At 68.6% G+C, this 56,785-nt stretch carries 52 protein-coding genes and 1 riboswitch (2 of these 53 cut by a window edge); of the genes, 38 read left to right on the plus strand and 14 right to left on the minus strand.

Going from position 1 to position 56,785, the window contains the following annotated elements; genetic code table 11:
- Together B7G54_RS10395 and B7G54_RS10400 are read left to right on the plus strand one after the other, a co-directional pair.
- Positions 1-173 carry the final stretch of a DUF1993 domain-containing protein gene (locus tag B7G54_RS10395; RefSeq protein WP_085039017.1) on the plus strand. 400 nt of this gene lie to the left of the window's left edge, so the window shows 173 of its 573 coding nt (coding positions 401-573); its start codon lies off the left edge, out of view; it ends in the stop codon at positions 171-173.
- A 31-nt stretch (positions 174-204) separates the two neighbouring features.
- Positions 205-531, plus strand: a complete 327-nt coding sequence (locus B7G54_RS10400; RefSeq protein ID WP_085039018.1) for a low molecular weight protein tyrosine phosphatase family protein — start codon at positions 205-207, stop codon at positions 529-531.
- 21 nt (positions 532-552) lie between these two features.
- Here B7G54_RS10400 and B7G54_RS10405 read toward each other — a convergent pair whose 3' ends face one another.
- Both B7G54_RS10405 and B7G54_RS10410 read right to left on the minus strand, forming a co-directional pair.
- Positions 553-975 carry an NUDIX hydrolase gene (locus tag B7G54_RS10405; RefSeq protein ID WP_085039019.1) on the minus strand — a complete coding sequence of 141 codons (423 nt, stop codon included), beginning with the start codon at positions 973-975 and terminating at the stop codon, positions 553-555.
- Between the two features lie 136 nt (positions 976-1,111).
- The gene (locus B7G54_RS10410) at positions 1,112-1,351 is read right to left on the minus strand and encodes a hypothetical protein (protein ID WP_085039020.1); all 240 of its coding nucleotides are present in this window, start codon (positions 1,349-1,351) and stop codon (positions 1,112-1,114) included.
- Between the two features lie 275 nt (positions 1,352-1,626).
- On the opposite strand from B7G54_RS10410, the gene B7G54_RS10415 reads away from it, so the two are divergent.
- The 4 genes from B7G54_RS10415 (at position 1,627) to B7G54_RS10430 (ending at position 6,304) form a co-directional block, all read left to right on the plus strand.
- Complete coding sequence (locus tag B7G54_RS10415) at positions 1,627-2,799, plus strand: CaiB/BaiF CoA transferase family protein (RefSeq protein ID WP_085039021.1); 1,173 nt, start codon at positions 1,627-1,629, stop codon at positions 2,797-2,799.
- A 90-nt stretch (positions 2,800-2,889) separates the two neighbouring features.
- Positions 2,890-4,191 (plus strand): CitMHS family transporter, encoded by a 1,302-nt coding sequence (locus B7G54_RS10420; RefSeq protein ID WP_085039022.1) that lies wholly within the window; start codon positions 2,890-2,892, stop codon positions 4,189-4,191.
- A gap of 142 nt (positions 4,192-4,333) precedes the next feature.
- Positions 4,334-5,500: an acyl-CoA dehydrogenase family protein gene (locus tag B7G54_RS10425; RefSeq protein WP_085039023.1), complete on the plus strand. Its 1,167-nt coding sequence runs from the start codon at positions 4,334-4,336 to the stop codon at positions 5,498-5,500.
- 60 nt (positions 5,501-5,560) lie between these two features.
- A complete protein-coding gene (locus B7G54_RS10430) occupies positions 5,561-6,304 on the plus strand; it encodes an IclR family transcriptional regulator (protein ID WP_085039024.1) in 744 nt (247 codons plus the stop codon).
- 129 nt (positions 6,305-6,433) lie between these two features.
- On the opposite strand, the gene B7G54_RS10435 is transcribed toward B7G54_RS10430, so the two are convergent.
- Positions 6,434-7,789 (minus strand): chitinase, encoded by a 1,356-nt coding sequence (locus B7G54_RS10435; protein WP_085039196.1) that lies wholly within the window; start codon positions 7,787-7,789, stop codon positions 6,434-6,436.
- Positions 7,790-8,039: 250 nt separating this feature from the next.
- On the minus strand, positions 8,040-8,942 hold the full coding sequence (locus B7G54_RS10440; protein WP_085039025.1) for a LysR substrate-binding domain-containing protein: 903 nt from the start codon (positions 8,940-8,942) through the stop codon (positions 8,040-8,042).
- Between the two features lie 94 nt (positions 8,943-9,036).
- On the opposite strand from B7G54_RS10440, the gene B7G54_RS10445 reads away from it, so the two are divergent.
- On the plus strand, positions 9,037-10,245 hold the full coding sequence (locus tag B7G54_RS10445) for an MFS transporter (RefSeq protein WP_085039026.1): 1,209 nt from the start codon (positions 9,037-9,039) through the stop codon (positions 10,243-10,245).
- A 6-nt stretch (positions 10,246-10,251) separates the two neighbouring features.
- On the opposite strand, the gene cobJ is transcribed toward B7G54_RS10445, so the two are convergent.
- Genes cobJ through cobG form a run of 4 tightly spaced genes read right to left on the minus strand, consistent with a single transcriptional unit; the run spans position 10,252 to position 14,684 of the window.
- Positions 10,252-11,973: a precorrin-3B C(17)-methyltransferase gene (gene cobJ, locus B7G54_RS10450; RefSeq protein WP_085039027.1), complete on the minus strand. Its 1,722-nt coding sequence runs from the start codon at positions 11,971-11,973 to the stop codon at positions 10,252-10,254.
- Positions 11,970-12,704: a precorrin-2 C(20)-methyltransferase gene (locus B7G54_RS10455; protein ID WP_085039028.1), complete on the minus strand. Its 735-nt coding sequence runs from the start codon at positions 12,702-12,704 to the stop codon at positions 11,970-11,972. The genes cobJ and B7G54_RS10455 overlap by 4 nt, the downstream gene beginning before the upstream one ends.
- The gene (locus B7G54_RS10460; protein WP_085039029.1) at positions 12,701-13,327 is read right to left on the minus strand and encodes a precorrin-8X methylmutase; all 627 of its coding nucleotides are present in this window, start codon (positions 13,325-13,327) and stop codon (positions 12,701-12,703) included. The genes B7G54_RS10455 and B7G54_RS10460 overlap by 4 nt, the downstream gene beginning before the upstream one ends.
- Positions 13,320-14,684: a precorrin-3B synthase gene (gene cobG, locus B7G54_RS10465; protein WP_279628067.1), complete on the minus strand. Its 1,365-nt coding sequence runs from the start codon at positions 14,682-14,684 to the stop codon at positions 13,320-13,322. The genes B7G54_RS10460 and cobG overlap by 8 nt, the downstream gene beginning before the upstream one ends.
- Positions 14,685-14,791: 107 nt before the next feature.
- A riboswitch (cobalamin riboswitch) is annotated at positions 14,792-14,982 on the minus strand.
- A gap of 172 nt (positions 14,983-15,154) precedes the next feature.
- Between cobG and B7G54_RS10470 the strand changes: the two genes are divergently transcribed.
- The 5 genes from B7G54_RS10470 (at position 15,155) to cobM (ending at position 19,396) form a co-directional block, all read left to right on the plus strand.
- Positions 15,155-15,421, plus strand: a complete 267-nt coding sequence (locus B7G54_RS10470) for a hypothetical protein (protein ID WP_085039031.1) — start codon at positions 15,155-15,157, stop codon at positions 15,419-15,421.
- Positions 15,422-15,545: 124 nt separating this feature from the next.
- Positions 15,546-16,808, plus strand: a complete 1,263-nt coding sequence (gene cbiE / locus B7G54_RS10475; RefSeq protein ID WP_085039032.1) for a precorrin-6y C5,15-methyltransferase (decarboxylating) subunit CbiE — start codon at positions 15,546-15,548, stop codon at positions 16,806-16,808.
- The gene (locus B7G54_RS10480; RefSeq protein WP_085039033.1) at positions 16,808-17,896 is read left to right on the plus strand and encodes a cobalt-precorrin-5B (C(1))-methyltransferase; all 1,089 of its coding nucleotides are present in this window, start codon (positions 16,808-16,810) and stop codon (positions 17,894-17,896) included. Before cbiE ends, B7G54_RS10480 begins: the two co-directional genes overlap by 1 nt.
- Complete coding sequence (locus B7G54_RS10485) at positions 17,893-18,624, plus strand: cobalt-precorrin-6A reductase (protein WP_085039034.1); 732 nt, start codon at positions 17,893-17,895, stop codon at positions 18,622-18,624. Before B7G54_RS10480 ends, B7G54_RS10485 begins: the two co-directional genes overlap by 4 nt.
- 43 nt (positions 18,625-18,667) lie before the next feature.
- Complete coding sequence (gene cobM, locus B7G54_RS10490) at positions 18,668-19,396, plus strand: precorrin-4 C(11)-methyltransferase (RefSeq protein ID WP_085039035.1); 729 nt, start codon at positions 18,668-18,670, stop codon at positions 19,394-19,396.
- A 30-nt stretch (positions 19,397-19,426) separates the two neighbouring features.
- Here the strand turns inward: cobM and B7G54_RS10495 are convergent, their stop codons facing one another.
- Positions 19,427-20,605 (minus strand): MFS transporter, encoded by a 1,179-nt coding sequence (locus B7G54_RS10495; RefSeq protein ID WP_085039036.1) that lies wholly within the window; start codon positions 20,603-20,605, stop codon positions 19,427-19,429.
- A 130-nt stretch (positions 20,606-20,735) separates the two neighbouring features.
- Here B7G54_RS10495 and B7G54_RS10500 point away from each other — a divergent pair, with 130 nt between their 5' ends.
- Both B7G54_RS10500 and B7G54_RS10505 read left to right on the plus strand, forming a co-directional pair.
- Complete coding sequence (locus B7G54_RS10500; RefSeq protein ID WP_085039037.1) at positions 20,736-21,251, plus strand: MarR family winged helix-turn-helix transcriptional regulator; 516 nt, start codon at positions 20,736-20,738, stop codon at positions 21,249-21,251.
- Positions 21,252-21,989: 738 nt separating this feature from the next.
- Complete coding sequence (locus B7G54_RS10505; protein ID WP_165765570.1) at positions 21,990-23,060, plus strand: DUF4034 domain-containing protein; 1,071 nt, start codon at positions 21,990-21,992, stop codon at positions 23,058-23,060.
- A 169-nt stretch (positions 23,061-23,229) separates the two neighbouring features.
- On the opposite strand, the gene B7G54_RS10510 is transcribed toward B7G54_RS10505, so the two are convergent.
- The 3 genes from B7G54_RS10510 to B7G54_RS10520 form a co-directional block, all read right to left on the minus strand.
- Positions 23,230-23,934 carry a glutathione S-transferase N-terminal domain-containing protein gene (locus tag B7G54_RS10510; protein ID WP_085039039.1) on the minus strand — a complete coding sequence of 235 codons (705 nt, stop codon included), beginning with the start codon at positions 23,932-23,934 and terminating at the stop codon, positions 23,230-23,232.
- A gap of 182 nt (positions 23,935-24,116) precedes the next feature.
- The gene (locus B7G54_RS10515; protein ID WP_085039040.1) at positions 24,117-25,241 is read right to left on the minus strand and encodes a porin; all 1,125 of its coding nucleotides are present in this window, start codon (positions 25,239-25,241) and stop codon (positions 24,117-24,119) included.
- A gap of 222 nt (positions 25,242-25,463) precedes the next feature.
- Complete coding sequence (locus B7G54_RS10520; protein ID WP_085039041.1) at positions 25,464-28,166, minus strand: winged helix-turn-helix domain-containing protein; 2,703 nt, start codon at positions 28,164-28,166, stop codon at positions 25,464-25,466.
- 241 nt (positions 28,167-28,407) lie between these two features.
- Here B7G54_RS10520 and B7G54_RS10525 point away from each other — a divergent pair, with 241 nt between their 5' ends.
- The 15 genes from B7G54_RS10525 to B7G54_RS10595 all read left to right on the plus strand — a co-directional run bounded on the left by B7G54_RS10525 (position 28,408) and on the right by B7G54_RS10595 (position 48,072).
- Positions 28,408-29,355 (plus strand): universal stress protein, encoded by a 948-nt coding sequence (locus tag B7G54_RS10525; protein WP_085039042.1) that lies wholly within the window; start codon positions 28,408-28,410, stop codon positions 29,353-29,355.
- Positions 29,356-29,373: 18 nt separating this feature from the next.
- On the plus strand, positions 29,374-30,354 hold the full coding sequence (locus B7G54_RS10530; protein WP_085039043.1) for a quinone oxidoreductase family protein: 981 nt from the start codon (positions 29,374-29,376) through the stop codon (positions 30,352-30,354).
- 10 nt (positions 30,355-30,364) lie between these two features.
- The gene (locus tag B7G54_RS10535) at positions 30,365-31,213 is read left to right on the plus strand and encodes a TauD/TfdA dioxygenase family protein (RefSeq protein ID WP_085039044.1); all 849 of its coding nucleotides are present in this window, start codon (positions 30,365-30,367) and stop codon (positions 31,211-31,213) included.
- Positions 31,214-31,333: 120 nt separating this feature from the next.
- A complete protein-coding gene (locus tag B7G54_RS10540; protein WP_085039045.1) occupies positions 31,334-32,389 on the plus strand; it encodes a beta-keto acid cleavage family enzyme in 1,056 nt (351 codons plus the stop codon).
- Between the two features lie 171 nt (positions 32,390-32,560).
- Complete coding sequence (locus tag B7G54_RS10545) at positions 32,561-33,901, plus strand: MFS transporter (protein ID WP_085039046.1); 1,341 nt, start codon at positions 32,561-32,563, stop codon at positions 33,899-33,901.
- 16 nt (positions 33,902-33,917) lie between these two features.
- On the plus strand, positions 33,918-34,493 hold the full coding sequence (locus B7G54_RS10550; protein WP_085039047.1) for an RBBP9/YdeN family alpha/beta hydrolase: 576 nt from the start codon (positions 33,918-33,920) through the stop codon (positions 34,491-34,493).
- Positions 34,494-34,816: 323 nt separating this feature from the next.
- Positions 34,817-35,983 (plus strand): ABC transporter substrate-binding protein, encoded by a 1,167-nt coding sequence (locus B7G54_RS10555; RefSeq protein ID WP_085039048.1) that lies wholly within the window; start codon positions 34,817-34,819, stop codon positions 35,981-35,983.
- Positions 35,984-36,032: 49 nt separating this feature from the next.
- Positions 36,033-37,118 (plus strand): ABC transporter ATP-binding protein, encoded by a 1,086-nt coding sequence (locus B7G54_RS10560; RefSeq protein ID WP_085039049.1) that lies wholly within the window; start codon positions 36,033-36,035, stop codon positions 37,116-37,118.
- Positions 37,119-37,155: 37 nt separating this feature from the next.
- Entirely contained in the window at positions 37,156-38,022 is an 867-nt protein-coding gene (locus tag B7G54_RS10565; protein ID WP_085039050.1) for an ABC transporter permease, read from the plus strand.
- Complete coding sequence (locus B7G54_RS10570) at positions 38,022-38,945, plus strand: ABC transporter permease (RefSeq protein ID WP_085039051.1); 924 nt, start codon at positions 38,022-38,024, stop codon at positions 38,943-38,945. The genes B7G54_RS10565 and B7G54_RS10570 overlap by 1 nt, the downstream gene beginning before the upstream one ends.
- A gap of 179 nt (positions 38,946-39,124) precedes the next feature.
- Positions 39,125-39,562, plus strand: coding sequence for a hypothetical protein (locus B7G54_RS10575; RefSeq protein WP_085039052.1), 438 nt, complete (start codon positions 39,125-39,127; stop codon positions 39,560-39,562).
- Between the two features lie 422 nt (positions 39,563-39,984).
- Positions 39,985-41,337, plus strand: a complete 1,353-nt coding sequence (locus B7G54_RS10580; RefSeq protein ID WP_244289318.1) for an ABC transporter substrate-binding protein — start codon at positions 39,985-39,987, stop codon at positions 41,335-41,337.
- Between the two features lie 46 nt (positions 41,338-41,383).
- On the plus strand, positions 41,384-45,073 hold the full coding sequence (locus B7G54_RS10585) for a hybrid sensor histidine kinase/response regulator (RefSeq protein WP_085039053.1): 3,690 nt from the start codon (positions 41,384-41,386) through the stop codon (positions 45,071-45,073).
- A 64-nt stretch (positions 45,074-45,137) separates the two neighbouring features.
- Positions 45,138-47,720, plus strand: coding sequence for an EAL domain-containing protein (locus B7G54_RS10590; protein WP_085039054.1), 2,583 nt, complete (start codon positions 45,138-45,140; stop codon positions 47,718-47,720).
- 139 nt (positions 47,721-47,859) lie between these two features.
- Complete coding sequence (locus B7G54_RS10595) at positions 47,860-48,072, plus strand: hypothetical protein (protein ID WP_006497261.1); 213 nt, start codon at positions 47,860-47,862, stop codon at positions 48,070-48,072.
- A gap of 289 nt (positions 48,073-48,361) precedes the next feature.
- Here B7G54_RS10595 and B7G54_RS10600 read toward each other — a convergent pair whose 3' ends face one another.
- Positions 48,362-49,327 carry a D-2-hydroxyacid dehydrogenase gene (locus B7G54_RS10600; protein ID WP_085039055.1) on the minus strand — a complete coding sequence of 322 codons (966 nt, stop codon included), beginning with the start codon at positions 49,325-49,327 and terminating at the stop codon, positions 48,362-48,364.
- A 251-nt stretch (positions 49,328-49,578) separates the two neighbouring features.
- On the opposite strand from B7G54_RS10600, the gene B7G54_RS10605 reads away from it, so the two are divergent.
- The 9 genes from B7G54_RS10605 (at position 49,579) to B7G54_RS10645 (ending at position 56,553) form a co-directional block, all read left to right on the plus strand.
- Positions 49,579-50,769: a CaiB/BaiF CoA transferase family protein gene (locus B7G54_RS10605; protein ID WP_011352005.1), complete on the plus strand. Its 1,191-nt coding sequence runs from the start codon at positions 49,579-49,581 to the stop codon at positions 50,767-50,769.
- A gap of 27 nt (positions 50,770-50,796) precedes the next feature.
- The gene (locus tag B7G54_RS10610) at positions 50,797-51,759 is read left to right on the plus strand and encodes a hydroxymethylglutaryl-CoA lyase (protein ID WP_085039056.1); all 963 of its coding nucleotides are present in this window, start codon (positions 50,797-50,799) and stop codon (positions 51,757-51,759) included.
- A gap of 22 nt (positions 51,760-51,781) precedes the next feature.
- Complete coding sequence (locus tag B7G54_RS10615; RefSeq protein WP_085039057.1) at positions 51,782-52,165, plus strand: VOC family protein; 384 nt, start codon at positions 51,782-51,784, stop codon at positions 52,163-52,165.
- Positions 52,166-52,407: 242 nt separating this feature from the next.
- Complete coding sequence (locus B7G54_RS10620) at positions 52,408-53,271, plus strand: alpha/beta hydrolase (RefSeq protein WP_085039058.1); 864 nt, start codon at positions 52,408-52,410, stop codon at positions 53,269-53,271.
- 60 nt (positions 53,272-53,331) lie between these two features.
- On the plus strand, positions 53,332-54,225 hold the full coding sequence (locus B7G54_RS10625; RefSeq protein WP_085039059.1) for a LysR family transcriptional regulator: 894 nt from the start codon (positions 53,332-53,334) through the stop codon (positions 54,223-54,225).
- Between the two features lie 310 nt (positions 54,226-54,535).
- A complete protein-coding gene (locus B7G54_RS10630; protein ID WP_085039060.1) occupies positions 54,536-55,093 on the plus strand; it encodes an RNA polymerase sigma factor in 558 nt (185 codons plus the stop codon).
- 12 nt (positions 55,094-55,105) lie between these two features.
- Entirely contained in the window at positions 55,106-55,414 is a 309-nt protein-coding gene (locus tag B7G54_RS10635; protein ID WP_085039061.1) for a hypothetical protein, read from the plus strand.
- A 2-nt stretch (positions 55,415-55,416) separates the two neighbouring features.
- Positions 55,417-55,713, plus strand: a complete 297-nt coding sequence (locus B7G54_RS10640) for a 4Fe-4S dicluster domain-containing protein (RefSeq protein ID WP_085039198.1) — start codon at positions 55,417-55,419, stop codon at positions 55,711-55,713.
- 105 nt (positions 55,714-55,818) lie between these two features.
- Positions 55,819-56,553 carry an O-methyltransferase gene (locus tag B7G54_RS10645; protein ID WP_085039199.1) on the plus strand — a complete coding sequence of 245 codons (735 nt, stop codon included), beginning with the start codon at positions 55,819-55,821 and terminating at the stop codon, positions 56,551-56,553.
- A gap of 137 nt (positions 56,554-56,690) precedes the next feature.
- Here B7G54_RS10645 and B7G54_RS10650 read toward each other — a convergent pair whose 3' ends face one another.
- A protein-coding gene (locus B7G54_RS10650) for an MFS transporter (protein WP_085039062.1) crosses the window boundary here: on the minus strand, positions 56,691-56,785 show its final stretch. 1,369 nt of this gene lie beyond the right edge of the window; 95 of the gene's 1,464 nt are visible here — the last part of the coding sequence; its start codon lies off the right edge, out of view; its stop codon occupies positions 56,691-56,693.

Raw genomic sequence — 56,785 nt, forward strand, 5'->3', positions numbered from 1 at the left:
CGTTCGACATGACGGGCGAACAGTACGCGCGCGACTGGGCGCTGCCGCAGTTCTACTTCCACGCGATCGCCGCGTACGCGATCCTGCGCCACCACGGCGTCGAACTCGGCAAGGCCGACTACGTGCCGCACATGCTCGCGTACGTCCGGCCGGGCACGATTCCGCAAGGGTGAGCAGTCGGGCGTCGGGCAACCGCGAAGCGACATGACGCGGGCACTCTTCATCTGCAGCCGCAACCGGCTGCGCAGCCCGACGGCCGAAGCGGTATTCGCCGCGTGGCCGGACGTCGAAACCGACTCCGCGGGCCTCGCGCCCGACGCGGACACGCGCCTGTCCGCCGAGCAGCTCGACTGGGCCGACGTCGTGTTCGTGATGGAGCGTGCGCACAAGGCGAGGCTGGCGGCGCAATTCGGCGCGCATCTGCGGCACAAGAAGCTTGTGTGCCTCGACATTCCCGACCGCTACGCGTACATGCAGCCCGAACTCGTCACGCTGCTCGAACGCAAGGCCGGCCCGTTCCTGCGCGCGTGACCGGCGCGGGCGATGCCGACGTCAGCGCAACCGGCCGTTCGCGATCGCCGAAAAACAGTCGAGACGCAGCAGTTCGATGATCTTGCGCGTCGGCACACTTGCACGAAGCGTGTCGAGCCGGTCGACGGTGAACCACTTGCAGCGGGCGATCTCGTTGCTCGCGCGCGGCGTCAGGTGCGCCGGCACGTCGGCCACGAACACGTGATGGAGCTTCGTCAGCCCGCCGAACTGCACCGCGTAGTCGAGCGCGAGCCCCTCCAGCCGCGTTTCCTCGGCGAGTTCCCGAAGTGCGGCATCGAGCGGCGTTTCGCCACGCCGGATCGTGCCGCCCGGCAGCGACCAGCGCGATGCGGCGCGGGCGACCAGCAGCACGCTGCTGCGCTGGCGGCACACGATCGTGGCGCGTTCCTTGATGACGGCGAGAGTGTCCGGCCCGGTACTCATGTTCGGTAAAACGGGTGCTGGATCGTGGAGAAAATGCGCGTCGACGGCTCGCTACCCGGCAGCGGGCCGCGACGGCGTACAGGCAGCCGCAGCGATCTTACCGGCCGTTCATGACAGTTCCGTGCACGGCGCCGGACTACGCGTGCGTATAGATCCCGCTGCGCGCCGGCTTCGCGTGGCGTGGCTGCCGGCGCTTGTGAACGGCGCGCCGATGGTGGCGCGGCGGCGGCGTCGCGTGCCGGTGCGCGGGCCGTGCGGTCGGCGCCGCGCCCGGCATCCCGGTCTGTCCTTCGCCGAAGTGGAACGTCTGGGTTTGCGCATGACCGACGCCCAGCGTCGACGCCAGCACGAAGGCTGCCAGCAGCATCCGTTTCATGAATGATCCGCCCGATTTTTTGAGATGAAGATTGCCCGCCAGCTTAGCGAAAGGCGGGGCGCTACCGCAACCGGCCCGCGTTCGGTGTCGCCCCCACTTGCGCCCGGCGGCGTCTTCCGCTCGGCTTCAGGGTGCCGCCGGGGTTGACAACATAATTCCTGAGTGTGAATATAAATTCACGCACAAGAATTATTCAGCGAATCCGGAAGGTCGCGCCGCAGGCGCCGGGCCGCCGGAACCGGCAGTCCGATCAACCGGAACCAGGAGCGGGACGCATGGCGGAACACGAGCAGCAGGGCGCGCTGGCGGGATTGCGCATCATCGATCTGTCGCGGGTGCTGGGCGGCCCGTATGCGACGCAGATCCTGGCCGATCACGGCGCGGAGGTGATCAAGGTCGAACCGCCGTCCGGCGACGAAACGCGCACGTGGGGCCCGCCGTTCGACGGCGATACGGCGTCGTACTTCCTCGGCGTGAACCGCAACAAGCTCGGCATCGCGCTCGACCTGACGCAACCGGCCGACCGCGAGCGGCTGCTCGGCCTGCTCGAACATGCGGACGCCATCGTCGAGAACTTCAAGATCGGCACGATGGAGCGCTGGGGGCTCGGCTTCGACGCGCTGCATGCGCGGTTTCCGCGTCTCGTCCATTGCCGCGTGTCGGGCTTCGGCGCGGACGGTCCGCTCGGCGGGCTGCCCGGCTACGATGCGGCCGTGCAGGCGCTCGCGGGGCTGATGAGCGTCAATGGCGAAGCCGGCGGTGCGCCGCTGCGGGTCGGCGTGCCGATCGTCGATCTCGTCACCGGGCTGAACGCGGCGCTCGGCGTGCTGATGGCGCTGCGCGAGCGCGACGCGAGCGGCCGCGGCCAGTTCGTCGAATCGACGCTGTTCGACTGTGCGCTGTCGATCCTGCATCCGCATACGCCGAACTTCTTCCATTCGGGCAAAGCGCCCGTGCGCACCGGCAACGCGCATCCGAACATCACGCCGTATGACAGCTTTCCGACGGCGGGCGTCGACATCTTTCTCGCAGTCGGCAACAACGGGCAATTCGCGGCGCTGTGCGACGTGCTCGGCACGCGCGACTGGCTCGACGATCCGCGTTTCGCGGACAACCGCGCACGCAGCGCGAATCGCGCCGCACTGCGCACGCTGCTCGAAACGGCGCTGGCCGGACACGACGGCGCGGCGCTCGCCGAGCAGCTGATGCGCCGCGGCGTGCCGTGCGCGCCGGTGCTCGGGCTCGATGCGGCGCTCGATCATCCGCATGTCGCGCACCGGGAGATGAAGGTCGAGCTGGGCCGGCATCGCGGCATCGCGTCGCCGATCAAGCTCGGCCGCACGCCGGCTACCTACCGGCGGCCGCCGCCCGCGCTGAACGAACACGCGACGCAGGTGTTCGCCGACTCCGACGCCAACGATCACGATCACGACACACGCCGGGACTGACCGGCAGCGCGGCCGCCGGCCGTGCCGCACGACCATTCGAACACCACGCCGGGCCCCGCACGGGCGCACCGGCTGAAGAGGAGACGCATCATGCTTGCATGGATCGGCGCGATCGCCATCGTCGCGCTGTTCGGCCTGATCATCACGAAGCGGCTGTCGCCGCTCGTCGCACTGATCGTCGTGCCGGTGGCCGCGTCGCTCGCGGCCGGTTTCGGGCTGGCGACCGGCAAGTTCATCGTGCACGGCGTACAGAACATCGGCCCGATCGCCGGGATGTTCGTTTTTGCGATTTTTTTTTTCGGAATCCTCACCGATGCGGGGATGCTCGACCCGATCATCGCGGGCGTGCTGCGCGTGATCGGCTGCCATCCGCCACGCATCGTGATGGGCTCGGCGCTGCTCGCGCTGCTGATCCATCTCGACGGCTCGGGCGCCGTCACGTTTCTCGTCACGCTGCCCGCGATGATGCCGCTCTATACCCGGCTCGGGATGGATCGCCGCATCCTCGCGTGCGTCGCGTCGATGGCGGCCGGCGTCAATTTCCTGCCGTGGGTCGGGCCGATGCTGCGCGCGTCGGCGGCGCTGCACATTCCCGGTTCCGCGATCTTCATGCCGATGATTCCGGTGCAGATCGTCGGGCTCGTGTTCGTGTTCGGCACCGCGTACGTGCTCGGCGTGCGCGAGGCGAAACGGCTCGGGCTCGATCGTGCCGGTGCGGCATCGCTTGCGATTGCGCCGCGTGTGCTGACCGATGCCGAACGCGCGTTGCGCCGGCCGGAACGCTTCCGGATCAACCTCGTGCTGACGCTCGTCGTGCTCGTCACGCTCGTGTCGGGCATCGTCGACCCGATGGTGATGTTCATGCTCGGCACGGTCGCCGCGCTCGTGATCAACTACCCGGACGTGCAGGCCCAGCGCGAGCGGATCGACGCGCATGCGAAGGCCGCGCTGATGATGGCGAGCGTGCTGCTCGCGGCTGGCACGTTCACCGGCATCATGTCCGGCACCGGGATGCTGAAGGCGATGGCGGAAGTGGTCGTCGCGCACGTGCCGGTCGAGCACGCGCGCCACATGCCGTTCGTGCTCGGGCTGCTGTCGATGCCGCTCAGCCTGCTGTTCGATCCCGATTCGTTCTACTTCGGCGTGCTGCCGGTGCTCGCGGAAAGCGCGAAGCTGCTGGGCGTGCCGCCGATCCAGATGGCGCAAGCCGCGCTGCTCGGCCAGATGACGACAGGCTTCCCGGTGAGCCCGCTCACGCCCGCGACGTTCCTGATCGTCGGCCTGACCGGCGTCGAGCTCGCCGAGCACCAGAAATTCACGATTCCGTTCCTGTTCACCGCCACGGTGCTGATGGTGTTCGCCGCCGTGATCGTGGGCGTGTTTCCGCTGTGAGCACCCGAGATCGGCCGCTTCGTGCCAACGCTGCGCGCGGGCAATCCCGCCACGGGACGTTCTTTGGAGCGGAAAACTCGGCGCCGCCTGGCGTTTTCTTGAGAGCGGCGCGACCGCTCACCTTTTTCCGGGAGAGCAATCCATGCAGTTCGACCTGACCGATGACCAGCGCGCGATCGAAAGCGCGATCGAGAAAATCTGCGCACGCTTCGGCGACGACTACTGGCTCGAACGCGATCGCTCGGGCGGCTTTCCGGACGATTTTCACGCGGCGCTTGCCGAGGCCGGCTGGCTCGGTATCGCGATGGACCCGGCCCATGGCGGGGCGGGGCTCGGGATGACCGAGGCCGCGCTGATGATGCGCACGATCAGCGCATCGGGCGCCGGCCTGTCCGGCGCGTCGGCCGTCCACATGAACATCTTCGGGCTGAACCCGGTGCAGGTATTCGGCAACGACGCGCAGAAGGCGCGCTTCCTGCCGCCGCTGATCGCCGGGCGCGACAAGGCATGTTTCGCGGTGACGGAACCCGACGCGGGCCTCGACACCACGCACCTGAGCACGCAGGCACGCCGCGACGGCGACCACTACGTGCTGAGCGGGCGCAAGATCTGGATCTCGACCGCACAGGTGGCGAACAAGATGCTGATCATCGCGCGCACGACGCCGCTCGACCAGGTCGCGAAGCCGACCGACGGGCTGAGCCTGTTCTATACGGATCTCGACCGCTCGCGCGTCGAGGTGCGCGAGATCGAGAAGATGGGCCGCAAGGCGGTCGATTCGAACATGCTGTTCATCGACAACCTGCGCGTGCCGGAAAGCGACCTGATCGGCAACGAAGGCGACGGCTTCCGCTACCTGCTGCACGGGCTGAATCCCGAACGGATCCTGATCGCGGCAGAGGCGATCGGGCTCGGGCAGGCCGCGCTGCGCCGCGCGACGCAGTACGCGTGCGAGCGCGTCGTGTTCGGCCGACCGATCGGGCAGAACCAGTCGATCCAGCATCCGCTCGCGCAGGCGTGGATGCAGCTCGAGGCCGCGTGGCTGATGGTGATGAAGGCCGCGACGCGCTACGACGCAGGGCAGTCGTGCGGCGCGGAGGCCAATGCCGCGAAATACCTCGGCGCGGAAGCCGCGTTCCAGGCGTGCCAGACGGCGGTCGCGACGCACGGCGGGATGGGCTATGCGAAGGAATACCATGTGGAGCGCTACCTGCGCGAGTGTATGATTCCGAGGCTCGCGCCCGTGAGCCCGCAACTGATCCTGTGCTACATCGCGGAGAAGGTGCTCGGGCTGCCGAAGTCGTATTGACCGTACCGCCCCGGCAGCCGGCCCGGTGCGCGGTTTCCCGTTCCGATTCAAGCGCTCGTCATGGACGTCAAACTCGTTGCCCGCACGCTCGACCTGTTCGAGCTGTTCGCCGCCGAACGGCGGCCGCTGCCGCTCACCGAACTCGCGCGCCTGCTCAATGTGCCGGCGTCGAGCTGCCTCGCGATGGCGCGCACGCTCGTGAGTCGCGGCTACCTGTACGAAGTGCGCAAGCGCGGCGGCTACTACCCGACGCGCCGCCTGCAGACGATCGCCGCCGCGATCGACGCGACCGATCCGGTCGTCGACATCGTCCGTCCGCATCTCGTCGCGCTGCGCGACGCAAGCCGCGAGACGGCCGTGCTCGGCAAGATCCAGGGCATGTCGGTCACGTATCTCGACGTCGTCGAATCGGAGCAGGCGATCCGCTATACGCGCCAGCCGGGCGAGCTGCGCCCGCTGCATGCGAACTCGATCGGCAAGGCGATTTTCGCGGAACTGGCCGGCGACGCGCAGCAGGCGCTCGGCGCGCAGTTGCCGTTCGAGCGCTTCACCGACGCCACGGTGGCGGACCTGCCCGCGCTCGTCGCGCAAACCGCCCGGTTTCGCGAACTCGGCTGGGCCGAGAACTTCGGCGAGAGCGCGCCCGAGCTGTCGGCGATCGCGGTCGCGCTGACGCTCGACGGCGACTGGTACGGGCTGTCGGTCGTCGGTCCGACCGAGCGGATCCGCCAGCATCGCGACACGCATGCGGCGCTGCTCGTCGACGCGAAGGCCAGGCTGCTGGCCGAGCACGCGCGCGGCTGACGGCGGGCAGGGCGCGCAGGCCAGCGGTCCAGCGGTCCAGCGGTCCAGCGGGCCGTCCGCCGGCGATCGGGCAGCGATCGCCGCGAACGGCCTCCGATGCGCGGGCCTAGCGACGGCCGGTACGCGGCATCACGACTTCACCCACACACCGCCCGCACTCGGGTTGTCGCCTTGCGTCCACCATTTCGCGCAGTATTTCGCGCCCTGGTACATCACGCAGGTGCCGCCCGAATACGCGGTGGTTGCCGACCACGTGGCCGTTCCGCCGCCGACCGGCTTCCACACGGCGGCCTGGCCGGGCACGTCGCCCTGCGTCCACCATTGCGCCTGGTACGTCGTGCCCTGGTAAGTGACCGTCGCGCCGGCCGTATAGACCTGCCCGGCCGCCCAGGGCGCACCCGGCTGCGGCGTGCCGCCGTCCGAGCCGCCGCCGTAGTTCGGGTCCTGCGTGACGCCGGCGCCCCACTTGCCGTCGAGCTGCTTGAAGATCGTCGCGAACGCGTACGGCTGCTGCGCGACGCCCGAGCAGGTCGGCGACGCATACGTGCCGCCGGACGGGCACGCCTGATCGCGGCCCACCGACCAGTTGCCGAAGAAGCCGTAGCCGTTGCTGACCGCGGTGTTCAGCACGCTTTGCGCATTCGCGAGCGTGAAGGTTTCGCCCTGCACGTCGTTCACGCCGATCATCGGCGTCACGCCCACCATCTGCCAGAGTTGGGCATTGGTTTTCGGCTGGCCCGCCGACTTGAAGGCCGTATCGAGTTGCGAGTAGAGCGCCTGCGCGGCACTGATCGCGGCAGCGCCCATGTCGATGTTCGCGGGGCCGTAGTCCATCGCCATCACGTTCACCGCGTCGAACGCGGCCTTGTTCGCGATCGCCGCGTTGACGACGTTCAGGCCGTCCTGCGTGAGCCCGGTCGGCATCGTCGGCAGCGTCAGCGTGACGTGCAGCGGCTTGCCTTTCGCCGCATAGCTCGCCTGCAGCTGCGAGACCGCCTGGAAGTTGCGCGCGACCGCGGCCGTGTCCAGCTGCGACGCGCCCTCGATGTCGAAGTCGATGTGCGTGAGGCCGTACGTGTCGATCACGGTCTGGTACGCGCTCGCCAGCGCGGGGACGGTCGAGCACGCCTGCATCAGCGGGGTGCCGTTCGCGCCGCCGAACGACACGGCGACTTCGCCGCCTTTCGCGCGATAGCTCGCGATCGACGTCGACAGCGCGGTCAGCAGGCCGCCGCTCGCGCCGTTGCCGATCGCCTGCACGCCGCCCCACGACGGCGTACAGCCGCTGCCCGCGACCACGAACGCGAGCGTGAACTGCTGGATGCCTTGCCGGACGCCGATCTGGTCGACGAGCGGCGTCGGATAGAGCGTCACGTCGACATAGGGTGCATAGACGCCGGCGCCCTGGGACACGCTCGCCACGGCGAGCAGGCAACCCGCCGCAAAGGCGCGCGGGATGAAACGCGGCAACACATTGTTGTTCATCGTGTTCTCCAAGTGGAAGAGGGATACGCTGGCCCGCGTATCGCCGCCGGTCGTGCGACCGGGCATGCCCGACCGGCGGCGTGCCCATCTTGGAGGATTCGCATCGAATAGTGAATGGTCAGGAGTTCTTTTTGTTATTTGATTCCCGATACGTAACGATCTTGCCGATTCGACACGGTTTCGGAACGCGTGACGCGGGTGATTTTCCCGATCGATCGCACGAGGCCCGACGCGCGTCGCGCGCGACGCATCATGCCGATGCCGGCTGCGCCAGCGAGCGTGCCAGTGCGACGAAGCGCTCGACGCATGCGGACGCAAACGGCTCGTTCCACGACACGATCTGCTCGACCGCGCGTGTGCCGGCGAGCGGCACGTAGACGACGCCCGGACGCTGCAGCGTCGCCGTGAAGCCCGGCACGATCGCGATGCCGCGCTCGGCGGCCACCAGCGAGACGAGCGTCGTGATCTGCGCCGCGGTCGCGCCGATCCGCGGCACGAACCCGGCTTGCGCGCACAGGTCGTCCAGTGCCGCAGTCAATGCCGAGCCGTAACCGGGCGGAAAGGTGACGAAGGTCGCGTTCGCAAGCTCCGCGACGTCGATGATTGCACGGCCCGCGAGCGGATCGCCGGCCGGCACGGCCGCGACGAGCGGTTCGCGCGACACGACGAGCGATGCAACCGGCACGCCCGGCGCACCGTCCCACGCCCAGCCGAAGCCGATGTCCATCGTGCCGTCCGCGATCTGCTGGCGCTGGCTGGCAGTTGCGGCCTCGCGGAACGCGAGCTCGACGTCGGGCATCGTCCGGCTCGCGACACGGATGACGTCCGGGAACGTGTCGGACATCGGAATCGAACTCGCATAGCCGATCACGATCCGCCCGGCGATGCCTTGCGCGATCTTGCGCGCGCTCGCCTCGGCCTCGGCAGCCGCGTTGACGACGTGGCGCGCGTGTTCGAGAAACGCGGCGCCGTCCGGCGTCAGCCGCACCGCACGCGTCGAACGCTCGAACAGCCGGACGCCGAGCTCGCTTTCCAGCGCGGCGATATGGCGCGTCAGCGGCGGCTGCGCGACCCGCAGGCGCAACGCCGCGCGGCCGAAGTGCAGTTCGTCGGCGACGACCACGAAATAGCGGAGGCGGCGCAGGTCGAGCATTGTTGTCGTTCCGGTATCAATCGCAATGAAAACGGTATTGGCGTGCACGCGGCGCGCTCGGCAGACTGTCGGCATCGACGACCAGGCAGCTCCGATGAACGACAGGACCACGCGTATCGCGTTCTTTCTCTGCGGCTTCGCCGCGTTTCTCAATCTGTATTCGACGCAGGGCATCCTGCACGAACTCGCGTCCACGTTCGGCGTCAGCGCGGAGCGCGCGGGGCAGGGTGTGAGCGCAACCACGACGGCCGTCGCCATTATCGCGCCGTTCGTCGGCGTGCTGGCCGCGCGCATCGAGCGGCGCGTCGCGATCTCGCTCGCGGCGGCGGCCGTCGCGCTGCCGGTCGTGTGGTCCGCGCATGCCACCGGTTTCGCGTCGTTTCTCGGCGCGCGCTTTGCAGCCGGTCTCGTCATGCCGTTCGTCTTCGCGCTGTCGATCGCCTATATCGCCGAGCGCTTCGATCGCGGCACGTCGGCCGAGATCAGCGCGCTGTTCGTCGCCGGCACGACGCTCGGCGGTTTCGCCGGCCGCTTCGCGACCAACCTGATGACGTCGATGTGGGGCTGGCGGCATGCGCTCGACGTCGTCGCGGCACTGTGTCTCGTCACGGGTGTCGCGATTTACGCGAGCCTGCCTGCGTCCGGCGCGATCGCGCCGCGCGTCGAACAGGATGCGCAGACGGGTGCGGGGCCGCCCTGGCGCATCGTCACGCGCGGCCCGCTGCTCGCGTCGTTCGCGATCGGCGCGTGCGTGCTCGCGTCGCAGGTCGCCACGTTCACGTTCGTCGGCCTGCGCCTTGCCCGCGCACCGTTCGGCTTCGGCACGGTCGGGATCGGCGCGATCTATGCGGTGTTTCTGGTGGCCGTGGTCGTGACGCCGCTGGCAGGGCGCCTCGCGCGGCATCGCGGCCCGCGCGCACCGGGCCTTGCCGCAGCCGCGCTCGCGATCGCCGGGGCGCTGCTGACGCTGTCCGACAGCGTGCCGGTGATCCTGGCCGGCCTCGCGCTCAGCTCGACCGCCGTGTTCGTCGAACAGGCGTCGGCCAACACGTTCATCTCGCAGGCGGCGTCGAGCGCGCGCTCGACGGCGATCGGCATCTACCTGTCCTGCTATTACTTCGGCGGCAGCCTCGGCTCGATCCTGCCGGTGCCCGGCTGGCATCGGTGGGGTTGGGCCGGCTGCGTCGCGTTCGTGGTCGCGGCGCAGGCCATCGTCGGCGTGCTCGTGTACCGGTTCTGGCGAGCCGGCGGCGCGGCCGGCCCCGCGCATGCCGACCCGCGCAGCGTCACGCCGGCGCGATAACCGGGCTCAGCGATACCAGCGCGGCGTATAGACCCACTCGCGTCCGTTGCCGATCGCGAAGCGCCGCGTCGTCGACGAGCCGACGATCACCATCGTGCGCATGTCGACCTGGTCGCTGCGCAGCGCGCCGAGCGTCGTCGTCGCGAGCGTCGCACCGGGCCGGCCGATGTCGCGGCCGAGCACGACCACCGTATCGGCCGTGCGGTGCGCGCGTACGACGTCGAGCGCACGATCGAGCTGCCACGGCCGCGCACGCGAGATCGGGTTGTAGAACGCCATCACGAGATCGGCCTGCGCCGCGTGCCGCAGGCGCGTCTCGATCACGTCCCACGGCTTCAGGTTGTCCGACAGCGAAATCGCGCAGAAGTCGTGACCGAGCGGCGCGCCGGCTTGAGCTGCCGTCGCGAGCGACGCCGAGATGCCGGGCTCCACGCGCAGGTCGACCGCGGCCCACTGCGGGTCGCGCGCTTCGTCGAGCGCCTCGAGCACGGCGGCAGCCATTGCGAACACGCCGGGGTCGCCCGACGACACGACCGCGACGCGCCGGCCCTCGGCCGCGAGCTCGAACGCGTGGCGCGCGCGCTGCATCTCCTCGCGATTGTCGGTGCCGTGCACGCGCTGGTCGTCGCGGAACGGGCCGGCCATGTTCACGTAGGTCGTATAGCCGAGGATGTCGGTCGCTTCCGCGAGCGCGGCGCGCGCGGCCGGCGTGAGCCACGCGGCGCCGCCCGGGCCGAGGCCGAGCACCGTCAGGCGGCCGCGTGCGCGGCCGAGCGTGGCGGGATCGACCGGATGCGACGCGACCGCGCACGCGATGCCGTTCGTCGTTGCGCGCAGCGTGTGCACGACGCGCAGCGCGCGGTCGAGCAGGGCGGTCGCATCGGTTGGTGCGTCGCCGTCGGCATCGACATCGACCTCGACGAAACGCAGCGGCACGTCGAGTGTTTGTGCCGCTTCCTCGAGCACGGCATCACCGATTGCCGATGCAGGCGCAACGATGGCCGCGAGCGCCAGCCGTGCGAGACCTTGCGCATCGAGCGCGGCGTCGATGCGCGCAGCGAGCGCTTCATCCGCGTGGACAGCGTGCGCATCGACGCCTACCACCACGCTGCGCGGATGAATCACGAGTTCGTCGCGCGTGCCGCGCCATGCATCGGGTGTCACGCGGATCGCGTGGGCGGCCGCGTCGTCGCGCGGCAGCGCGACGTCGTCGAGCCACGGCGCCGCGCCGTCGACGCGCGTCGACGCGCCCGCGAGCAGGTCGGACACGAAGCGCTTGCCCTGGGCGAGATCGGCAAGCGCATAGCCTTCCGGCGGATTGAGCACGCATGCGCCGAAGCGCAGTTCGCCGCTCGTCGTGATCGCCGGCGCGACGCCGACGCATGCGGCGATTTCGCGCGCGATCACGTTGACGCCCGTCAGCCCGCCGAGCAGCGGCACGACCGCCGAACCGTCTTCCGCAACCGCGAGCACGGGCGGCTCGACGCCCTTGTCGGCAAGCGCGGGGGCGATGCAGCGGATCACGATGCCGGCCGCGCACAGCGCGACGATCGGCAGGCCGCGTGCATAGAGTTCGCGCAGGTGCGTGCCGAGATCGTCGAACGGCACGTCGGCCGCGACGCGCGATGCGAGGCCATGCACGAGCGCACCCGGATAGCGCGCCTGGATGCGCCGCGCGGTATCGAGCGCGCCCGCGCCGAGAATCACGATCGCGGGCGGAGTCGTCATCCTTGCCATTTTTCCCCCGGCACGACGAGCAGCGAGAAATACGGCGACGCCATCGGGTCGACTTCGTCGAGCGGCACGATGCGCTGGCTCGCCATCGTCGCGCGCTCGACATACAGCGCGCGCTTCGCGAGCCCCAGCTCGTCGAGCACGCGCCGCACCTTGTCGAAATTGCGGCCGAGCTTCATCACGACGGCTGCGTCGGCCTGCGCGAGCCGCGTGCGCAATTCGTGCTCGGGCAGCACGCCCGACAGCACCGACAGGCTCTGGTTGCGATAGACGAGCGGCTGGCCGAGCACGGCCGTGCCGCCGAGCATCGCGCATACGCCGGGGACGACCTCGGTGTCGTAGCGCGGCGCGAGGCGGTCGTGCAGGTACATGTACGAGCCGTAGAAGAACGGGTCGCCTTCGCAGATCACCGCGACGTCACGCCCCGCGTCGAGGTGATTGGCGACGACCTCGGCGGCCGTGTCGTAGAAGTCGGCGATCACCGTCTCGTAGCAGAGCGGCGGCGGCAGCGCCTCGGTCGTCACCGGATAGACGAGCGGCAGTTGCGTCTGCCCGTCCTGCAGGTGCGCTTCGACGATGCCGTATGCATTGCCTTTCTTGCCTTTCGCGACGAAATACGCGACCACGGGCGCGGCCTGCAGCACACGCAGCGCCTTGATCGTCATCAGTTCGGGATCGCCGGGGCCGACGCCGACCCCGAACAGGCGTCCGCGCGCGGTCGTCATTCGACCTCCGTCGCGAGCGCATTGACCGCCGCAGCCGCCATCGCGCTGCCGCCGCGCCGGCCGAGCAGCGCAACGTACGGCACGCCGCGGCTGTCGGCATCGAGCAGCGCCTTCGATTCGGCCGCGCCGATGAAGCCGACCGGGAAGCCGAGGATCAGCGCGGGGCGCGGCGCGCCGGCGTCGATCATGTCGAGCAGGTGGAATAGCGCGGTCGGCGCATTGCCGATCACGACGACGCTGCCGGCGAGGTGCGGACGCCACAGTTCGAGTGCGGCGGCCGAACGCGTGTTGCCGAGATGCCGGGCGAGATCGGGCACCTCGGGCTCGCCGAGCGTGCAGATCACGCGATTGTCGGCCGGCAGCCGGGCGCGCGTGATGCCTTCCGCGACCATCCGCGCGTCGCACAGGATCGGCGCGCCGGCCGCGAGCGCCGTACGGCCCGCGGTGCCGGCACCGGCCGAGAAGCGCAGATCGTAGACGACATCGACCATCCCGCACGCATGGATCACGCGCACCGCGAGCTTCTCGAGATCGGGCGGAACCTGCGACAGGTCGGCCTCGGTGCGGATCGTCGCGAACGACTGGCGGTAGATTTCCTGCCCGTCGCGAATGTAGTCAAGCATCGGTGGTGTCCTGGCTGTGCCGCGCGCCCGTCAGTCGGGCCGCGGCCTGGTCAATCGTGAGATGGCGCGCGAGCGGGGCGCCGAGGCCCGCGGCGGCGTCGCGCCGGTAAAGGTCGTAATGCGCGGGCGCAACCGCGACGAGCGTGTGCGTCGCGGGATGCGGCAGCGCGCAGTGGCGCTCGCAGCCGGTCAGGTGCACGTCGACCGCGTGGCCGATGCGCGCGGCGAGCGCGAGTGCGTCGTGCTTGGTGTCGGCGCGCGCTTTCGCGCAGCCCGCGCTGCCGGTACACGCGACGAGCGCCGCCAGCGGGTCGGACGATGCGCAGACGAGCCCGAGCGACGCGAGCGCATCGAGCGTGGCCGGTGCGTGTTCGTGCGATACGTGATGCAGGAACACGCCTTGCCACGGCGTCATCGACAGCGTGCCGTCGCCATCGGTTTCGGCCAGCGCGGCGAGTCGATCCAGTTGCGTTGCATCGAGCCGGCCGAGCGCGAATTGCGCGCCGACGTTGCAGCGCGCCGCATCGCGCGACGGGCGCACGCCGAAACGCAGCGCCGGGTCGGTGCGCGTGCGGCGCCAGCCGGCGAGCGCCGGATCGGTTGCAAGCGGGAAGGGCAGGTATTGCTGCGCGCGTTCGAGCAGTGCGCGTTCGCCGCAGGTTGCGAGCAGCGCGCGCATTCGCGTGACGTCGGCCGGCGCACGATCGAGGAACGCGAGCAGCAGCGCGCGAACCAGCGCGGCAGCTTGATCGGGCGCGACATCGACCGAAGCGGGCGGGTCGCCGTGCGCGACCGGCGGGCAGCCGGCCAGCCCGGCCGCGAGGCGCACCGCGCCGTCGCCGCGACGCCAGGCGGCCAGCCAGATGTCGTGCGGATGGTCGAGCGCCGCAACCGATTCGCCGCCGTCGAGCTGGATCGAGAATTTCGGCGACAGCTCGCCGCGGCGTGGCTCGCGCGCCAGCATGTCGAGGAGCGGCGCGGCGAGCGCGCGGCTGTCGACGAGCGCGGCAGGGTCGTGGCCGGCGAGCGGGCTGAGCATCAGATTGCGGACGTCGTCGCTCGCGGCGAGCGCGGCCGTATCGGCGCTGGCGTCCGCAGTTGCATCGACGGGCGGGCCGAGACCCGCGTCGAGCAACGCGCGCGTCAGCGCGTCGGCCGCGCCGTCGCGAATGCCGCGTAACTGGAGATTCGCGCGATTGGTCGCGTCGATCGCGCCGGAGCCGAACGCACGCGCGGCGGCGGCGATCGCACGCGCCTGGCGCGCATCGAGCCGGCCGCCCGGCAGCTTGATCCGGCACAGTCCGCCATCGGCGGCCGCGACCACGCGCACGAGCCCCGGGCAGGCCGACGGGCGCACGATGGGCGACGCAGGAATCGAATCGGGAGCGGAACTCAACGGGGTACCGGGACAGTGTCGCGCCGCGGCCAACGCATCGGTACACCCCGCCCGACGCCGACTGGCACGCACGCACTTTCTGGCCGGCAGGTCTCCTGGCTGACAGGTCGGCGCCGGCTCCCGGCCTTCCCGGTGGAACCAGTGGCATGAGGGGGAGATCGGCTCGCTGTCTACAGTTGCGGGGGCAGCCACAGCGGCGCGTGGCGCGCCCTGTGTTCCCTCTTCGGCCCCGAAGGGCACCGGCGAACGAACGGCCGTAGGATACCCGATTTTCGCAACGATCCGGCATCGGCGATGCGTCGCACAACCGCGTCGCAGCACGGCCGCAGCCGCTTTTGAGCTATCTCGCAAATGGTACGATTGGCGGCTCGACACCCGATCGGCGACCGCCGGCATCCGCTATGAAACTCGCCAGGACGGAGTTGTTCGGCATGGGCATCGCGCTGGGCCTGCTGGCCATCCCGGCCTGGATGCTGCTCGCGTGCATACTGATCCCGCTTGCACCGTCGGCCGAGTGGCCGAAGAATGTCGGGCTCGCCGGCCTTGGCGTGCCGATCGTGGCGGGCGGCACGTTCCTGTACAGGAAACGCGGGGGGCGGCCGCTCATGTGGCTGCTGCTCGGCTGGCTGCTGATCGCATCGATCGGCGGCATGTATCTGGCCTTGCTGACCTTTGTCGTCGGCGTGCCGCTCGGCTGATGTCGTGGCCGTATCGCCCTGGCGGGCAGGCGACGCGTACGGCACATGAACGAATCAACGCGCAGCGGCCTGGCCGCCGCGCATCGCAACAAACGGGATGAAATCGAACGATGGGGAAGGGTGCATGACGGCGTGGCTGACGGTAGTGGGCATCGGCGACGACGGTTACGCGGGGCTCGGGCGCCGCGCGCGCCGCGCGCTGCTCGACGCGACGCTCGTCGTCGGCGCGAAGCGGCATCTCGACATGCTGCCCGCGCGGCTGCCGGCCGCGCGCGAAACGTGGCCGTCGCCGTTCGATCTCGCGGGCGTGCTCGCGCGTCGCGCGTCGCCCGTCTGCGTGCTCGCCAGCGGCGACCCGATGCTGTTCGGCGTCGGCGCCACGCTCGCGCGCCAGCTTTCCTCCGACGAATGGCGCGTGTTGCCTGCGCCGTCGTCGCTGTCGCTCGCGGCCGCGCGCCTCGGCTGGGCGCTGCAGGATGTCGGCGCGGTCTCGCTCGTCGGCCGTCCGCTTGCGACGCTCGTGCGTCACCTGCTGCCCGGCCGCCGCCTGTTCGTGCTGAGCGCCGACGGCCGGACGCCGGCTGCCGTCGCGGCCGAACTCGTCGCGCGCGGCTTCGGGCCGACGCGCATCAGCGTGTTCGAACATCTGGGCGGCCCGCTCGAGCGGCGTCTCGATGGGCTTGCGCAGGACTGGCGCGTCGACGAAACGGCCGCGCTCAATCTGGTTGCGCTCGATTGCCAGGCCGGCCCCGACGCGCCGCGCCGCGCGCTCACGCCCGGCTTGCCCGATGATGCGTACCGTCACGACGGCCAGCTCACCAAACGCGACCTGCGCGCGATGACCCTCGCGCGCCTTGCGCCCGTGCCCGGCGAGCTGCTGTGGGACGTCGGCGCCGGCAGCGGCTCGATCGGCATCGAATGGATGCGCGCGCATCCGTCATGCCAGGCGATCGCGATCGAAGCGCATGCGGAGCGGCAGCGCTTCATCGAGCACAATCGCGACGCGCTCGGCGTGCCGGGCCTGCAGCTCGTCGCGGGCCGCGCCCCCGATGCGCTCGCGGGGCTCGCCGCGCCCGACGCGATCTTCATCGGCGGCGGAGCGACCGCGCCCGGCGTGCTCGACGCCTGCTGGACATCGCTGAAGCCCGGCGGCCGGCTGGTCGCGAACGCGGTCACGCTGCAGGGCGAGATGGCGCTCGCCGCGTGGCGCGATGCGCATGGCGGCACGCTGACGCGCGTGTCGCTCGCACACGCCGAGCCGCTCGGCCGCTTCGATGCGTGGCGACAGCCGTTGCCGGTCACGCTGTACGACGTGCGCAAGCCCGAAACGGCGGGCATGGCCGGCACGACCACATCGTCGGCCACGACGCACACAACGGACGCGTGATGCGCGACGAGACCCCCGAACACCCCGCGCCGCTACGCTTCGGCTACACGACCGGCAGCTGCGCGACCGCGACGTCGCTCGCCGCCGCGCGGCTGCTGCTCGCGGGCCAGGCGGACGACGCGGTCGAGATCGTGCTGCCGAAGGGGCAGCGCGTGATGATGCGGCTCGAGTTCTGCCGGGCCACGGCCGACGGTGCGGAAGCCGGTACGATCAAGGATGCCGGCGACGATCCGGACGTCACGCACGGCGCGCTGATCTTCGCGCGTGTCGCGCTCGCGGCGGCGCCCGGCGCGCGGTTTCATGCGGGGCCGGGCGTCGGCACGGTCACGCGCGCGGGGCTGACGCTGCCGGTCGGCGAACCGGCGATCAACCCGGTGCCGCGCCAGATGATGACGACGCACCTGGAAGCGCTGGCGGCCGAACATGGCTATGCGGGCGGCTTCGACGTGACGATCGGCGTCGAAGGCGGTGAAGCGCTCGCGCTGAAGACGATGAACCCGCGCCTCGGCATCGTCGGCGGTTTGTCGATCCTCGGCACGACCGGCATCGTGCGGCCGTTCTCGTGCTCGGCCTATATCGCGTCGATTCATCAGGGCATCGACGTCGCGCGCGCGAACGGCATCGCGCATATCGCCGCATGCACGGGCAACGCAAGCGAGGACGCGATGCGCACGCACTACGGCCTGCCCGACATGGCGCTGATCGAGATGGGCGATTTCGCGGGCGCGGTGCTCAAGCACCTGCGGCGTGCGCCGGTCGCGCGGCTGTCGATGTGCGGCGGCTTCGGCAAGCTGAGCAAGCTCGCGGCCGGCCATCTCGACCTGCACAGCCGCCATTCGAGCATCGACCTGCCGCTGCTCGCGCAATGGGCGGCCGAGGCCGGTGCGAGCGAGGCACTGCAGGCCGCGATGCGCGCCGCGAACACGAGCCAGGAAGCATTGAAGCTCGCGCACGCCGACGGCGTGCCGCTCGGCGATCTCGTCTGCGCGCACGCGCTGCGCGTCGCGCGCGACATCGTGCCGCCGTCGGTGGCCGTCGAGATGTTCGCGATCGACCGGCAGGGCCGCTTCGTCGGGGAGGCGCGATGAGCGCGCGCATCCTGCTGCTTGGCGGCACCGGCGATGCGTTGAAAATCGCACGCGCGCTCGGGCCCCGTCACGTCTACAGCCTGGCCGGCCTCGGCAAGGTACCCGACGACCTGCGCTGCGACGTTCGCGTCGGCGGCTTCGGCGGCGCTGCCGGGCTGGCCGCGTATCTGCGCAGTGCCGGCATCGGCCTCGTGATCGACGCGACGCATCCGTATGCCGCGCAAATCAGCGCGAATGCAGCAACCGCGGCGCATGAAGCGGGCGTGCCGCTGTGGGCGCTGCGCCGCGCGCCGTGGTCGCCGCAACCCGGCGACGACTGGCGCATGGTCGACGACTGGGCCGGCATCGAAGCCGCGCTCGCGCCGTTCAAGCGGCCGCTGTTCACGCTCGGCCGCGAACCGCTCGCGCATCTCGATGCGATCCCGCCGCACCAGTTCTGGCTCGTGCGCTGCCTCGACGCGCATCCCGGCAACGCGCGTGCGCAGATCGTCGCCGCGCGCGGGCCGTTCACGCTCGATGGCGAGCGCGCGCTGTTCGCGCTGATGGGCGTCGACGTCGTCGTCAGCAAGAACAGCGGTGGCGCGGCGACCGAAGCCAAGCTCGACGTCGCGCGCGAACGCAGGCTGCCGGTCGTGATGCTGCGCCGGCCGCCGCTGCCCGACGCCGACCGCGCGTTCGATTCGGCCGCGGCGCTCATCGACGCGCTCGATCCGGCCGCGCGCGCATGACGCCGCGCGGCCGGTCATCCCATGAATTGACGGAGATTTTTCGATGACGGTGTATTTCATCGGCGCGGGCCCCGGCGACCCGGAGCTGATCACGGTGAAGGGCCAGCGCCTCGTGCGCACGTGCCCGGTGATCCTGTATGCGGGTTCGCTGGTGCCGGCCGCCGTGCTCGACGGCCATCGTGCCGAGCAGGTCGTCAATACGGCCGAGCTCGACCTCGACGCCATCGTCGCGCTGCTCGCCGGCGCGCACGCGAAGGGGCAGGACGTCGCGCGCGTGCATTCGGGCGACCCGTCGCTGTACGGCGCGATCGGCGAGCAGATTCGCCGATTGAAGGCGCTCGGGATTCCATACGAAATCGTGCCGGGCGTAACGGCCACGGCCGCGTGCGCGGCGACGCTCGGCGTCGAGCTGACGCTGCCTGGCGTCGCGCAGACGGTGATTCTCACGCGCTTCGCGGGCAAGACGACGATGCCGGAAGGCGAAGCGCTCGGCGCGCTCGCCGCGCACCGCGCGACGCTTGCGATCCATCTCGGCGTGCGTCATCTCGCCCGTATCGTCGATGAAGTGCTGCCGCATTACGGCGCCGATTGCCCGGCCGCGGTGATCTATCGCGCGAGCTGGCCGGATGAAGAACGCGTGACCGGCACGCTCGCCGACATCGTCGGCAAGGTGCAGGACACGCAGATCGAGCGCACCGCGCTGATCCTGATCGGGCGCGTGCTCGACGCGGAAGGGTTTGCAGATTCGACGCTGTACGCGAGCGCGGGCTGAGCACGCCGACGCCATGAGCCGCCGGGCCGGTCAGGCCCGCGCCGCTTGCCGCGCCAGCCGCGGCGCAAACCCCGCCGCCAGCGCGAACAGCGCGACACACAGGCAGGCCATCGCCACCCACGCCGGCGTCAGGTCCGCCAGATGCTGGCGCACGATGCCTGCCGCGAACGGGAACAGCCCGGCGATCAAGTAGCCGATGCCCTGCACGAACCCCGTCAGCGACGCGGCATCGGCCGGCGTCGCCGCATGGTCGACCGTGACGATCAGCGACAGCGGAAACAGCGCACCGATCCCCGCGCCCATCAGCAGCGCCGCCGGCAACGCGAGCGCTTCGGGCGCGGCCAGCATCACCAGCAAGCCGACGAACAGCGACGCGATCGCCGCCTGCAACGCGGGCCGGCGATCGGGCAGGCGGTCGATCGTTGCCGAGATCGTGAGCCCCGCGACGACTTCCGCGAGCGTCACGCCGCCGAGCAGGCTGCCGGCTGCCGTCGGCGACCAGCCGAGCCGCATGTAGTACGGCGGCAGCCACGCGAGCACGAGCGTGTACGCGCCCGTCGCGATGCCGAAGAACAGCGCGAGCCGCCACGCGCGCGGCGAGCGCGACGGCTGCGCATTCGAGGCCGACGTCGGCCCGGCGGCGAGCACGTTGCCGCCGCGGCTCGCCAGCGGCCAGGCCAGCGCAGCCACCGCGGCCGGCAGCGCCCAGCCCGCGAGCGCGGCGAGCCAGCCCCAGCGGGCCGCGGCGAACGGCGCGACGACGCTCGCGAGCACGGCGCCGCCCATGATCGACGTCGAATAGACGCCCATCGCACCGCCGATCCGCGTCGCGAAATGCGCCTTCACGAAGCCGGGCAGCAGCGCCTGCACCATCGCGATCCCGACGCCCGCGCAGCAGGCGCTCGCGAGCAGCAGCCACGCGTGCTGCGCGCCGACGCGCGACACGCAGGCCAGCCCGATCAGCGCGACGCCGAGCCATACGCCGCCCGCGATGCCGGTCACACGCTGAAGGCGCCGCGCACTCAGCGCGCCGAGCCCCATCAGCAGGATCGGAATCGTCGTCAGCAGGCTGGCCGCGCCGTCGCCGATGCCGGTCGCGCGCTGGATCATGTCGAGCAGCGGGCCGACCGCGGCGAGCGCCGGCCGCAGGTTCAGCCCGACGAGCACGATGGCGGCAAGCCGCCATCCGGGGGAAGTGAAGCGATTCATTGCATGGCCCTCGATATCGATGCGCGGCGTCCAATGAGGCGCCGCGCGTTTTTCAGGTAAAGTATCTCGACATCAAGATAAGTGCTGATTTATCTCGACGTCAAGATAACTGGTGAGCCGAGGAGGGTTAATGGATCGAGCCGCGCATGCGCTCGCGCAATGGCGCGCCGAGCGTCCGGATCTCGACGCGTCGTCGATGGTGGTGATGGGACGGCTGCAGGAAGCCGCGCTCGTGATCGCGCGCGACCGTCTCAATCCGCTGTTTGCGCGCTATGGGATGCAGCCGGGCGAATTCGACGTGCTCGCGACGCTGCGGCGCGGCGGGGCGCCGTTCGCGCTGACGCCGACGGCGCTGTACGACGCGCTGATGATGTCGTCGGGCGGGATGACCGCGCGCATCGACCGGCTGCAGAAAGCCGGCTGGGTCGAGCGCCGGCCGAACCCGGCCGACGGGCGTGGCACGCTCGTCGCGCTGACGGATGCCGGCCGCGCGCTGATCGACGAAGCGGTCGTCGCGCACATCGACAATCAGCGCGCGCTGCTGGCCGTGCTGTCGGATGCGGAGCAAGCGCAGTTGTCGGATCTGCTGGGAAAGCTGCTGGCGGGGCTGGAAGGCGGGGCGGCGGAAGGGGCGGACGGCAAGTAGCGCCGCCGGAGGCGTGATGCAAACGCACGCGGCGGGCAAAAGAATTTTTCGTGAATTTCCGTGGACGTCGCTTGCCGACTCGGAGCGGCCGGTCGCGTTGCTCCGAAACGGACGTCCAAAGTTTGAACGAGTCCTGTCATTTCCTGGGAAGGTAGAGAGCCAATGCAATTGCGCCTCCCCCCTGACACGAAAAGGCCACAGTAGGACAAGGCAGGAAAGCATCGACTTCGCGTCCGTCGATCCGATACGTGAGTTGCCACTTGCGTTTTTCGAGGGTGGTTCCGGCAGAAAGGTCGCGTCGTAATGAATGGTCGGCAGCCGGCCCTGGTTGAATCCATGGCTCACAAATCAGCCGGATTCGCACGCGCGAGAATCGCAGCATGGACGTTCAGTCATGGATTTTGAAATCCTGCTATCGAGCGCGCGTAAAAAAACGTTTCAATGGCGAAACGTGTCGACGGGGCGCCCATGGTCAGCGTGTAATGTCTGAGTGCCGCCTGGAGTCGAATTGGATTCGATCGACAATCGCGTACCTGGATACCGGACTTCGAAAGTAGGTGATTTCGCCAACATACAGGGTTGGGAAAATGGAACATAACTTATAAGAATGACCGCGGGAAATACTCAGACACTGCGATTGCGATTGATCTGAAGTATTCACTGGTACAGGCACCTAAAATGATTCGAAGAATCTTGCTCTGTAGCTGGATATGTTTCGCATTTCACGCTGTCGGGTGCATGGCGGAGACGACTGACCCCGATGCGGCGCAGAGGCTCGCCCAGCTTAAGGAAGGCCGATTTGCCGAGCTGGATCATGCGCTGAATGCCGTTCAGCAGGCATTCGAGCACGGCTCGATCAGCGACGAGCGGGTGGTCGAGGCATTTCGTGCGCTTTACTTCGCCGACCCCGACCTGGAACCAAGGTTCGACCAGTGGGTTGCGCGGTTTCCGCAGTCATATGCGGCGTTGTTAGCGCGCGGAATGTACTACGAGGCAATGGGATGGGTCAGGCGCGGCACCGCATATGCTCGGAGTACCAGCGAGCAACAGTTCGCGGGAATGAGGGCCTATCACAGCATGGCTCTCCGCGATCTATCGAAGTCTACTGGATTGACTGCAAAGCCCACCGTGTCATATATGGAGGAGATCGAGATCTGGAAGGCGCTTGCTGGTACGAACAAGGAAAGCCGCGAACTGCTCGACCAGTCCATCAAAAAGGATCCCGGCAACATAGTGGTCAGGCGCACCTATCTCATTTCGATACAGACACGATGGGGCGGGAGCCCTAGACGGATGGCGGACTTTGTCGACGAGTGTCGGCGGTTCCCCCTGCCGGCAACGGCGCTACGAGAGTTCGACGCGATGGTCATTGCAGATAAAGGCTGGGTCATGTACCGCGACAGGGATGATCCCGGTGCAGAAAAGGCTTACGCCCAGGCGCTCGCATTGATGCCGAACGACCGCGACATGCTGACACAAATGAGCAACGTACTCATCCACGAGCGCAAGTACGAGCAAGCAGTTGAACCTTTGTCGAAGCTGATCAGCATGAACCCGAATAACAGTTACGCCCTTTCAAAAAGGGGCGCCATTTATCAAGGCATGAAACAGCCCGAACGAGCGATTAAAGACTACGAAAAGGCCGCCGAGCTGGGTGATGATTTCTCCGAAAATGAATTGGGCAAGTTCTATTGGTTTGGAATTTCAGTGCCCCGTGACAAGGAGCGTGCGATCAAGTTGTTTCGCCGCGCCGCAGAACAAGGTAATAGAGATGCCGAAAAAAATCTTGCGTGGGCATTGCAGGGATAGCGAAATACTGCTCACGTGGAAGCAGTCATGCGCGGAAAATGGCTCCGGATTCCGTGCGACTGTCCGCAAAATCGGATGGTGGCGATGATCCCCATAAGCCCGCCGCGCAATGCGGCGGGCGGCGCAAGTCACGGGCCGCAGCCCGCACAGCACACGCCCGCGCAGCCGGTCAGCCCCGTGCCGGAATATTGAGCCCGCGCGCAACAGCCGGACGCGCAACGAACGCGTCGAGTACCCGTGCGACGTTCCGGAATTCGCTGAAGCCGACGAGATCGCCCGCTTCGTAGAAGCCGACGAGGTTGCGCACCCACGGGAAGATCGCGATGTCGGCGATCGTATAGGTATCGCCCATCACCCACTGGCGGTTCGCGAGATGCGCGTCGAGCACGCCGAGCAGGCGCTTCGACTCGTCGACGTAGCGGTCGCGCGGGCGCTTGTCCTCGTAATCGCGGCCGGCGAACTTGTGGAAGAAGCCGACCTGGCCGAACATCGGCCCGATGCCGCCCATCTGGAACATCACCCACTGGATCGTCTCGTAGCGGCCCGCGAGATCCTTCGGGATCAACTGGCCCGTCTTGTCCGCGAGATAGATCAGGATCGCGCCCGATTCGAACAGCGGCAGCGGCTTGCCGTCCGGGCCGTTCGGATCGATGATCGCCGGGATCTTGTTGTTCGGATTCAGCGACAGGAACGCGGGCGAGAGCTGGTCGTTCGTGTCGAAGCGCACGAGGTGCGGCTCGTACGGCAGGCCGGTTTCCTCGAGCATGATCGACACCTTGACGCCGTTCGGCGTCGGCAGCGAGTAGAGCTGGAGACGGTCGGGATGCTGGGCCGGCCACTTTTGCGTGATCGGGAAGGCGGACAGGTCGGGCATGAAGGTTCGCTCGTCGAAGTGAATGTTCCGCGCTCCGTCCAGGCTGCCGCACTCGCCACGGTCGACGGCGCGGCGGCGGGGCGGAGCGCGCCGAAAACGCCCACTGTAGCCGATCCCGCGGATCGATGCAGGCGGTGGCCGCGCGCGACCGCCGCTGTATCGCCAGGCATCGCCGGCAGCCGTCAGAAGTTGTGCCGCAGCCCGACCATCGCGGCCGTCGTGCCGACGCCCGGCGCGACCGGCTGCCCGTACACGAGCATCTGGTTCATCGTGCCGCGGTTGTTCACGTGGCCGACCTGCGCATAGACCATCGTCCGCTTCGACAGGCTGTAGTCGGCCGCGAGCACGACCGCCGTCGACCGGTTCTCCGAACGATTGCGGTCTTTCAGGTAATACACGGCGGACGTGACCTGCAGCGCGGGCGTGAAGCGATAGCCGACGCCGGCCGACAGCATGTCGAGGTTCACCTTGTCCGCATGCGACGGATTCCGGCCATTGCCGTACGACGCCGACACCGAGAAATCGCGGATCGTGTATTTCGCGCCGACGTAGATAAATCGGTTGTTGTCGACGCCGGTCGGGGCGACGCCCGGCGCCGGGCTCGTGTCGTGCCCGTTGTAGTAGACGGCCGAGGCGTTCAGCCCATAGTTCGCATACCTGAGCACGACCGATTCGCGCGTGCCGCCCTGGAACTGTCCGGCGACGCCGCCCGGCGCGTATTCGAGCGCAATCGACGCGCCCGCGAAGATCGGCGACTGGTAGACGAGCGCATTGCTGTCGTACAGCGCGCCGATCGCTGCGTTGGTGCTGGTCCCCGACCAGCCGGCCGCCGTGTTCAGGCCGAGCCAGGCGATCAGCACGCTGCCGAAGAACTGCGCGTTGCGCACGTCGGTGTCGGCCATCGCGTAGATCATCGGCACGATCTGGCGGCCGGCCGTGACCGAGCCGAACGGGCCCGACACGCCGAGCGACGCGACCTGGTTGAAGATCGCGACGGCACCCGGCGTATCGCTCAGCTGCAGCTTGCCGGTGCCGCTGTCGAACGAGCCCTGCAGCTTGAAGTTGACCTTGTAGCCGCCGCCGATGTCCTCGCTGCCCTTGATGCCCCAGAAGCTCGAGTAGATGCCGCCGTCCTTCATGCGGAACACCTTGCCCGTATTCGGCGCGGTCGGGCTGAACGACGCCGCCGACGTGCTCTGGTACAGCAGGCCCGAGTCGATCACGCCGTAGAGCGTGACGGAGGATTGCGCGTGCACGAGCGCCGAGCAGCCGGCAAGCGCCGCGAGCGCGGCCAGTTTCGTCTTCATGGAGTCTCCAGGGTCGTATTGGACCGGACGGGATCGAGCCCGTCCGGGTGAAGCGGGGAAGCATCGAGGCTGGCGGGAAGGCGTGACCTGCATCGCCCGTGCGAGCCGTGCGGAAAGACTACGCAACGGCGGGCGGCCGCTCCCCCCCATGCGCGGGGGGCAGGGTTGCGGAGAATCGGCGGGAGGCGGGCGCGCCGGCACGCCCGATTGGCGGAACCGGCGTTACGGCGCGCTTTCGAGCAGGCCGAGCACCAGCGCGCGGCGTACCGCATGCTTGCGCGAACTGGCGTCGAGCTTGCCGAACAGGTTCTTCAGGTGCCACTTCACGGTTTCCTCGCCGACGGCGAGCGCCACCGCGATCTCCTTGTTCGACAGGTTGCGTGCGAGCAGCTCGAGAATCGCGCGCTCCTTCGGCGTCAGCACGACGCTCGGCACCGCGCGCGGGCTGGCCGCGGCGCGCGGGGCGGGCGGCACGATGCGCGGCTGCGGCAGCGCGTGCCGCGCGGGGCCGGTGCCCGCGGCCGCTTCGTCGCCGGCGCGGCGTGCCCAGTCGGCGATGGCCGGATGCGCGTCGGCGAGCGTGCGCGTCAGCCCGAACAGGTCCGCGAGGTTCATCGCCTCGTCGAGCAGCGCGCGGCCGCCGCCGCCCGACTGTTCGAGCGCGAACGCGCTGAGCGCCATGATCTCGATGCGCGCCTGCCCCATGTTCATTTCGCGGGCCAGCACCGCTGCTTCGTCGAGCGCGGCGCTCGCGTCGTCCCAGCGGCGGGCGGCCAGTGCCGCGCCCGCGTGTGCGGTCGCCTGCAGCAGCACGACGGGGCGCCGCCACAACGGCCCGTGCGACGGAAATTCGGCTGCAGCGATCGCATCGATCCGCTCGACGAGCGCATGGCAGGTTGCCTCGCGATAGCGCGCCGCATGAATGCGCACCTGCTCAGCGAGACTCGCCACCGACAGCCGCGGCAGGCGGCGCGCGACGCCCATCGCGTCGAGCGCCTCGAGCAGGTCGATCGCGCGATGCTCGACGCCGCGCAGCAGCGCGATGCGCGCGGCGGTGCAATAGCCGAGCAGCACGGTATCGGGCGTGCCCGAGTGTTCGAGCACATCGAGCCGGTTCGCGAGCAGCGCGGCGGCCTGGTCGACGCGGTCGGCCTCGTACGCGAGCGCCGCGCACATCGCCGCGAGCATGCAGGTGAGTGGATGGCGGCGCCCGAGATCGGCTTCCGCGCGTGCCAGCGCCGGCGACAGCGCGTCGTCGGCGAGCCGGACCTGGCCTTCGCGCAGGTAGCTCAGGCCCGTGATCAGCTCGCCCCAGCGCGCGACATAGCCGAACCCGGCCGCCGTCTCGCCGCGCGGCGCGGCGTGCTGGAAGCGGCGCGCCTGCGCCGGTTCGCCGACGATGATCGCGCGCGCCGACAGCCGGTTCGCGTGCATCTGCGCGAGCCACGTCGCCGCGGGCGGCGTGAAGTCGGCCCACGGTTCGAACAGCTCGACGAAGCGGTCGATTTCGTCGGCGTAATACGCGGCCGCGCTGAGGATCAGCGCGCATTCGTAGCGCATCGCCGCAGGCGTGCCGGTATCCGCGAGGATGCCCGCGATCTGGCGCCGCGCCTCGACATGGCGCTCGCCGAGCGCCAGCGCCCATGCCACCGCGACGCGCAGCGTCGGACGCTTGTCGAGTTCCGCATCGGGCAGCAGCGCGAGCCAGTCGAGCACGTCGTTGATGCGGCCCTGCTTGATCGCGTCCTCGAGACAGCGCTGCGCGAGCGCATACGCCACCTCGAACTGGCCGGCCGCATACGCGTGGCGGGCGGCTTCCGCGGTCATCCCGTGTGCGTCGAGCCAGGCGGCCGCACGCGCGTGCAGCGCGCTGCGCTCGGCGTCGGGGCCCGCGGCCAGGCGGTCGCGCAGCGTGTCGCGCACGAGCGGATGAAGCCGGCACCAGTCCGAATCGTCCGACGCAATGAACAGCGGCGTGTCGCGTGCGAGCCGCGCGAGACGGTCGGGCGCGTCCGCATCGTCGAGCAGCGCGGCGCACAGCGACGGATGCAGGCGATCGGCGACGCTCGTGCGGGTCAGGAATGCCGTGTCGTCGGCCGACAGGTTCGTGAGCAGCAGTTCGACGAGGCGGTCGCGCGTGCCGTCCACGCGGGCGGCGAGCGCGTCGACCGCCTGGCGCGGGTCGGTCGAGCGCGCCATCGCGGCCATCGCGAGCTGCAGGCCGAGCGGCCAGCCGTCGACGCGTTCGAACAGCCGCGCGCACGCGTCGGCGTCGACCCGCTGCGCAAAGCGCGCGCTGACCAGCGCGATCGTCTCGTCGAGCGTGAAACGCAGCCAGTCGGGGCCCGCGAGCGTGCATTGCCCGCCGGCGAGCAGATCGCCGGCCACGTGATCGAGCCCGCGCCGCGCGGCGACGACGACATGCAGGTTTTGCGGCGCGTTGTGCAGCACGTAGGTCAGCGCATCGAGGCCGGCCGGCGGCAGCCGCTCCGCATCGTCGACGATCAGGAGCGCATCGATCGACAGTTGCGCGACCTCGGCCAGCCACGCGGTCACGCCCTCCAGCGCACGCGCCGCGTCGGCCGCGCCGACCGGGATCAGGCGCCCGAAGCCGGGCCGCGCGCAGCCGGTTCGCACCGCCTGCACGAGCCCCTGCAGCAACCGCGCGGCATCGTCGCGCTCGTCGGCCGACAGCCACACGACCGCGCGGCCGAGTGCGAGGGTTTCGCGGCGCCATTGCGCGAGCAGCGACGTCTTGCCGTAACCGGCCGGCGCCTGCACGAGCGTGACCGGCCGGCCGTCGAAAGCGGGCGCGGCGAGGCTCAGCCGCGCGCGGGCCAGCAACTGCGCCGGCACGCGCGGCGCGGTCGTCTTCAGGACCAGTTCGGTGGGAGGCGCGTCGGCGCGATCGGGTGGGTGGGCCATCGGGGCAGCAGTCGGAATCCGGCGGTGCCGTGCAGGCCAGCGTCCGGGGTGGGTGTGGGGGGAAGGATCGGTCGAACCGCATTCGCGCGTCAATCCCCCCCGCGACGAGTGGGGCCGCACCGGCACCGCATCGATAGCATGGGTTCCGATGCATGACGAACGCAATGAGGAGGGGCCATGAACATCGTATCGACCGGCACGCGGCGCAGCACGCCGCTCGCCGGATAAGCGGAGCGGCACGATGTACCGCCATCTGCTCGTGACGGTCGACGGCACGCCCGGCGGCATCGACGCGATCGGCCATGCGCTCGAACTGGCGCGTGCGGTCGGCGCCCGGGTCACGTTCGTGCTGCCCGGCGCCGCGCCGGACTCGCGTTTATCCGGAGCGCGGCTGCCGGAGCACGGTGCGAAAGTGGAAGCCGCCGCGCGGGCGCAGGGGCTGTCCCATGCGATCGCGGGGGCCGGCCATCCGGGGGCCGGCCATCCGGCGGCCGCCGACGCAGCGCCCGGCGCGCTGGCGGCCGCGCTCGGCTGCGACCTGATCGGCGTCGCAGCGCTGCCGCACGATGCCGATGCGGCGGCCTGCGCGCAACGGCAGCACCTGCTCGCGACGAGCGGCGTGCCGGTGCTCGTGTGCACGTCGCGGCGATCGCCTGCCGAGGCGCGCGTGATGGCGCGTTGCCTCGATGCGCATCGCGCAGTCGGCGGGTTGCTGCATGCGCTGATGGCGGCCGGCGCGGACGCGGGCGCAGTCGCGCCGCAGCGGCAAGCGGCCGGCGCGCAGGGTGCGCCGGCATCGCTCGCCGCCCTGCAGCGTGCCCGTGCCGGCTCGGCCATCGAAGCGCGCCTGTTCGCGGTATTGCGCGTCCGGGCGGAGTGCGTCGCGGCCGAACTGGACGAACTCGACCGCCAGCGGCAGCGCGACGCGCAAGCGCTCGATGCGCTTGCCCGGATCGCCGCGGACGGGTTGCCGTCGGCCGCCTTCGACACGGCGCTCGCCCGCTATGCGCACGGCGCGTTCGAGCAGATGGGGCGGATGGAAGGCGTGATTTTCCCGGCCGCGCGGCGCTACCTGGGCGACGCGGACTGGGCCGGGCTGGATGAATTGCTGGCGGACGGCGCAGCCGCGACACCGCCACGCGCGAACGAACCGAACGAACCCGACGATGCGCGACGCGCATCCGACTGACACCATACGGAGAACAAGATGGCACATGCAGTGCGATTCCACGAAACCGGCGGCCCCGAGGTCCTGCGCTGGGAGGAAGTCGACGTTGGCGACCCCGGCCCCGGCCAGGTACGCCTGCGCCACGACGCGGTCGGCCTGAATTTCGCCGACACGTATTTCCGCAGCGGCCTGTATCCGGTGCCGCTGCCTGCCGGCCTCGGCGTCGAGGCGGCCGGCGTGGTCGAAGCCATTGGCCCCGGCGTGACGAATGTCGCCGTCGGCGACCGCGTGACCTACACGGGCTTCCTGAACACCCTCGGCGCGTACAGCACCGAACGGCTGATCCCCGCCGCGCCGCTCGTGCGGCTGCCGGCCGGCATTTCGTGCGAGACGGCGGCGGCGATGACGATGCGCGGCCTGACGTCGGCCTACCTGCTGCGCCGCATCCACGCATTCGCGCCGGGCGACACGATCCTGCTGCACGCCGCCGCCGGCGGCGTCGGGCTGATCGTGTCGCAATGGGCGAAACTGCTCGGGCTCACGGTGATCGGCACCGTATCCAGCGAGCACAAGGCCGGGATTGCCCGTGCGCACGGCTGCGACCATACGATCGACTACAGCCGCGAGGACGTTGCGAAACGCGTGCGCGAGCTGACGGATGGCGCGGGCGTCGACGTCGTGTTCGACAGCGTCGGCAAGGACACCTTCGAAGGCTCGCTCGATTCGCTGAAGCGGCGCGGGCTGATGGTGTGCGTCGGCACCGCGTCGGGCCCGATCCCGCCGTTCGATCCGCAGCGCCTCGCGATGAAGGGCTCGCTGTACCTGACGCGTCCGGCGCTGGCCGACTACATTGCCGATCCGGCCGAGAAGAACGACCTGGCCGGCGAACTGTTCGCGCACGTCGCCGCCGGCCGGATCCGGATCGAGATCAACCAGCGCTATGCGCTGCAGGACGCCGCGCAGGCGCATCGCGATCTCGAATCGCGCAAGACGACCGGTTCGTCGGTATTCATCGTCTGAGGAGACGCGCATGCGAGTCGAACCCCTGACCTGCGCGATCGGCGCGGAACTGCTGGATGTGAGCCTCGCCGACGCCGTGCACGACGACGGCCTGTTCGCCGAGATCCGCGCGCAGCTGCTGCGGCATCGCGTGCTGTTCCTGCGCGAGCAGGACATCACGCGCGCCGAGCATGTCGCGTTCGCGCGGCGCTTCGGCGAACTCGAGGATCATCCGGTTGCAGGCAGCGATCCCGAGCACCCGGGGCTCGTGCGGATCTACAAGTCGCCCGACCAGCCGAACGACCGCTACGAGAATGCGTGGCACAGCGATGCGAGCTGGCGCGTGGCGCCGCCGTTCGGCTGTGTGCTGCGCTGCATCGACGGTCCGCCGGTTGGCGGCGACACGATGTGGGCGAACATGGTGCTCGCGTACGAGCGCCTGCCGGTGCACGTGAAGCAGCAGATCGACGACTTGCGCGCGCGCCACAGCATCGAGGCGAGCTTCGGCGCGGCGATGCCGATCGACAAGCGCCTCGCACTGAAGGCGCAGTACCCGGACGCCGAGCACCCGGTCGTGCGCACGCATCCCGAAACGGGCGAGAAGGTGCTGTACGTGAACGCGTTCACCACGCATTTCACGAACTTCCACACGCCCGCGCGCGTGCGCGTCGGGCAGGACGCGAATCCCGGCGCCGGCCAGTTGCTGCAGTACCTGATCAGCCAGGCCGCTATCCCCGAATACCAGGTGCGCTGGCGCTGGAAGAAGAACAGCGTCGCGATCTGGGACAACCGCAGCACCCAGCACTACGCGGTGATGGACTACCCGCCGTGCGTGCGCCGGATGGAGCGCGCGGGCATCGTCGGCGACGTGCCGTTCTGAGCGCGCTCGCACCGTAACCGATCTCTGAAAACCCATGCAACGCGCCGGGCATCCCGCCCGGCGCGGCGGGATACGCACGCCCGTACGCCCGAAATACAACGATTTCCACTGGAGGACGACATGCAATTTCTCGACGATTCGCTGCACCCGGAAAACCAGGACAAGGTAGTCATCACGGTCGCGCCGTACGGCCCCGAATGGATGCCCGCCGATTTTCCGGAAGACATTCCGGTGACGATGGACGAGCACGTGCAGAAGGCCGTCGACTGCTACAACGCGGGCGCGACGGTACTGCACATGCACGTGCGCGAACTCGACGGCAAGGGCAGCAAGCGACTGTCGAAGTTCAACGAGCTGCTCGGCCGGCTGCGCGAGGCGGTGCCCGACATGATCCTGCAGGTGGGCGGCTCGATCTCGTTCGCGCCGGAAGGCGAGGGCGCCGATGCGAAATGGCTGTCCGACGACACGCGCCACATGCTCGCCGAGCTGACGCCGAAGCCCGACCAGGTGACGGTCGCGATCAACACCGTGCAGATGAACATCACCGAGCTGATGGATCGCAAGGATATCGCCGGCACGTCGCTGAACGAAGCCGCGTTGTGGGACGCGTACCGCGAGATGACCGTGCCGGCCGGCCCCGGCTGGGTCGACGAGCACCTGCGCCGCCTGCAGGCGGCCGGCATCCAGCCGCATTTCCAGCTCACCGGCATGCACGCGCTGGAAACGCTCGAACGGATCATCCGCCGCGGCGTCTATCGCGGCCCGCTGAACGTCACGTGGGTCGGCATCGGCGGCGGCTTCGACGGCCCGAATCCGTACAACTTCATGGAATTCGTGCGGCGCTGCCCGGACGGCGCGTGCATCACGCTCGAATCGCTGATGAAGAACGTGCTGCCGATCAACACGGTCGCGATGGCGCTGGGCCTGCATCCGCGCTGCGGGATCGAGGACACGATCATCGACCAGAAGGGCAACCGGATGACGTCGGTGCAGCAGGTCGAGCAGTGCGCACGGATCGCGCGCGAACTCGGCCGCGACATCGCGACCGGCAAGGAGGCGAAGGCGATCTACCGGATCGGCGTGCAGTACGACGGCATCGACGAGACGCTTGCGCACCTCGGGATGGCGCCGAACCGCCGGCCGGGCCAGGTGAGCGTGCCGCTGCGGGCCGCCTGACGCGCCGCGCATCCGCACATCCCGGTTGGCGGCCGTGGCGGCCGCCGCCCGCCGATCGTTGTGGCGTGGCACCCACCCCTGCGCATGGCGCGGGGGCGGACTCCGGTCAACGGAGCGGGGCCACGCAAGCCGCGCCGGAGCACGACCGCTCCGGCGCCGGAGGAGACACGCATGCTGATCCATCATGTCGAGCCGTCGATGCAGGGCGCCGCCGCCGCCGGCCGGCGCGCGCCCGCGTATGCGTGGCTCGTGTTCGGGCTGACCGTTGGCCTGCTGCTGTCGGACTACATGTCGCGGCAGGTGCTCAACGCCGTATTCCCGCTGCTCAAGCACGCGTGGGCGCTGTCGGACACGCAGCTCGGTTCGCTGTCCGGCGTCGTCGCGCTGCTGGTCGGGCTGCTGACGTTTCCGCTGTCGGTGCTCGCCGACCGCTTCGGGCGCGTGCGCAGCATCGTGCTGATGGCCGCGTTGTGGAGCATCGCGACGCTCGGTTGCGCGCTGTCGACCAGCTACGCCGAAATGCTCGTCGCGCGCGGCCTCGTCGGGCTCGGCGAAGCCGCTTACGGCAGCGTCGGCGTCGCGCTGATCCTCAGCATTTTTCCGGCGCGCCTGCGCGCGACGCTGACCGGCGCGTTCATGGCCGGCGGCGCGTTCGGCTCCGTGTTCGGGATGGCGCTCGGCGGGCTGGTCGGCGCGCATCTCGGCTGGCGCTGGTCGTTCGGCGTGATGGCCGCGCTCGGCATCGTGCTGCTCGTCGCCTATCGCTGCGTCGTGACCGAGCGGCGGCTCGCCGCTTATCGGGCCGAACTTGGCACCGAACCGTGCCGGTGCGACGCCAGTGCGCCGCGCGACCTGCGCGCCAGCGTGCGCGCGCTGATGTCGGGGCTGTTCGCGTCGCGTTCGGTGATCTGCGCGTATCTCGGCAGCGGGCTGCACCTGTTCGTGCCGGGCGCGCTGTTCGCGTGGCTGCCGAGCTACCTGAACCGCTACTACGCGATGGCGCCCGACCGCGCGGCGGTGCTCGCGGCCGGCTTCGTGCTGCTCGCGGGCGTGGGGATGGTTGGCTGCGGGATCGTCACCGACCGCGTCGGCAAGACCGATGGCAAGCGCAAGTGGCTGACCGCGATTGCGTATTGCGTGCTGACGGGCGTGTGCCTCCTGATCGCGTTCCGGCTGCCGCCCGGGCCGTTGCAGCTCACACTGATCTGCGCGGGGATGCTGGTCGGCGCGGGTGCATCCGGTGCGTCGGGCGCGATGGTCGCGAACCTGACGCCGGCCGCGATCCACGCGTCGGCGTTCGCCACGCTCACGCTCGCCAACAACCTGCTCGGCATGGCGCCGGGCCCGCTGCTGACGGGGTGGGTTGCCGATCGCGCCGGGCTCGTCGGCGCACTGCAATGGATTCCCGTCGTGCCGCTCATGGCCGCCGTGCTGTTCGCGATCGGACGCGCAAGCTACGTGGCCGATCTCGCGCGCGTCGAACGCGAACGGCGCGCATCCCACCTTTCCTGAACGCTTCGGAGACTGCATGACCCTGACGACCACCCCCACCATCCTGATCGTGCCCGGCTTGCGCGATCATGTCGAAGACCACTGGCAGACGCACCTCGAACGGCGCCTGCCGAACGCGCGCGCCGTCGCGCCGCTCGAAGCCGACAAGCTGAGCCGCGCCGCACGCGTCGCGGCGCTCGATGCGGCGCTGGCCGGGATCGACGGCCCCGTGATTCTCGTCGCGCACAGCGCGGGGGTGATGATCACGGTGCACTGGGCACGGCAGGCCACGCGCAAGATCCACGGCGCGCTGCTTGCGGCGCCCGCCGATCTCGAGTCGCCGATGCCTGCCGGCTACCCGGCGCCCGATGCGATCGACGCGAACGGCTGGACGCCGGTACCGACCGAACGGCTGCCGTTTCCGAGCGTCGTCGCCGCGAGCCGAAACGATCCGCTCGCGCGTTTCGAACGTATCGCGGCGCTGGCGGCGGGGTGGGGCAGCAAGCTCGTCGATCTGGGGGAGGTCGGGCACCTGAATCCGGCGTCCGGGTATGGCGAATGGCAGGATGCCGAACGGCTGATCGCCGAAGTGGCCGCACTCGGCGCGGCCTGACTGGCTATTCGTGTATTCCACGCGCCGCGTCCGACCGGGCGCCCGGCGCGCCTCCCGTCGCCATCGGGCCGCGATGCGGCCCCAAACCGATTCCATTCGATTCCATTTCGCTGCCAGCCGAGATACGACGTCTTAACACGCCGAACAAGCAACGCCGCACGGCTCCATCGCAGAGGTCGGCACGTAAATCGTCAACAAACGGAAGGTGTTTGTCAGGGAAAGTCCCGCCCCGTGCGCCGCGGTTTTTTGTTGACCGACATCGTATAACGCCGTCATGATTTCCTGAAAAGAAAGGTCCCATCCACCGACCGAAGTGAGGAGACATGAACGCCACCACGATCGCTCGCCGTGTCCGCCGGATCGCACTCGCCCTGGGTTTCACGCTGTCGGCCGCGGCAGCCGTTGCCGCCCCCGTCTCGCTGAACATCGTCGATGTCGCGGGCAACCTGCAGCTCACGCAGAAGGCCATCGAAGCCTTCAAGGAAAAGAACCCGAACCTCGTATCGACCGTCACGTTCACGAACGCGCCCGCGCCGCAGTTGCCGGGCAAGATCAAGGCGATGCAGGCGGCGGGGCGCGCTGACATCGACCTCGTGCTGACGGGCACCGACGCGCTGGCCGCCGGCATCGAGCAGAACCTGTGGCTGAAGCTGCTGCCCGACGACGCGGCCGCGTTCCCCGGCGTGCTCGACAAATACGCGTCCGGCCCGCGCAAGATGCAGGATCTCGCGCAGGGCTTCGGCCTCGAAGTCACCTACATGCCGGCCGGCCCGCTGCTCGAATACAACCCGGCGAAGGTGAGCAACCCGCCGAAGACGCCCGACCAGTTGCTCGCATGGTGCAAGGCGCACCCGAACAAGCTGATCTACGCGCGCCCGGCGAACTCGGGCCCCGGCCGCACGTTCCTGATGGGGCTGCCGTACGTGCTCGGCGACAAGAATCCGCAGGATCCGATCAACGGCTGGGACAAGACCTGGGCGTTCCTCAAGGCGCTGAACGACTGCGTGCCGTACTACCCGGGCGGCACGTCGGCCGTGATGAAGGAGCTCGGCGAGGGCACGCGCGACATGACCGTGTCCGTCACCGGCTGGGATCTCAACCCGCGCGCGCTGGGCATCGTGCCGGCCGAGTTCAGGATCCAGGCATTCGACGACATGACGTGGGTCAACGATGCGCACTACATGGTGATTCCGAAAGGCGTGCCGAAGGAAAAACTCGACGTGCTGTTCAAGCTGATGAACTTCCTGCTCGAACCGGCACAACAGGCGATGACCTACGACGACGGCTACTTCTATCCGGGCCCGGCGGTGAAGGGCGTGACGCTCGAGATGGCGCCCGCGCACAGCCAGGAGGTCGTGCGCAAGTTCGGCCGCCCCGAATACGCGAAGCTCCTCGCGGATCGCCCGCACGTGCAGCCGCTCAGTGCGCAGGCGATGGTCGCCGCGTTCCAGAAGTGGGATCGCGAGATCGGTTCGCAGAAGTCGAAGTGACGCATGGGCCGGCGGGCGCCGCGGCGCCCGCGTCGATGGAGTTCGCGCAATGAAGCACAGTTTCGAACGGCTGCGGCTCGATGGCGTGTGCCGCAGCTTCACCAATGCGCAAGGCGCGCAGGTCGCCGCGCTGGACGGGCTCGATCTCGAGATCCGGCGCGGCGAGTTCATTGCGCTGCTCGGCCCGTCGGGCTGCGGCAAGTCGACTGCGCTCAACTGCATCGCGGGGCTCCAGCCGCTCACGCGCGGCGGCATCTGGCTCGACGACACGCGCATCGACGTGCTGCCGCCCGAGCGCCGCGGCTTCGGGATGGTATTCCAGAACTACGCGCTGTTTCCGCACATGTCGGTGCTCGACAACGTCGGCTTTGGCCTCAAGATGCGCGGCGTGCCGAAGCAGGAAACGCGGCGGCGCGCGCAACAGGCGCTCGCACTCGTGCAACTCGTCGGCCATGAGGGCAAGCTGCCGGGGCAACTGTCGGGCGGGCAGCAGCAGCGCGTCGCGATCGCACGCGCGATCGTCATCGAGCCGCCGCTGGTGCTGATGGACGAGCCGCTGTCGAACCTCGACACGAAGCTGCGCATCGAGATGCGCGCCGAGATCCGCCGCATCCACACGCAGCTCGAACGCGCGACGATCTACGTGACGCACGACCAGGACGAGGCGCTGTCGATGGCCGACCGCATCGTCGTGATGAAGGAGGGCGTCGTGCAGCAGGTCGCGACGCCGAAGGATGTCTACACGCGCCCGCACAACCTGCATGTCGCGCGCTTCATGGGTTATCGCAACGTGCTGCCGTTCACGCTGGAAGGGACGGCCGGCGATTACGTGAAGATCGCAGCCGGCGGCGCGCAGCTCACCGGCGTGCCGATGGATAGCTTCGATGCGAAGGACGTTACAGTCGCGCTGCGGCCCGACGACATCGAGCGGGCAGACGATGCCGGCGACAACGCAAACACGTTCGACGCGACGATCGAAACGGTCGAGTACGGCGGCCGCGATTCGCTGATCCGCGCGGTCACGCCGTTCGGCCCGATCTGGGCGCGCGTGGCCGGCGAATTCGCGGAAGGCGAGCCGCTGCGGCTGCGCGTGGCGCCGTCACGCACGCTCGTCTATCCGGGAGCGCCGGAATGAGCGGCGCGGCCGCAGCGCGGTTACACCGGGAGGCCGCATGAGCACGCTCGCGTCCGGCACGCCGCGCGACGCAAAGGCCTGGCTCGTCACGCCCGCGCTCGCGTTCATCGTCGCGCTGTTCATCTATCCGTTCGCGTACGGCCTCGTGCTGTCGTTCCAGCCGACGAACGGCGGCGCGCTCGCGAACTACGTGCAGTTCTTCACCGACACCGCAATGTGGCCAACCGTGCTCGTCACGCTGAAGCTCGCGGTGCCGGCGACGCTGCTCAACGTCGGCGTCGCGGTGCCCGTCGCGTTCGCGCTGCGCCGCCATTCGCCGTACCAGAAGTTCGTCACGACGCTGCTCGTGATTCCCGTCACGCTCGGCACGGTGCTCGTCGCCGACGGGATGCTCACGTATTTCGGGCCGAACGGCTGGTTCCCGCAAACGCTGCAGGGGCTGCACCTGTATACCGACGAGGTACGGCTCACACACAACTATTGGGGCGTGCTGCTGTCGCTGATCGTGTCGGGCTTTCCGTTCGCGTTCCTGCTGATGCTGTCGTACATCAGCGGCATCGACCCGACGCTCGCGCGGGCAGCGGCGACGCTCGGCGCGAATCCCTGGCAGCAGTTCCGGCAGATCTACCTGCCGCTGCTCGTGCCGGGGCTCACGATGGCCGCGTGCCTGTCGTTCGTGCAGGCGTTCTCGGTGTTCCCGTCGGCCGTGCTGCTCGGTGCGCCGGCGGGGCCCACGCGCGTGATCTCGATCGCGGCGGCCGAGGCTGCGTTCGAGAGCTACGACTATTCGCTGGCATCGGCGATCGCGATCGTGATGGGTTTCGTGCAATTGCTGGTGGTCGCGTCGATGCTCGGCGCGCGCCGTTTCTTCTATACGGGCGCGGTGACGGGAGGCAAGGGCTGATGGCGACCGACAATCATGCCGCTCGCACCTGGCCGCCGAAGCACGACGCGCCCGATGCGCGGCCCGTCGATGCGAGGAAACCGCAGAAGATGACAGGCAATCTCGCCGGCCGCGCGTGGAAGGCGCTCGTGTGGGGGCTGATGGCGTTCTTCCTGCTGAACGTGATGCTGCTGATCGCGACCGTCGCGGTGAACTCGATCGCGACCCGCTGGTTCGGCACGCCGCTGCCGCAGGGCTTCACGCCGCACTGGTATGCGAAGGCGTGGGAGGACTTCCAGCTCGCGAGCGTGCTGTGGGTGACCGTCGAGGTCGTCGGCGCGGTGGTGCTGCTGTCGATCGCGCTCGGCGTGCCGGCCGCCTATGCGCTGGCGCGCGTGCAGTTTCGCGGCAAGCGCTTCGCGCTGCTGGTGTTCCTGCTGCCGCTGATGGTGCCGCCCGTCACGTACGGGATCCCGATGGCCACCGTGATGTACAAGGTCGGGCTCGCGAGCACGCTGCCCGGCGTGATCCTCGCGAACCTCGTGCCCGCGCTGCCGTTCGTGATCCTCGTGATGACGCCGTTCATCGAGCAGATCGATCCGAATCTCGAGGCCGCCGCGCGCATCTTCGGCGCGAACACGTGGCGCTATTTCCGCTACGTGCTGCTGCCGCTGCTCGTGCCCGGCATGCTCGCGGCGGGGCTGCTCGTGCTGGTGCGCACGATCGGGATGTTCGAGCTGACCTTCTTCACCGCGGGGCCGAGCACGCAGACGCTCGTCGTCGCGCTGTATTACGCGGTGTTCTCGACCGGCGTGCGCGCGCCGCAGTCGATCGACGCGATGGCGATGATCTACATGGCCATCACGCTCGTATGGGTCGTGATCGCGCTGCAGTTCGTGAGCCCGACGCAACTCGTGAGCCGCGTGAAGCAGGAGCGGCCATAAGCGCTGCTGACAGGCGGACAGACGGATGCACGGCGCCGCTGCGCACCCGTGCAATTGGTTACAAATGGATACCGCGCACGACGCGCGGACGTTGCAGACTACCCGGCGTACCGGCCCGGCGAACGTATTCATGCGCGTCGCCGCGTGCCGCCCGACGTTCCCACGATTGACGGATATCCATGAAGTTCCAAACGCTGCTGACACTCGCCGGTGCTTCGACGCTGCTGGCCGCCTGCAACCTGCTCCACGACGGCCCCGGGTCGAGCGACGTCGATGCCGCCGTGCGCCGCGCGCTCGAGGCGGAAAACCACGGCGGCCTGAACGCGCTGTTCGGCCAGCCGCTGCCCGTCTCGGCCGATGTCGTGTCGGCGAAGCCCGACGGTGACTGCAAGAAGCTCGGCGATCGCACGTACGCGTGCGACGTCGTGGTCACGTGGCGCAATGCCGACTACAAGCCTTCGCACGCGAACCTGACCTTCGTGAAGGCCGCCGACGGTTCGTGGCAGACCTCGGGCGTCGACGCCGCAATCGCGACGGGCGCCGCCAAGTCGCTGGTCGACGAGATCGGCAAGGCGTGGCCCGGCAATGCGGCGAGTGGCGCGTCGGCGCCGCAGTAAGTCGACGGGGGCATCGTTCGCGCGTTCTCCCGGGCCGGGTAATGCCGGCATGGCGGCGCGCCCCCGGATCTCCATCCCGCGCAGTGCTTGCTCCCGCGTTGGAACGCTGAACCTGCCGAGTGCCGTCGCACGGCTTGCACGCCGCGAAGGCAGGTGCCGCGCTGCGCGCACCACGCCGCATCCGATACGGACGAGCCCGTTTCGGCAACAAAACTGCGCATTGAAAACCGGATCGAAATGCCGCTGATGCGATGCCGTGGGCCGCATCCGCGATCGACGACCTTGCTCGCTCCTGCGGCTTGCAGTGGCAAGGGATGCCACCTATATATATGACTAATCGGGCGCCATGCCGCGACAACGGCAAGGCGTGCCACGGCGTACATCACCAGACCGAGACAACGGGTGCCGAAGGGGAACGCAGCATGGGCAAGAGCGTGTCGGCTGCGCGGATTGGTTCTGATACCGGGTATTCGAATGGGTTGCACGCGTTCGCCTGCTGCGGCTGCAGGCGCGATTTGCCGGTCGTTCGCCGCTCGAAAACGCTCGTGCAGGAAATGACGGCACGTTCCGTCGCGCGCGAGCACGGCTGTCCGGGCAGTCGGCAAGTGCGCCGCGCGGGGGGGTGGCGAACGCTGGCGCGCATTGCGTGCTTCGTCGCGATGGCGGGCTCCGGTGCCAGCGTCGCGGGCGAGCCCGGCGTGACCGACGATGCGATCCGCCTTGGCATGGTCAACGCGCAGACGGGAAATTCCTCGGGCCTCGGACACGGGCTGATGGTGGGCGCACAAGCCGTATTCGACGATGCGAACGCGCACGGCGGCGTACATGGCAGGAGGATCGACCTCGTGGTTGCCGACGATCGCTACGAGCCCGACCGGACCGTGGACGACACGCTGGAAATGATCGAGCGGCGCAACGTCCTCGCCCTGTTCGGCTATGTGGGGACGCCGACGACCACTGCGGTGCTGCCGATGATCCGGGATGCCGGCATTCCGCTTATCGGCATCTTCAGCGGCGCGATGGCGCTGCGCAGGCCGGTCATTCCGGAGGTATTCAACATTCGGGCGAGCTATGACGACGAAACGCGCGTGCTGGTCGAGCATTTGATCGCGCACGATCGCGCCAAGCGTTTCGCGGTGTTCTACCAGGACGACGGCTTCGGGCTCGCGGTACTGGCGGGCACCCGGCTCGTCCTGCAGCGCCATGGCCTCGACGTGGTTGCCACCGGCACGTTTCGCCGCGGTACGACCGCGGTCGCCACGGGCCTTGCCGCCGTACTCGACGGTCGACCGGACGTCGTTATCATGGTCGGGCCGTATACACCGGTGGCCGCAATCATTCGCGCGGTACATCGCGAAGGCCTCGATGCGCGGCTCGCAGCGGTGTCGTTCGTCGGCACGGACGACCTGGTGCGCCTGATCGGCGACGAAGGAAACGGCACGCTGATCTCGCAGGTCGTGCCGCTTCCGCGGAACGAGCGCCCGGTGATCCGGGACTGCGCGCGGCTGATCGCGCAGCGCTTTCCGGACGAACAGGTGGGCGTGGTGCATATCGAGGGCTGCCTCGACGCGAAGATCGCGCTGATCGGGCTGGAACGCGCGGGCCCGCAGCCGACCCGGGCAACCCTGAAACAGGCGCTCGAATCGATTCATCATCTCGATCTGGGCGGCCTGGTGGTCAACCTGGGTGCCGACGATCATCAGGCGCTGAACGACGTGTTCCTCACCGAAATCGCACACGGCCGCATCACGCCGCTGGACGCGCCGGCCAGATAACGGGCCGGATGGCCGCGAACAGGCCATCCCGATCCTGGAGGGCTGCATGGATATCAAGGCGAAACTCGTCACCAGCACGGGCCTGATGCTGCTCGGCGCGGTGGCGACTTCCCTGACCAGCCTGACCGCCGTGCACGGCATTGCATCCGGCGTGCGCATGCTGACGACGGAATCGATGCCGCAGCAGGTGCGCAGCAACGAGCTGGAGCGTGCGTACGCGGAACTCGCGGTCGATTTCGGGAGGCTCGAACGGGCCCGGGACGCGTCGGAGCGCGAGCAGTCGTCGTCGGAGATCGAAACGCAATTGCAGCGGATCGCCGACATGACGGCCACCGTGCGCGCGATCGACGGGCGCGAGATCGACGAACCGTCCGCCGATATCCGGACGATGCTCGGGTCGATGAACGAAGGCGTCGAGAAGCGCCTGCGGGGCAACGCACAACTCGTCGCCGAGCGTCGATTGATCGAACGCGTTCAGGCACGCGGCGCCGCGCTGCTGAGCGAGATCGGCAATGAGACCGGGCGGCTCGACCGCGAAGCCGATGCTGCGGTGAGCGGCGCGCTGGCGGCCAATTCCGCATACAACCGGACGATTCATGCGCTCGACCAGGTCCGCCTGAACGTCAAGGACGTCGTCACCCTTGCCGGTCGCGTCGACGTCGCACCGAACCGATACCGGCTCGCGCCGCTGCGGGAACGCATACAGGCGTCTCTCGACGGCGCGAGCAATGCACTCGCGACTGCCGCGCCGAACCTGGACGGCGCCGCGGCGCAGGGTGCGGCGAACGCGCTCGGGCGCCTGGCGGCCGACATCCTCGACGTCAACGACGGCCTGCTCGCGCTGCGCGGCGGCATGTTCGCGGAGCCGTCCGTCGCGACACGCTACCGCGCGAAAGAGGAGCGGGTCCTGCAGTCGCTCGATGCGCTCGACGTGATGCTGGCGGAGATCGCGGATCCGTTCGCGCTGCGGATCGTCAATGCGCGACAGCATCTCGACGAAGCCGTTGCATTCCAACGCAGGGCCGTGCGGATCGCGTCGTTGTCGACCATCGTCGATGGCGGAATCAAGGCGCTCGCGGCTGACCTGCGCACGGTCGCGCAGAGCGAAGGCGCCGACCGCAGCGAGCGCGACGAAGGGGTGCGCAAGAGTATCGGCGCGCTCGCCGCGTCCGCCAGCGCATTGCGCGATGCGCTCGTCGCTGACAGGCTGGGCAGCGCGAGCCGCGCCCAGGAGGTAGCCGCGCTGGCCACGGAACTAGCCGGGGCCGCACGTCGCATCCTCGCGGTGAAGTCCGACGTGCTGTCCAACGACGTGGCGATGCAGCGCATCGTCGCGGACGTCGACACGACCGCCAATCGTCTCGCGGCCTACTCGGAACAGCAGGCGGTACGTATCGATCTGCAGCAGCGCGGCATCGTATCGGATGTCTACCGGGCCGTGACGAGCGCGTTCCTGATGATCGTCGCGGTATCGTTCCTGCTCGCGATCGGCGGGTTCGTGATCAGCCATCGGCTCGGCACGTCGATCGCCCGCCCGCTGTCGAACCTGACGCGCACGATGGCGCGCGTCCGCCGCGGCAACGACCTGTCGCTGCGCGTGTCCCACAAAGGCAGCGACGAAGTCGCGGCCCTGATCGCCGGCTTCAACACGATGCTCGACGAAATCGAGCGACGCGACGTCGATCTGCAGGCGGCGATCGCGACGGCCGAAGCCGCGAACTCGGCGAAATCGGAATTTCTCGCCAGGATGAGCCACGAGATCCGCACGCCGATGAATGGTGTGCTCGGCATGACCGAACTGCTGCAGCGCACACGGCTGACGTCAAGGCAACGCAAGTTCGTCGACACCGTGTATCGATCCGGCCAGACGCTGCTTGTCATCATCGACGACATTCTCGATTTTTCGAAGATCGAGGCCGGCAAGCTGACGCTGGAGCGCATCGATTTCAACCTGCATCAATTGCTCGACGATGTCGTCGCCCTGCTGGAACCGAACGCACGGCGCAAGGAACTCGCGTTCGTGTACAAGCGCGCCGACAACGTGCCGGAATGGATGCGCGGCGACCCGGTCCGCCTGCGGCAAGTCCTGACGAACCTGCTGGGCAATGCGATCAAGTTCACCGAGCACGGGCAGGTCGAGCTGGGCGCATCGTATGCGGAAGACGGTCGCCTCGTGTTCGTGATCGCCGACAGCGGCATCGGCATCGCGCCCGAGGTGTCTGCGCAGTTGTTCCGGCCGTTCCAGCAGGCCGACAGCTCGACCGCGCGCAAATACGGCGGAACCGGCCTCGGGCTCGTGATTTCCCGGCAGTTGGCCGAGATGATGGGCGGCACGCTCACGCTCGACTCGACGCCCGGAAAGGGCTCGGTATTTACCGTGACGACGCGGTTCGAGCCGGCCTCCGGCGCGGCCGGCGTCGCGGCGCATGCGAGGTCGTCGCTCGCGGGCCTGAAGGTGCTCATCGTGGACGACAGCGAGACCGATCGCAGCGTGCTGCTCGAGCACGCGATCGAATGGCAGCTGTGCGTGGCCACGGCGATCGGCGGCGACGATGCCCTGTCGCAGTTGCAGGCGGCCGTCGCCGACGGTGTGCCGTTCGACCTCGCGATCGTCGACGTCCGGATGCCCGGCATGGACGGCATCTCGCTCGTGCAGCACATCCGCCGCGATCCATCGCTGCGTGCGCTCCGGATCATCACGCTGACCGCGTTCGAGATGATGGACAGCATCCAGGTCGCGCACGAACTCGACATCGCCGCGCGGCTGACGAAGCCGCTCCACGGCATCGATCTTTATTCGGCGATCGCATCGGCGATGCAGGTGATGCCGCCTCGCTTGCCGCCGGCGGCCGATGAAGCCGGGCCGAACCCGGACACGCCGCTCGACGCAATCCCGGCGCATGTGCTGCTGGTGGAAGATAACGTGGTCAATCAGCAGATCGCGCTTGCGATGCTGGAGGACACGGCCTATCGGGTAGCCGTGGCCGACGATGGCGAGCAGGCACTGAAAATGCTGCAGGACGACGCCTTCGACGTCGTGCTGATGGATTGCCAGATGCCGTTGCTGGACGGCTTCGAGGCGACGCGGCGGCTGCGACGGCGCGAAGCCGAAGCCGCCGCGCCGCGCATGCCGGTCATCGCATTGACGGCCAATGCGCTCAGCGGCGACCGGGAGCGCTGCCTGGCCGCCGGCATGGACGACTATCTCGGCAAGCCGTTCCGCCGCGATGCGCTGCTGGGAATGCTCGCGCGCCATGTTCGCGCAGGCGCAGGTGCGCCGGCCGCCGCGAGCGATGAGGCCGGGGCTCGGGCCGACAGCGAAACGGGCACGAAAGAGGGTATCGGCGCGAGCGGGACAGCGGCCGCCGGCCCTGACGAAGACGCCGGCGTGATCGACCGCAAGGCGCTCGACGCATTACGCGCGCTCCAGCGGCCCGGCCGGCCGGATGTGCTGACCCGGATCATCGATCAATTCACGGCGGACGCGCCGCGGCTGATCCGCGACATGTGCGCGGCGGTCGAAGCAGGCGACGCCGATGCACTGAAGCTGGCCGCCCATACGCTGAAATCGAGCAGCGCGAACGTCGGCGCGCATCTGCTGTCGGCCCGCTGCCGCGAGATCGAGCGTCTGGCGCGCGCCGCCGACGTGACTGCCGCGGAGGCGCTCGTCGCCGGCACGGATGCGGAATTCGGGCACGCGCAAGCCGCACTGATCGCCGAGCGCGTGGACGGTTGAAGATTGAACGATCGCCGGCCGGTCGCCGGGGCGATCTCGCAGCGGTGCAAACAGGAGGACGGTAGTGAACCAGGACAATGCCGATTTGCCGGAGATTCTGATCATCGATGACGATGCAATGACGCGCCTGCTGGTCGCGGAAACGCTCGAACCCGAAGGCTTCAGCGTCGTGGAAGCGACGGGGCCGCAGGAAGGCATCGATGCGTTCCTGCATCATCGCCCCGCCGTCGTGCTGCTCGATGTCGAAATGCCCGGCGGCGACGGATTCGATTGTTGCCGCGCGCTGCGCGCATTGCCGGAAGGTCGCCGCGTGCCGATCGTGATGCTCACGGGCAACGACGACGACGAATCGATCGCCAGCGCATTCGATGCCGGCGCAACCGACTTCGTGTCCAAGCCGATGCGGTGGAAGCTGCTGGGCTACCGGATCCGGTATCTGTTGCGCGCCGCCGCTGCCGTCGAAAAGCTGGCGACTACCGAGGTCAGCCTCACGCACGCGCAGGCGCTCGCGCACCTGGGCAACTGGGAGTACCAGGCCGGGCGGACGGACGGCTACTGGTCGCCGGAGCTGTACCGGATTCTCGGGCTCGACGCCACACACACACCGCCTACGTTCGAGCGGCTGATCCAAACCGTTCCGGCCGACGAGCAGCCGCTGCTCGTGCAGTCTTACACCAGCCTGCGCACCGAGGGTGTCGCATTCTCGCTGGAGCATCGACTGATTCACGAGGACGGCACCGAGCGCTACGTGCTGCACCAGGCGGAGTCCGGGCGCGATCCGAACCACGCGATCATCCTGCGCGGCATCGTTCAGGACATCACCGAGCGCAAGATGCAGCAGGGGCGTATCGAATACCTGGCCAACCACGATGCGCTGACCGGCCTGCCCAACCGCAACCTGCTCGGCGACCGGATGGAGCAGGCGATGTCGCAGGCGAGACGCACCGGGCAGCTGATCGCGGTGATGGTGCTCGACCTGGACCGCTTCAAGCACGTCAACGACAGCTTCGGCCACTCGGTCGGCGACGGGCTGCTGCGAGTCGTCGCCGCGCGCCTGACGAGCTCGGTGCGCGACGGCGACACGGTCGCGCGGCTCGGCGGCGACGAGTTCGTCGTGATGCTGGTCAACCTGTCGACGCCGTCGGACGCGGACGCGATCGCCCGCAAGATCCTGAACACCTTCATCGCGCCGTTCGTGCTCGACGGACACGACCTGCACGTGACGACCAGCGTCGGCGTCAGCCTCTGTCCGACCGACGGCACGGACGCGGAGACGCTGCTGAAAACGGCCGATGCCGCGCTGTACTGCGCGAAGGAACACGGGCGCAACTGCTACAGCTTCTATACGCGCGAACTGGGTGCGCGCGTGGAAGAGCAGACCGTCCTTGAAAACGCACTGCACCAGGCCGTCGCAAACGGCGAACTCGAGCTGTACTACCAGCCGAAGGTCGATCTCAAGACCGGCCAGATCAGCGGGGTCGAGGCGCTGATTCGTTGGCGCCGCCCGGGCATCGGCATCATTCCGCCGGACCGCTTCATCCCGATCGCCGAGGAATGCGGGCTGATTCTGCCGATCGGGGAGTGGGTGTTGCGCACCGCCTGCGCACAGGCTGTCGCCTGGCATCAGGACGGACATCCGCCGATCCGGATCGCCGTCAACCTGTCGGCGCGCCAGTTCCGGCAACAGGACGTGGCCGACATGGTACGCAAGACGCTCCAGGAAACAGGGCTGGCGCCGGCCTCGCTCGAACTCGAGTTGACCGAAAGCGTATTGATGCAGGACTGCAATGCGATCGCGCACACGCTGCGCGAACTGAAGGCGCTCGGCGTCGTGCTGTCGCTGGATGACTTCGGCACCGGCTATTCGAGCCTGTCGTACCTGAAGGACTTGCCGATCGATGTCGTCAAGATCGACCGGTCGTTCCTCAGCGACGTCACCACCAGTGCGGAAGGCGCGTCGCTGACGCGCTCGATCATCGCGATGGCGGAGTCGCTGCACATGGAGACGGTGGCCGAAGGCGTCGAAACCGAAGCGCAGCTGTCGTTCCTGAACCGGCACCGCTGCCACGCCATGCAGGGCTACTACTTCAGCCATCCGGTGACCGGCGATGAAATTGCCGACATGCTGTCGGCCGGCTCGGAACTGCCCGAACATTGCCGGCAGCGCGAACTGCTGCACCGGACGCTGCTGCTGGTGGACGACGACCGTGCCACCTTGCAGATGCTCAGGCAGGCGCTCGGCCGCGACGGCTACGAGATTCTCGACACCACCGACCCCGGCCAGGCGCTCGACCTGCTCGCCCAGCACCGCGTCGGCGTCATCGTGTCCGACTTCCGGATGCCGAGCGTGTCGGGCGTCGACCTGTTGCAGCGTGTGAAGGCGCTGTACCCGGACATCGTGCGCATCCTGCTGTCCGGTTACGGCGACGGGCAATCGATCGCCAGCGGGCCGGGAGACGGATCCGTCCAGAAGCTCCTGATCAAGCCGTGGGATGTCGCGCTGCTGCGCAAGCATATCGTCGAGTCATTCCAGCGATTCGAGCACGACTCGCTGCACAACGGGCTCGGCATCGGTGCGGGCCGCCTCGGCGCTCACCGATCTCCGTTCCGGAGCGCCGGCGCGCCGGAACCGCGCGACCGGGCTTGAGCACGAGCCACGCGAAACGGCCGGGTGGGCAGGGGCGATCTAAAGGGGTACGACCAGACTGATGATCGGTATGCGGGTTGGGTGATAGGGAAAACCCTTATTTCGAGATATAATTGCGGCCTAAGAGATAGGTCGAATCATGCCTGAACGCTTCCAAACCCTTGAAAAATTTGTGTTTTCCCTCGTCGTGATGTCCGCAGTCGTGTGCTCGGCATTCCTCGCGTACGAGCGTCACCCCGAGATCAAGATCGCGCTGCACGAAGGTGAGGCGCTGATGCGCGAGAGCGCCAAGTATTCGGTCATCTGCTCGCCGTCCAAGGTCGATCCTTGCGTCGAGATGTCTGCTTACTGAGATTCGCGTCGATAGCGGCGCGCCGCTGTCGAACCGACGATTTTGGGGGATTCGTCCCATTCGGTTTCAGGCTCGCCCTACCGCGTTGGCAGCCCGGATTCCTTGAAGTAGAACCCCTCAGGCATTCAGACACCGGCCGCAAGGCAGGGCGGATGCACGAACCCGCCACGTGCCGGGTCGCTGGCGTCACCCGCGCCCGAATTCAGCCGGCCCCGCTTCGAGCCATCGAGCGGGGCCATTCTGTTTGCGCGGTTCACATGACCTTGCGGTGCGCCAGGCGCCACGCACGTCACACCACGTGCCGCGGCGTACCGCCCACGAACGCGGCGACGTTGTCCACGAGTTGATCGGCGAGCGCCTGCATCGCTTCGTCGCTCGCCCACGCGACGTGCGGCGTCAGGATGAATGCAGGGTGCGCCAGGATCGCGTGGAACGGATGCCCGGCCGGCAGCGGCTCCTGCGTGACCACGTCGAACCCCGCACCCGCGATCTGCCCCGACTGCAATGCGTCGACGAGCGCGCGTTCATCCACGAGCCCGCCGCGCGCGGTGTTGATCAGCAGCGGCCGGCGCGCCATCCGCGCGAACGCGGCCGCGTCGATCAGGTGCCGCGTCTCGGGCGTGAGCGGGCAGTGCAGCGTGATCACGTCGCTGTCGCGCAGCAGCGTGTCGAGCGGCACGTAATCGTCACCCGATGCATCGCCGTGCGCCGCGAACCGCACCCGCATGCCGAGCGCACGGGCGATGCCGGCCACCGCGCGCCCGAGCACGCCGTCGCCGACGATCCCGAGCGTCGAGCCGGCCAGGTCGCGAATCGGATGATCGAAAAAGCTGAACTGCCCGCTGTCGAGCCAGCGCCCCGCGCGCACCGCGTCGCGGTACGCGACGAGGCTCCGGCGCAGCGCGAAGATCAGCGCGAACGTGTGCTCGGGCACCGTCCGAACCGCATACCCGCGAATGTTGCTCACGACGATGCCGCGCGCCGCGCATGCGTCCAGATCGACGATGTCGGTGCCCGTCGCGGCGATTGCGATCATCCGCAGGCGCCGCGCATCGGCAAGCACCGCCGCGTCGAGCCGCACCTTGTTGGTCACGACGATGTCCGCATCGCCGATGCGCGCGGCAATCTCGTGCGCGGCCGTCCGGTCGAACGTGCGCAACGCGTGCGGGAACGGGAACGGCTTCAGCACGGTTTGCGGCGACAGCGTCGCGCGGTCGAGAAACACGATCTTCGCGGGAGAGGAAACAGAAAGCATGGCGGGTCTCGCTGACGGGCGCCCGGCGGGCGCGTAACGGGTTCGATTCTGCCGGCGGCGCGCGTGCCGTCGTTTGACCGTTGCGCGAGCGCGCTTTCCCGGATGGAAAGGCTGACGCATCACCTACGGGAACGGTGGCGCCGCACGCCTTTCCGTTTCGGAAAGGCTGGTTGAGCATCGATCGATTTTCGCCGGGCACGAACGCCGTCATGATCGCCGTCATCGACAACGCGATTTCATCGGAGACAACCATGACACGCCCCCTGGACGGCATCCGCGTGCTGGAACTCGGACAACTGATTGCCGGGCCGTTCGCGGGCCGGATGCTCGCCGAATTCGGCGCCGACGTGCTCAAGGTCGAGCCGCCCGGGCTCGGCGACCCGCTGCGCAAATGGCGGTTGCTGCACGACGGCACGTCGGTCTGGTGGGCCGCGCAGTCGCGCAACAAGACCTCGCTCACGCTCGACCTGCGCACGCCCGAAGGGCAGGACGTCGTGCGCCGCCTCGTCGCCGAGACCGACGTGCTGATCGAGAACTTCCGGCCCGGCACGCTCGAAGGCTGGGGGCTCGGCTGGGACGCGCTGTCCGCGATCAATCCGGGCCTCGTGATGTTGCGCGTGTCGGGGTTCGGCCAGACGGGCCCGTACCGCGACCGCCCCGGTTTCGGCGTGATCGCCGAGGCGATGGGCGGCCTGCGGCACCTGACCGGCGAGCCCGGCCGCACGCCGGTGCGCGTCGGCATCTCGCTCGGCGATTCGCTGTCGGCGCTGCACGGCGTGATCGGCGTGCTGCTCGCGCTGCGGCATCGCGAGCAGCAGGGCGGCAAGGGGCAGGTTGTCGACGTCGCGCTGTACGAGTCGGTGTTCAACATGATGGAAAGCCTGCTGCCCGAATACTCGGCGTTCGGCGCCGTGCGCGAGGCGGCCGGCAGCAGCCTGCCCGGCATCGCGCCGACCAACGCATACCGCTGCCGCGACGGCAAGTACGCACTGATCGCCGGCAACGGCGACAGCATCTTCCGGCGCCTGATGGAACTGATCGGCCGGCCCGATCTCGGCAACGATCCCGCGCTTGCGCACAACGACGGGCGGGTCGCGCAGGTCGAGCGCATCGATGCGGCGATCGGCGCGTGGAGCGCGCAGCACGATCTCGACGCCGTGCTGGCCGCGCTGAACGAAGCGCGCATCCCGTCCGGACGCATCTACGACGTGGCCGACATCGCGGCCGATCCGCATTACCGCGCGCGCGACATGCTCGTCGATGCCGCGCTGCCCGACGGCACGCCGGTGCTCGTGCCCGGCATCGTGCCGAAGCTCGGCGCGACGCCCGGGCGCATCGAACATGCGGCGCCCGCGCTCGGCGCGGATACCGATGCGGTACTCGAATCGCTCGGCATCGATGCGGCGACGCGCGGCGACTGGCGCACGCGCGGCGTGATCTGAACCCGAACCCGAATCCGGAGACGCGACATGAGCGGGCAACGCAAACGGCTCTACATCCACGAAGTCGCGACACGCGACGGTTTCCAGAACGAAGCGGCCTTCGTCGACACCGACGACAAGATCGCGCTCGTCGATGCGCTGAGCGCGTGCGGCTACGCGAAGATCGAGGTCACGTCGTTCACGTCGCCGAAGGCGATTCCCGCGCTGCGCGACGCGGAGGCCGTGATGCAGGGCATCGTGCGCGCACCGGGCGTCGTCTATACGGTGCTCGTGCCGAACCTGCGTGGCGCCGAGCGCGCGCTGTCGTGCGGCGTCGACGAAGTGAACCTCGTGATGTCGATGAGCGAAAGCCACAATCGTGCGAACCTGCGGATGACGCGCGAGCAATCGTTCGCACAGTTGCGCGACGTGATCGACGCGGTACGCGGCACGGGGGTCGCGATCAACGTGTCGCTGTCGACCGCGATGGGCTGCCCGATGGAAGGCGACGTGCCGGCCGAGGGCGTGCTCGCATGGATGCAGCGCTTCGCGGATCTCGGCGTGCACGGCTTCACGCTGTGCGATACGACGGGCATGGCGTTTCCGTCGCAGGTGCGCGAACTGTCGGCACGCGCACGCGAGCGCTTCGGCGCGCTGCAGCTCACGCTGCACTTCCACAACACGCGCGGGATGGCGCTGGCGAACACGCTCGCGGCGCTCGACGCCGGGATCGACCGCTTCGACGCGTCGCTCGGTGGGCTCGGCGGCTGCCCGTACGCGCCGGGCGCGACCGGCAACGCGTGCACCGAAGAACTCGTGCACATGCTCGAACTCGACGGCTACGATACCGGTGTCGACCTCGCGGCCGTGCTGACCGCATCGGCACGGCTGCCCGCGCTGATCGGTCATGACGTGCCGAGCCAGATCCTGAAGGCCGGGCGCCGCTCCGACCTTCATCCGCCGCCGCGCGCGGACGCCGGCGACATGCCCGCGCAACGCGCTTTCTCATGAACGACGAACCGGAGCGAACCTCATGGCGCTGATTGACCACCTCGACCATCTCGTGCTGACCTGCGTCGATCCCGAGAGGACGAAGCATTTCTACACCGAGGTATTGCAGATGCAGCTCGACGCCTTCGGCGCCGGCCGGATCGCATTCCGCTTCGGCAACCAGAAGATCAACCTGCACGTGCGCGGCGCGGAGTTCGAACCGAAAGCGCATGTGCCGGTGCCCGGCGCGCTCGACCTGTGCTTCATCGCGTCGGTGCCGCTCGACGACGTGATTGCGCACCTGAAGCGTGTCGGGTGGCCGATCGTCGAAGGGCCCGTCGAACGCACGGGCGCGACGCAGAAGATCCGGTCGGTCTACGTGCGCGATCCCGACCTGAACCTGATCGAGATCTCCGAGTTGATCTGACCGCCGGCGCATCGCCGGCCGTCTCGCGCCATCGCGCATGCGGCCCCGCTCCCGCCGGTGCGGCTGCATGCCGTGCCGATCTCCCGCCGAAAACGGACAGCCGGCTTCCGCGCCCGCCGATTCCGGATAGCCGGCCCGTACCGCGCTGCGGATAATGCGTGCGAAGGCGACCGAGCGGCTGCCTTCGCACCGGACGCGACGCTTGCGTTCGCGCTTCCACAACCCGACCCAGGCGATTCCCGATGACGATCCTCTATCGCGGCATGGACCGCGCGGCGCTCGACGCCGCCTATCTGAACACGAAGGTGGTACCCGATTTCCCGGCGTTGCTGGCGTCGATGCAGGCGCGCAGTGCGACGCTCTACGAAGCCGCCTCCGGCCGGCGCGACCTGCGTTACGGTGCGCAACCCGCGCAGCGTTTCGACTGGCTGCCGTGCGGTCAGCCCGATGCGCCGCTGTTCGTGTTCATTCACGGCGGCTACTGGCAGCACTGCGCGAAAGAGGATTTCGCGTATGCGGCGAGCGGGCCGCTCGCGCGCGGTTTCGACGTGATACTCGCCGAATACACGCTCGCGCCGGTCGCGACGATGACCGACATCGTCGGCGAGATCGGTGCACTGCTCGACTACCTGGCGAACGATCCCGACGGCCTCGGCACGGCGAAGCGGCCGATCCACCTGAGCGGCCATTCGGCGGGCGGCCACCTGACGGCCGTGCACCGCACGCATCCGGCCGTCGTGTCGGCGCTCGCGATCAGCCCGCTCGTCGATCTCGAACCCATCTCGCTGTGTTGCCTGAACGACAAGCTGCAGCTCACCGCACGCGAAGTCGATGCATACAGCCCGCTGCGCCATATCGGGCCTGGCGCGCCGACGGTCGTTGCGGCCGGCGACGCCGAGTTGCCCGAGCTCGTTCGGCAAGCACATGATTACGCGGCGGCATGCGAAGCGGCCGGCGAACGAATCGTCCACGTCGGGCTCCCCGGCATGCAGCACTTCGACGTGCTCGACGATCTCGCGAAGCCGGACGGTGCGATGCTCGCCGCATTGCAGTCGATCGCGCCGTGCCAGGCGCGCCGTATCGCGCGGGATCGGCCGGGCGTATGATCGGCGTCAGGCCGCCGCGCCGACGGCATGCGCCGGCATGGCCTTCCCAGGACCCACGACATGGTGAACCCGCTTCATTTCGATCTGCAGTCGCTGCGCGTGTTCGCGCTCGTCGCCGAGCACGGCAGCCTGACGAAAGCGGCCGAACATGGCCAGCTCACGCTGTCCGCGGTCAGCAAGCGCATTGCCGAGCTCGAAAGCGTGACGGGCAGTGCGCTGTTCGTCCGGCATGCGCGCGGCGTCGAGCTGACGCCCGCGGGCCGCGCGCTGCTCGACCATGCGGCGAAGGTGATCGAGCAGGTCAACCGGATGGCGCACGAGATGAGCGACTATGTCGCCGGTGTGCGCGGCCACATCCACGTGTGGACCAACACGTCCGCGATCGTCCAGTTCCTGCCCGCCGATCTTGCCGCGTTCCTCACCGACAATCCGGGCATCAAGGTGAGCCTCGAGGAACGGTTGAGCCACGAGATCGTCGATGCACTTGCGTCCGGCAAGGCCGATCTCGGCGTGTTCGCCGATAACGTGCCGGCCCCCGGGATCGAACGGCGGCTGTACCGGCGCGACGAGCTCGTGCTGCTCGTGCCGCGCACACACCGGTTCGCTACGCGCGACAGCATTCGCTTCGCGGATACGCTCGACGAGGACTACGTCGGGCTCAGCGACGGCAGCTCGCTGCTCGCGCGCATGACCGACGCCGCGTTCGCGGTCGAGCACTCGCTGAAGCTGCGGATCCAGGTATCGAATTTCGACGGCGTGAGCCGGATGATCGAGGCAGGGCTCGGCATCGGCATCCTGCCGCGCGACGCGGTGACCGGCGAGCGCGCGGCTCGGCTCGGGGTCGTGAAGCTCGACGATGCGTGGGCAACGCGCACACTGTGGGTCGGGGTAAAGGCCGGTACCGTGCTGACGACCGATATCGCGAAGCTGTTCGATTTCATGTCGGCGCGATGACGCCGGTCTGACACGGCACGCGCTTTTCCATCTCGCCCTGGGAACACCGACGCCGGGGCACGCGCCTGCCGCCAGCAGGTTTCGCTGCCGCGAAGCGCATTTTCCGCCCGATCGTCCCGATCGTCGCGGGCTCGTTTCTTTCACTATCTTTACGCCGCGCCCGATTGCGTCAGCGATGACCTCCGGGCCGGGCAAACTGGTGTTCCGCCAGCTTGGCGGCGCGTTCGCGCAGTAAATTTTCGCACTCGACACAATATTCGCGCGCCTGAAACGTCTTCAGGCGCATGGAATCGCACTCACTTCACGCACGATGACCGACCCAGACCGCGACATCACCGCGATAGTGATGCGTGAACGAACGAGGCTCGTGAGCTTTATCCGGCGTCGGATTCGCGACCCGGACGATGCCGAGGACATTCTGCAGGATGTATTTCACGAATTCGTTCAGGCTTACCGGCTGCCGGCGCCAATCGAACAGGCGAGCGCGTGGCTTTTCCGTGCCGCGCGCAACCGTATCGTCGACCGCTTTCGCAAGAAGAAGGAGCAGCCGCTGACCGATCTGTTCGAGGCCGACGATGACGCGAACAGCGAGTATCGCCTGGACCTCGCGCTGCCGGCGCATGATGCCGGCCCCGAAGCACGCTACGCGCGCACGCTCTTGCTCAAGGCCTTGCAGGATGCGCTCGACGAGTTGCCGACGAATCAGCGCGAGGTATTCATCGCGCACGAACTGGAGGGCCGCTCCTTCAAGGAGATGGCCGCGCAAGGCGGTGTCGCGCTCAATACGCTGCTCGCTCGCAAACGCTATGCGGTCCTGCATCTGCGTGCCCGGCTGCAGCCTGTTTATGACGAACTGGACAATACCTAGAGGAGTCGACAGATGAATTTTCGAATCAGATGTGCAGGCAAGGCGCTGCTCGCGGTGATCGCCATAGGCGTGCTCGGATGGGTCGTCATGATGTTGTGGAACTGGGTGATGCCGGCGCTATTCGCCGGCGCCCGTACGATCGACTTCGTGCATGCGCTGGGCCTGCTCGTGTTGAGCCGCATCCTGTTCGGCGGATTCCGCGGACACCACGGCTGGCGCGGTCGGCGCCACTGGCGCAAGTGGGAATCCATGACGCCCGAAGAACGCGAGCATTTCCGGAGCGCGTGGCGATCCGGCAGCGACCGGCCCGCGGGAGAGTGAACGTGCGCGAAAAATCAACGGGCGACTGCAAGCAGAAGCCGGGCGTGATCGCGCCGGTCGTCGATCTGAAGCGTTGCGAAGGCAAAGGGGATTGCGTCGCGGTTTGCCCTGAAAACGTGTTCGAGATCCGGCGCATCGACAAGGCCGATTACGTCGGCCTCGATCTGATGCATCGCCTGAAGCTGCGCGTGCATGGAATGAACGTCGCCTACACGCCGAACGCGGATGCCTGCCGGTCGTGCGGACTGTGTGTGACGGCGTGCCCCGAACGCGCCATCACGCTCGCCCGGACGGCATAGCAACACCCGTGTCTCGCCGATATCGAACGACAGCGCCGAATCCCTGACGGGAGAGGCAGCCGCTGGATACATCGTCGAAGTGATCAATTTCGTCAAGGAATGCACATGGCTTCACCCACTACCGTTCTTCTGCGGCGGCTCCATGAAGAGAGCCGGACCGAAATCGCGGCCCGTGCCCGCGCGCAGTTCCAGGGATCGAACGAGGATTTTCTGTCGCTAGCCGACGAATACGAAGCGATCGCACCGCGCTTGCGGGGGCGGTTTCTCGAAACATTCGGGCTGTCCAGCGACGACTTCGTGTCCCCGGAGGGCAGTCCGCTGTCGTTGGCCGTGTCGCCGGAAACGGGAGGGTTCTTACGTAACATGGTGCTCTCGCAACGGCCGTCCCGAATCCTCGAACTCGGCAGTTCTTGCGGCGTGTCCACGCTGTATTTCGCCGAGGCGCTGCGCACGTTGGGTGGTGGCGTGGTCGTCGCGACCGAACGCGATGCGCTCAAGTGCTCACGTTTGCGCGATCACGTCGGAACAGCGGGCCTGGACGCCTATGTCGACTTGCGGGAGGGCGATGTATTCGAGACCGTTGCCGAACTGGACGGTACCTTCGACATGGTATTCATCGACGTATGGGCCGACGCCTATCTGACGGTGTTCCAGCGGATCGAGCGCCTGCTGCGCGCGGGATCGATCGTACTGGCCGACAACATGTACACCGCCGAGGACGCCGTTCGACCGTACAAGCACTACCTCGATGACGATCCGCGGTTCTCGACCACGACGCTGGATTTTGAATCGGGGATCGAATTCACGGTCGTCGTTTCGCAAGCGGGAATGCCGTCGTAGCGTCCTTGTCGCGTGGGCTCGGATTGAAGGACGCAGCCGTCGATCGACACGCATCCCGCTTCGGGATTCACCCGCCATCGCTTCGCGCACGCGGGCGTTGCGCGAGCGCGTTGCCGCGCTCTCGCATCGACAAACGCTCAAGCCGGATTGATCTCGTCCTGACTGCGCCGCGTAGTCAGCGGCCCAAGCACACGCAGCGTGATTGCGACGATACCGAGCGCAACCGAAATCA

The organism is Burkholderia puraquae (assembly GCF_002099195.1).
In the GTDB taxonomy this organism is placed as follows: Bacteria; Pseudomonadota; Gammaproteobacteria; order Burkholderiales; family Burkholderiaceae; genus Burkholderia; species Burkholderia puraquae.

Coding starts and splice junctions, on each gene's coding strand:
- B7G54_RS10400 (WP_085039018.1), top strand. CDS start 205: ATGACGCGGGCACTCTTCATCTGCAGCCGCAACCGGCTGCGCAGCCCG.
- B7G54_RS10405 (WP_085039019.1), bottom strand. CDS start 975: ATGAGTACCGGGCCGGACACTCTCGCCGTCATCAAGGAACGCGCCACG.
- B7G54_RS10410 (WP_085039020.1), bottom strand. CDS start 1,351: ATGAAACGGATGCTGCTGGCAGCCTTCGTGCTGGCGTCGACGCTGGGC.
- B7G54_RS10415 (WP_085039021.1), top strand. CDS start 1,627: ATGGCGGAACACGAGCAGCAGGGCGCGCTGGCGGGATTGCGCATCATC.
- B7G54_RS10420 (WP_085039022.1), top strand. CDS start 2,890: ATGCTTGCATGGATCGGCGCGATCGCCATCGTCGCGCTGTTCGGCCTG.
- B7G54_RS10425 (WP_085039023.1), top strand. CDS start 4,334: ATGCAGTTCGACCTGACCGATGACCAGCGCGCGATCGAAAGCGCGATC.
- B7G54_RS10430 (WP_085039024.1), top strand. CDS start 5,561: ATGGACGTCAAACTCGTTGCCCGCACGCTCGACCTGTTCGAGCTGTTC.
- B7G54_RS10435 (WP_085039196.1), bottom strand. CDS start 7,789: ATGAACAACAATGTGTTGCCGCGTTTCATCCCGCGCGCCTTTGCGGCG.
- B7G54_RS10440 (WP_085039025.1), bottom strand. CDS start 8,942: ATGCTCGACCTGCGCCGCCTCCGCTATTTCGTGGTCGTCGCCGACGAA.
- B7G54_RS10445 (WP_085039026.1), top strand. CDS start 9,037: ATGAACGACAGGACCACGCGTATCGCGTTCTTTCTCTGCGGCTTCGCC.
- cobJ (WP_085039027.1), bottom strand. CDS start 11,973: ATGACGACTCCGCCCGCGATCGTGATTCTCGGCGCGGGCGCGCTCGAT.
- B7G54_RS10455 (WP_085039028.1), bottom strand. CDS start 12,704: ATGACGACCGCGCGCGGACGCCTGTTCGGGGTCGGCGTCGGCCCCGGC.
- B7G54_RS10460 (WP_085039029.1), bottom strand. CDS start 13,327: ATGCTTGACTACATTCGCGACGGGCAGGAAATCTACCGCCAGTCGTTC.
- B7G54_RS10470 (WP_085039031.1), top strand. CDS start 15,155: ATGGGCATCGCGCTGGGCCTGCTGGCCATCCCGGCCTGGATGCTGCTC.
- cbiE (WP_085039032.1), top strand. CDS start 15,546: ATGACGGCGTGGCTGACGGTAGTGGGCATCGGCGACGACGGTTACGCG.
- B7G54_RS10480 (WP_085039033.1), top strand. CDS start 16,808: ATGCGCGACGAGACCCCCGAACACCCCGCGCCGCTACGCTTCGGCTAC.
- B7G54_RS10485 (WP_085039034.1), top strand. CDS start 17,893: ATGAGCGCGCGCATCCTGCTGCTTGGCGGCACCGGCGATGCGTTGAAA.
- cobM (WP_085039035.1), top strand. CDS start 18,668: ATGACGGTGTATTTCATCGGCGCGGGCCCCGGCGACCCGGAGCTGATC.
- B7G54_RS10495 (WP_085039036.1), bottom strand. CDS start 20,605: ATGAATCGCTTCACTTCCCCCGGATGGCGGCTTGCCGCCATCGTGCTC.
- B7G54_RS10500 (WP_085039037.1), top strand. CDS start 20,736: ATGGATCGAGCCGCGCATGCGCTCGCGCAATGGCGCGCCGAGCGTCCG.
- B7G54_RS10505 (WP_165765570.1), top strand. CDS start 21,990: ATGGCGGAGACGACTGACCCCGATGCGGCGCAGAGGCTCGCCCAGCTT.
- B7G54_RS10510 (WP_085039039.1), bottom strand. CDS start 23,934: ATGCCCGACCTGTCCGCCTTCCCGATCACGCAAAAGTGGCCGGCCCAG.
- B7G54_RS10515 (WP_085039040.1), bottom strand. CDS start 25,241: ATGAAGACGAAACTGGCCGCGCTCGCGGCGCTTGCCGGCTGCTCGGCG.
- B7G54_RS10520 (WP_085039041.1), bottom strand. CDS start 28,166: ATGGCCCACCCACCCGATCGCGCCGACGCGCCTCCCACCGAACTGGTC.
- B7G54_RS10525 (WP_085039042.1), top strand. CDS start 28,408: ATGTACCGCCATCTGCTCGTGACGGTCGACGGCACGCCCGGCGGCATC.
- B7G54_RS10530 (WP_085039043.1), top strand. CDS start 29,374: ATGGCACATGCAGTGCGATTCCACGAAACCGGCGGCCCCGAGGTCCTG.
- B7G54_RS10535 (WP_085039044.1), top strand. CDS start 30,365: ATGCGAGTCGAACCCCTGACCTGCGCGATCGGCGCGGAACTGCTGGAT.
- B7G54_RS10540 (WP_085039045.1), top strand. CDS start 31,334: ATGCAATTTCTCGACGATTCGCTGCACCCGGAAAACCAGGACAAGGTA.
- B7G54_RS10545 (WP_085039046.1), top strand. CDS start 32,561: ATGCTGATCCATCATGTCGAGCCGTCGATGCAGGGCGCCGCCGCCGCC.
- B7G54_RS10550 (WP_085039047.1), top strand. CDS start 33,918: ATGACCCTGACGACCACCCCCACCATCCTGATCGTGCCCGGCTTGCGC.
- B7G54_RS10555 (WP_085039048.1), top strand. CDS start 34,817: ATGAACGCCACCACGATCGCTCGCCGTGTCCGCCGGATCGCACTCGCC.
- B7G54_RS10560 (WP_085039049.1), top strand. CDS start 36,033: ATGAAGCACAGTTTCGAACGGCTGCGGCTCGATGGCGTGTGCCGCAGC.
- B7G54_RS10565 (WP_085039050.1), top strand. CDS start 37,156: ATGAGCACGCTCGCGTCCGGCACGCCGCGCGACGCAAAGGCCTGGCTC.
- B7G54_RS10570 (WP_085039051.1), top strand. CDS start 38,022: ATGGCGACCGACAATCATGCCGCTCGCACCTGGCCGCCGAAGCACGAC.
- B7G54_RS10575 (WP_085039052.1), top strand. CDS start 39,125: ATGAAGTTCCAAACGCTGCTGACACTCGCCGGTGCTTCGACGCTGCTG.
- B7G54_RS10580 (WP_244289318.1), top strand. CDS start 39,985: ATGGGCAAGAGCGTGTCGGCTGCGCGGATTGGTTCTGATACCGGGTAT.
- B7G54_RS10585 (WP_085039053.1), top strand. CDS start 41,384: ATGGATATCAAGGCGAAACTCGTCACCAGCACGGGCCTGATGCTGCTC.
- B7G54_RS10595 (WP_006497261.1), top strand. CDS start 47,860: ATGCCTGAACGCTTCCAAACCCTTGAAAAATTTGTGTTTTCCCTCGTC.
- B7G54_RS10600 (WP_085039055.1), bottom strand. CDS start 49,327: ATGCTTTCTGTTTCCTCTCCCGCGAAGATCGTGTTTCTCGACCGCGCG.
- B7G54_RS10605 (WP_011352005.1), top strand. CDS start 49,579: ATGACACGCCCCCTGGACGGCATCCGCGTGCTGGAACTCGGACAACTG.
- B7G54_RS10610 (WP_085039056.1), top strand. CDS start 50,797: ATGAGCGGGCAACGCAAACGGCTCTACATCCACGAAGTCGCGACACGC.
- B7G54_RS10615 (WP_085039057.1), top strand. CDS start 51,782: ATGGCGCTGATTGACCACCTCGACCATCTCGTGCTGACCTGCGTCGAT.
- B7G54_RS10620 (WP_085039058.1), top strand. CDS start 52,408: ATGACGATCCTCTATCGCGGCATGGACCGCGCGGCGCTCGACGCCGCC.
- B7G54_RS10625 (WP_085039059.1), top strand. CDS start 53,332: ATGGTGAACCCGCTTCATTTCGATCTGCAGTCGCTGCGCGTGTTCGCG.
- B7G54_RS10630 (WP_085039060.1), top strand. CDS start 54,536: ATGACCGACCCAGACCGCGACATCACCGCGATAGTGATGCGTGAACGA.
- B7G54_RS10635 (WP_085039061.1), top strand. CDS start 55,106: ATGAATTTTCGAATCAGATGTGCAGGCAAGGCGCTGCTCGCGGTGATC.
- B7G54_RS10645 (WP_085039199.1), top strand. CDS start 55,819: ATGGCTTCACCCACTACCGTTCTTCTGCGGCGGCTCCATGAAGAGAGC.